Raw genomic sequence first — 55556 nt, forward strand, 5'->3', positions numbered from 1 at the left:
GGAGGGGTCGCGCTTGTCCAGCAGCGCTGCGCCGATCGAATATTTCCGGACCGGGCCGACACCGTGCGTCAACATCAGCCAGCCCTCCTCCAGTTCGATTGGTGATCCGCAGTTGCCGATCTGCACGAACTCCCAGGGAAATTGCGGCCTCAGGACCGCCTGACCGCCTTCCCATCTGTAGAGATCGTCCGAATAGACCAGATAGAGATTCTCGTTGTCCTGTCGCGCAATCATGGCGTACCTGCCATCGATTTTCCGCGGGAAGAGCGCCATGCCCTTGTTGCGCGCGGCTGCGCCTTGCAGCGGCGTCATCCGAAACGAGAGGAAGTCGGCGGTTTCGATCAACTCCGATCGGATGGCAGTGCCCTTATAGGCGGTATAAGTTGCGTAATAGGTCGTCCGACCGCCGTCGCTGAATTGGACGAAGCGCGCGTCTTCGATGCCGTTCGATTGCGACTCCGTCACCGGAAAGATTACCCGTTCGCTGATGTCCGGTGCCAGCTCGAAAACGACATCGACTTCATCGCCGCTCGGTCCGGCGGTTCGGTGCGTGACCCGGGGACTCGTAGCGAGCCGGGCGGTCGGATCGACTGTAATGCTGCCATCTGCCGCGATCGTGCCGGCGCGAAACGTCAGCGACGATACATGCCCCTCGCCGACGGCTCGGAGGCTCAGAATGAAGCGCAGGCTGCCGCTCGGGATTCCCGACTGGTCGGGGTGCGGCACGATGCTTGGATTGAACAGTGCCGACGCTTCGAAGGAATATTCGTGCAGGAAGTAGGCGCCGATCAGTTGGCGCTGCACTTCGGAAAACGTAGAGTGCGCAAGCAGCGCCTCCTCCATCTCATCGGCACGCAGCTCAAACGTCTTTAGCAAGTTGCGGTGCCGGCCCTGAAAATTCTCCAGCACGTCCGCTAATTGGCCGGCCGCAGCCTGCGAATCGAGATTGAGAACGCGCTCGACAATATGGTTGGCGCGTGTCTTGTCGGTCGGGTTGAGATCGCGCGGTTCGGTCGCTGGCTTGAACGGACGCACGATCACGCGCGCAGGATCAGGCCGCAGATGGAGCGCCCGCCGATTGATAAACGTGGCTTGCAACAGCGTGCTCTCCGTTCGCATTTGCGTGAGTAGGCGCCTTAATCAAGCGCCTATGGCGCGAAGCGCCACGGGGTTGGTCGGATTAATATTGACGCGCGCAAGCTGGCGCATCTCGGCGAGCGCCAGCAGATAGGACACGACCGACTCTCCGCCGCAATTTTCATTGGCGCGGTCGGGATGCAGCCCGTCGCGGCAAGTGCCGGTATCGGAATCGACCAGCGCCACCGACAGGTCGTTGCCGCCGAAAAACCAGGAAAAGACCCTGGCCGCGATCGCCTTCCATTCGGCGTCGCCCTCCGCCCGCCAGGCGACCAGACATGCCGCAATCGTTGCGCTGGCCTCCACCGGCTGCTGATCGAACGCGCCAGGAGGCTTTCGAAGTCGTCCGAAGCTCGTCGTACCCACGGGACGGAAATGCCCGGTTGACGTCGTCTGCTGTGTCATCAACCAGCGCAGGGTTCTCAAGCCAGCATCGGTATAGGCCGGCGTTTGCGTTGCAAAGCCCGTAGCGATCAGTGCCTGCGGGAGGCGGGCGTTGTCATACGCCAGGTCTTCCTCGAACCACACCCAGTTGGGCGTCTCGACCAAATCCAGGCCCGAAACCAGTCCGTCGGCAAGAGAATGCCTGATCTCACGGGCGCGCTGATCATCCGGAGTTACGGCACAATAGGCGTCGAGGCCGAGCAGCGTGAAGGCCATTGCGCGAGGCGAACGAAAGCTCGCGGCGGTCGACAGAGCTTCGGCAAACAAGGCCGCTGCCCAGCGACGCCGTGACCGGCTGGCATCCTTCCGCGCGCATTCGCCCAGGGCCCACAGAGTTCGCCCGTGACTGTCCTCGGAGCCTTTATCTTCGAGCCAGGTCCGGTTGAAACCCATGAAGTTGCGAAAGCGTCTGGTATCGGGATTCCACGCATGCTGCACAAAGGCGGCAAAGCGGCCCGTCTGGCTTTCCGAAAGCGGGTGCTCGCCCGGTTCATTGAGCGCGCAGGCCAGCAGCAACGCGCGGGCGTTGTCGTCCACGCAGTAGCCGTGCGCACGATCAGGTACCGAATGCACGGCGTGCTGAAACAGGCCGGTATCGTCGCACATCGACAGGAAATGGCCCAATTGCATGTCGGGCACGGCGGGGCGGTGCGGCGCGATTGCGTCCGGTCGGGCACGCGCAATCACCTTCAGCCGGTGGCCGTGCCGTGCATTGTCGAAGGTGGTCATGTAACGCTCGGCTGTGCGCTCCCATGTCATCGATCGGCTGGCAGCGTAGGCGCGCTCGCGCATCGCCTGACGGCGAGGACCGTCGGTAAGCAGGCCCGCTATTTCGTTGCCGATCCCCATCGCGTCGCCAAAGGAAACGAGAACGCCGCGGCCGTCGGCCAGCAGTTCGCGCGCATGCCAATAAGGTGTTGAGACGACCGGCTTGCCGAGGCCGAAGCTGTAGGCCAGCGTGCCCGACGTCATCTGCGCCTCGTTGAGATAGGGCGTGACATAGACGTCGCACATTGAAATGAATTCGAGCAGCGTGGCCTGATCCACGAACTGGTCGAGGAATACGACGTGATCCTCGATGCCAAGTTTGCGCACGCGTACCATCAGGCTGCCGCGATAGGCTTCGCCCTGGTCACGAACCAGATTGGGATGCGTCGCACCAAGTACCACATAGACCGCGTCCGGCCGTCTTTTCAGGATCGAGGGCATGGCGTCGATCATAACCTCAATGCCCTTGCTGGGGGACAGCAGGCCGAACGTCAGAATGACCGACCGGTTGCTGAATCCGAGCTTGGCCTTTGCCTCGTCCGGCGCGACGAACGGAAAGTCGGGGATGCCATGGGCTATGACCTCGATCTTGTCGTCCGGCACGCGATAGACGTTGCGCAGCAGTTCACGGCCCTTGTTGGCCATCACGACGACCTTCGAGGACATCTCGACGATGCGCTCCATCACCGCGCGCTGAGCCGCGGTCGGCGCGGCCAGCACCGTGTGCAGCGTCGTGACGACCGGCATGGTAAGGCGCGACAGCAGTTCCAGGATATGAGCCCCGGCCTCGCCACCGAAAATTCCGAACTCGTGCTGCAGACAGACGATGTCGAACCGGCCGGCGTTGAGAAACGCCGCACCGGCCACATACTCCTCGACGCTGGCGTCCTTGATCTGCAACGCGACCGAGGCCGGATAGTCATAGGTCTGATCGTGGTCGGTCATCGCCACGATGCAGGTTTGCAGGTTTGGCTCCGAATTCGAGATTGCCCGTTGCAGGTCGGTCGAAAATGTCGCGATTCCGCAGCGGCGAGGCAACGAATTGCCGATCACGGCGATCCTGCGTAGCGGCGTCACGTGTGCGCCTCGGCCAGGCCGGCGAGTTTCGCCGCGTCGGAAGCAACGGACCGAACAGGCTTGATCGATTGCCCGGAAAGCCTGTGCAAAAGGGAGCCGATCGGACCGCTTGCGGGATATGCGACCAGGGCGGTTAGCCCGTTGGCACCGACTTCGATGCTGGCGCGACCGCCGCCGACGAAGATCGCCTGCCCGACGGACAGCGCGGCCAATCCGATCGCCGCATGGCCGTCGAGAGCGAGAACCCAAGTCTCCGAATCGGCGAGCAGCGCCCAGCTTGAACCCTCGGGCAACTCAAGCCGCTCGAGCACAAAATGCTGGCTCGCGACCAGAACCGTCCGCTCAAGAGTCAGGCGGACTGGATGACGTGGAGGTCGAAGCGGAGCGATGTTCGCGACTGCGACGCCATTGTCGATGTGCAGTTCACGCTGCCTGCCGTAGTCGAACAGGCGGAATGTCGTATCGCTGCGCTGTTGAATCTCGGCGAGCACGACGCCGGCGCCGAGAGCGTGGATGGTCCCAGCCGGAATGAAGATGACATCGCCTTTCGCAACCGGACGCCATTGAACCAGATCAACGATCGAGCCATTCGTGATCGCCGTCCGTAGTTCCTGTGGTGTGATCCGTCGATTCAGGCCGACGCCGATCTGCGCGCCCGGCTCCGCCGAGATGATGTACCATGCCTCGCTCTTGCCGTTCGGCATCCCCATTGCGCGCGCAAACGTATCGTCCGGATGGACTTGGATCGACAATGGCGCGCTGGTGAACAGCAACTTGAGAAGCAAGGCAGGAGTCGGCGCATTGCTGTCGGCGCGCTCGAACCAAAGCTCTCCCACCGCACCCCCGGTACCGTCGATGCTGCTCCATGGCTGGAGATCGCTGACGCCCCAGGGCTTGGGCATGACCCGTACGGACGCGTGTTCGATGGGCATAGGATCTCCTGACCCATGACGCGCATGCCGAAGCGACATGCCGTTGGTCGATATCATCAGTAGGATGTGTGGCTAAGCGTCGCGTCTGCCGGACACGCCTTGTTGCGGAACCGGTTACGCTGTTGCTCATATGGATACTGCCGCACCCAATAGCAACCATTTTGCTTCGCGCCGGTCGATATAGCGCAAGACAGCACACCGAGGACGGCATAGGCGGACTGGAGATCGATCCCAGCTCCACATCACGCTGCTCTCGCCATCGGAAAGATGCGGCACGCTGACCCTTGCCTTCGCTTCGGGATTTCGCTCGACATCGTCATGAAAAGAGCGTCTGCTATACGGATCACCGCCCCTTCATTGGCTGCTATCGGTGACTGAGAGTCTTGTACTCCCGCCACACGATGGGCGGTTAATATGTCCACCAGCCAACAATTCAATCTGCGAGAGTGGCTGGTACCCCCAATCCTGGTACCAGTTGTTCTTGGTCTCCTGATCGCTGGAGCAGTTATTGTCCAGTGGTAACGCCGCAGTGACGGAAGACGCGCATCACGATGCGCCAACCGCGGCTTTTGAAACCAGCTTCCACGCAGATCAAATCATCGCGGTGAACGCGAAAGGAATAACGATGAAAAAATCCGTGCTTTCAATTGAAGAACCAGAGCCGAAGAAAGCGGTGCGGGCCGACAGGCCTCCGACCGAAGGGTTCGCGACGATTGTCGACGGCCATTTCAAGTCGGAGTTCGATACGATCGAGGCTGCCGAGGTCTCCGGCCGTAAGCTGAAGACCGCCTATCCGATGCTTCAGGTCCAGATCTACGATGCCGCCATGAGGGTGCGTACCTTGTTGAGCTAGCAAAGCTGGCTGTCGCGCTGTTGTCGCCTGTGCGAACAAAAGCCCTCTATCGGCCGGGCGCCTCCATCTCAGCAACCGCGGCAGATATTCTTCAGCTTGGCGTTGGTCCTGGCGTCTTCTGCGCTGAAAGGATCTTTGTAGGCGGCTCGCGACGGGTCTTTTTCGGGGATAACGGGCTTTTCCATTTTCGGAGGATGCGCGGCGTCGTAGCACGACAGGCGCGCATTGGCGTTGTCGATCGCGCGGCACTCTGGCGCAGCGGCAAGAGCGCCCGACGCACATGCGCATAGTGCCAGCACGGCGAGAGTCGTTTTCATCCGAGTTCCTTTCCCGATTGGTCGCAGTTCAAATCAAGCAGGTCGACGCGCAGCGACCGTCGTCACGCAACCTCGTCGGTCCAGACCTTGAAGCCGACCAATGTGCTCGGCCCAAAGGTCTGGGTGATCGGCACGTCGGAAGCGTCGCGCCCCTGCGCAATCAGGATGCGACCGATCCTTGGCACGTTATTGCGCGGATCGAACGTACGCCAGTGCCCACCGACATAGGCTTCGAACCAGCCGGCGAAATCGCCTGCAGCCCACGGCTTCGGCGTGCCGATGTCGCTGAGATAGCCCGTGCAATAGCGCGCGGGAATGTTCATGCAGCGGCAGAACGCAACGGCAAGATGGGCGTAGTCGCGGCAGACGCCCTTGCCTTCCTGGTAAGCCTCCCACGCCGTCTTGCTGGCGCGGGCATACTCATATCCGAAGGCGACGTGATGATGGACGAAATCGCAGATCGCCTGGACTCGCGCCCAGCCCGGCGGCTTTTTATCGAACAATTGCCAGGCGATTTCCGAAAGCCGATCGGTCTCGCAATAGCGGCTGCCGAGCAGATAGACCAAAGTGTCCGCGGGCAGGTCCTCGACCGCGTGCTGAACGGCGGAAGTAAACACCGGATCTGGCAGACCGCTGTCGCGAACGACGCCGTCGGCCGCAAGACGCACGCGGCCGGCGGGCGCAACCATGCGGCTGCACCAATTGCCAAACATGTCGCGATAGGGGGTGATCTCGACGGCTGGGTCGGTGGTGAGGAAATCCGGCACGATGACGTCGGACGCACGGGTGAAGTGCGTGCCCAGCACCATGATCATCGGCGTCGGCTGCGGGAAATCGTAGATCATTTCGAATCCGACGCGAATCTTCACTCGAAGGCCCTTTCCGGCTGCCGCCTGCTCGAAGTGGCTACGAAGCCAGCGAATACAAGGCGGTGGCTGGCTTATTCGACCAAATGCGGCGTGCGCCAAAGAAACCGATAGCTAATCGCCGGATCGAGAGCATGCGTGTCCCGCAAATTTCTGGCCCGACAGTTTGAAGACACTCCTCCCGTCATCATCGCGCGCAGCATAGATTTCCGCTCCTAGAGACGCAGCCGCTCAACAGCCGGCGGGAAGGTCACAATGAACCGATCTGCGGACCGGTGAAAAACAGTTCCGCTTTTCCCCAATCATGTTCTAAGGTCCGAGCTATTTTCCCAAGGGACCGATTGCATGAACTTGCCGATGAGCTGGGATGAATGGGCCGGTCATGATGGCGTAGCGCTGGCTGCGCGTGTCGCGAAGGGCGAGCTGACGGCCAAGGAACTGGCGGCGCAGGCCGCCGCCGGCATCGCGAAGGTCAATCCCGCACTGTTGGGCGTCGTCGAGGTGTTCGAGGATGCGGTCGCCGATCCCGCCACCGATGGCACCAATCTCGATGGTCCCTTTGCCGGACTTCCGTTCCTGATGAAGGACCTCGGTCCGACATTGAAGGGACGGCTGCAGGAAATGGGCTCGCTATTCATGCGCGGCAATCGCGCCACCGCCGATACGTTCCTGACCAGGAAGATGCGCGCGGCCGGGCTCAATCTGATCGGGCGCACCACGACGCCGGAATTCGGCGTTTGCAGCTCGGCCGATAATCCCGCCGTCTACGTTACCCGCAACCCCTGGAATACCGACTACACCACCTGCGGATCGTCGGCCGGCAGCGCTGCGATGGTCGCCGCCGGCGCGGTGCCGATCGCGCACGCGACCGACGGCGGCGGCTCGATCCGGATTCCTGCCGGTGTTAACGGCAACATCGGGTTGAAAGTCTCGCGTGGCGTGTTCTCGCTGTCGCCGCACCTCTCTGATTTGAGCGGACTGGTCTCGATTCAAGGCTGCCAGTCGCGCACGGTGCGCGATACCGCCGCCTTCGTCGACGCCTGCCGCGGACCGGCGCCGGGCGAATTCATGCCGTTCTGGAGCCCGCCGGAGCCTTACACGCGGATGATCACACGTGATCCTGCCCGGCTGAAAATCGCGCTGTCGTACCAGTGGGGCGATTACCGTGCGACGCCACATATTGCAGCCGAGCTGCAGAAGGCCGGCCGCTTTCTCGAGGGCCTTGGACATCACGTCGATTACGCCCTGCCCGATCTGGACTATGGTGAAGCCTTCGCGGCGCAGACCACCTGCTACATCAGCAATTTTGCCGTCGTAATCTCCAACTTGCTGGCGGCGCGCGGCCTCGAACAGCCGCCGGAAGATCTGATCGAACCGATAAACATCCGGATCTGGGAGCATGGCCGGCACATGTCCTACGCGGACCGAGCGCGCATGCAGGCGGTATTCAACACGACCTCGCGCGGCTTCGGCGCGTTCTTCGAGGACTGGGACATCATCCTGACGCCGATCACCGCGCTGCCGACGCCGAAGGTCGGCACGACGGAGTATCTGACCATCAGCGACAATCCTGACGTGCTCGACTGGTTCGGCAATCTCTGGCGTAATTTTGCCTTTACCCCGCTCGCCAATCTCTGCGGCATCCCGGCGATCTCGCTACCGCTCGCCACCCACGAGCACGGCCTGCCGCTCGGCATCCAGGCCATCGCCAAGCAAGCGAATGATGGGCTGCTGTTGCAGCTGGCGGCGCAGATCGAGCGCGCGATCGGCGGCAAGTGGAACGCGGGACAGACGCCGGGTGTGCATGTGACGAGAGATTCACAGCCCGACAATCACACGCCGAAAGCTTAGATGCGATCTGATTGGCAGCGCGAGAGGGAAACGGCATCGCCGGGATAAGCAGGAGAGCATCGATGCTGATCGACTGGGATGAGCTGGAAAATACGGTCGAGTTCGTCAGCATGGGAAACGAGGCCGTCCTTTGCCGGAAGACCGGCAAGTTTTTCTGGCTTACCGATGTCGAGGAAGACATCGAGGCGTGGCCGGACGATGCTCACGACGAGCAAAAATATCTTGTGATCCCAGACAAGAAGGGCTGCCGCAGAGCTGACGTATAGCCCCGGAGGTCATTTTGTCACCTCGACCGGCACCGTGCCGCCCTGGCTGCGGCCAGCGGCCGTCGCATCCCACCAGCTGCCCAGGGCATCAAGCAACGACACGAGCTTGAGGCCAGCCGGCGTCAGATCATATTCCACGCGCAACGGATATCCTTCGAACTCACTGCGCTCGACAATGCCGGCGTCCTCCAGCTTGCGCAGCTCCAGGGTTAGCATCTTGTGCGAGATCGTAGGGTTGTCCCTGCGCAGGTCGCTGAAGCGTTTGGTGCCCTGCTTCAGATAGTAGATCAGCAGGCTGGGCCAGCGACCGCTGATGACCTGCATCACTTCTTCGATGGGACAGCGGGAGACGAGATCTTTCATCTGACTACTCGTGGTTACAAAAAGGTGCGTAATTTACTTGGGCAGCGCGATCCGTAGATTCCAGTCACGCTGCGCAGCGTGATCGGCAGAAATCACGGAGAACATACCAATGGAACCGATACTTGTTTATGGCTTCCCGGCCGGAAGCTCGATGGGACTTGTCGCCGCCCTTGAATGGCTTGGCAAACCTTATCGGCTTTGCCGAGTCGATATGCTCGGCGAGATGCGCGACCCTTCCTATGCCCGCATCAATGCCCGGCATGAAACGCCGGTGCTGATCACGGATGCAGGGCGGGTGCTGACCGAGACGATGGCGATCGCCGCCTGGCTCGAGGCAAGAGACAGCGAGCGGCGCATCAGCTTCACACCGCTTTCGCCAGAAGCAGACCGGATGCACCAACTGATCGGCTTCGTTAACACCGGCTTCACTGGCGCCTTCTCGCCGCTGTGGGCGGCGATGGAGATGGCGAAACCAAACCCGCAAATGCAGGCATCGCTACGTGAGTTCGGCGCCGCACGGGTGATCGAGCGGCATGACAAGCTCGAAGCCATGATCGGGAATCATCCTTTTCTCATGGGTGAGCGCCCGACCCTTGCAGACGGCGTTCTGGTCGGCGTCGCGCGCTGGCTCGACTTCCATCAAGTCGCCGATCCGGCACGCTGGCCAAAACTCGCCGCGGTGCGGCGGCGCATTGAGGCCGACCCCGCCGTCATCTATGCGACGGCGCTAGAGAGCGGAGATATCGGTTCGGGAACAGACGCTTGTGTCGGCCATATCCCACTCGCGGATGTTATCGAGCGGTTCGGCGACCAGAGTATTATCGGTTCTGATTGAATCAGAACCGAAGCTCTAGATTCTCGTTTTGACGCGTTTGCTAGCTCGATCGCGCCAAGTGGAACGCCGGGAAGCAGCCCGGCGTCCACATGGCGGGGGTTGAACGGCCGACGCGGCAAGAACCTCTATTTCCACTTCGCCAGATAGAAGCGCGGCAGCTCATCCGGGTACGGGGTGAAGTCGAGCTGCTTGGAGTGGCCGTAGGTCGTCACATAGGTGTGCAACGGCGCCCAATAGGCTTGTTCGGTGATCTTCTTGATCGCCGCCGAATAGGCCTCCTTGCGCACCTCCGGGTTGATGGATGAGCCGCCCTGGACCAGCCATTTCTGCACGTCGGGATCGCGTGCGTAGTCGTCGGCGCCGCCGTCGAAGTAGTTCGGCAGAATGGCGGAGACGTCGTTGATCGAATAGCTGCCCCAGCTTCCGAGATACATCCGCAATTCGCCGGCCTTGGCCCGCTGGATCAGCGCCGCCGTCTGGAGCTGGTTGAGTTTGGCGCGAATGCCGACCGCATGCAGGTAGTTCTGCACCGAGGAGCCCCATTGCGGCAGCACGTAGCTCGCAAGCTCGACATCGAATCCATCGGGATAACCGGCCTCGGCAAGGAGCTGCTTGGCCTTCGCCGGATTGTAGTCGTAGCTTATCGCCGCTTCGGCATCGCAGCCGAACTGCGATGGGAAGCATGGTGCGGCGGGGACGCGGCTGCCGCCAGTGACGAGCTTGTCGGCGATCGCCTTGCGGTCGATCGCGTACCAGATCGCCTGACGCACCTTGAGCTTGGTCAGGGGATTGTCGGCGCCGGTGCGGCCGGCCGCATCCATCGAGAGAAAGCCGATCCGCATCGATTCCTTGCGCACCGCCTGCAGATGCGGCATCCGGTTCACGGGCTCAAGCTGGTCCGGGTTCATGTTCCAGATCCAGTCGGCGCGGCCGGCGAGCAATTCCGTCATCTCGGTGCCGGCATCGGGCACGAAGCGCACGCTCATCTTCTTGATCGCCGGCTTGCCCTTGGGGCTGCCGGCCCAGTAATCCTCGAAGCGCTCGAAGTCGATGGAGACGCCGGGCTCGACCTTGGTGATCTTGTAGGGGCCCGCGCCGACCGGCGCCTTGGCATAACCCTCCGCGCCGACCTTCTCGCGATAGGCCTTGGGATAGATCGGCAGCACCAGCGCGAAATATTCCAGCGCCGCGGGGTTCGGCCGCTTCAGCTTGACGCGCACCGAAAGGTCACCGGTCTTTTCCGCCTTGTCGATCCAGTTGTAATTCGACGGCGTCGAGACGCGGCTCGCCGGATCGGCAACGATGTTGACGGTGTATACGACGTCGTCGGCCGTGAACGGGCTGCCATCATGAAACTTGACGCCCGGGCGCAGCGTGAACTCGATCGTGGTGGGGTCCGGCAGCTTCCATTCGGTTGCGAGCAGCGGTTCGAGCTTGAACGTATCGGGATTGCGGTAGACCAGCGCGTCCCAGCCCTGGTGGTGCATCACCACGCCGGTGCGCAGGTTGTTGTAGAAGGGATCGACGTTAGGCAGCGCGTCGCGCATCACGATCCGCAGTGTGTCGGCGGATTTCTGCGCCGAAGCGGGCAACGCACCGGCTCCCGATAGTACCACGGCCAGAATGGCCGCGCCGAGCTTGTTTTGCATACGCATATTGCCCTCCATCATTCGCGTTTACAGACGGCGTGAAGCACGCCCTATGCCAGATGACACTCTACCATTCCCTGGGGCGCGCGGACCATGGGCATTGGCGCCTCATGGCGGCAGCGCTCGATTGCGATGCGGCATCGCGGGTTGAACCGGCAGCCCGGCGGAATATTGGCGGGATCCGGCATGATGTCGCCGAGACCGATGTCCGGCACGCCCTTGCCCGGCTCCGGCGTCAGCACGCTTTCCAGGAGCGCCTTGGTGTAGGGGTGCCGGGGGCTGCGAAACAGCGCGTCGGTTTCGTTGCGCTCGACGAACCGGCCGAGATACATGACGGCGACTTCGCTCGCGACATGCTCGACGACGGCGAGATTGTGGCTGATGAAAAGGTAGGTCAGCCCGAGGTCGCGGCGCAGGTCGGCCAAGAGGTTGAGGATCTGCGCCTGCACCGATACGTCGAGCGCGCTGGTCGGCTCGTCGCAGATCACGATCCGCGGCTCCAGCACCAATGCGCGGGCAATCGCCGCCCGCTGGCGTTGCCCGCCGGAAAGTTGCGCCGGCATGCGCTCGCCCATCGCAGCCGATAGGCCGACGCGTTCGAGAATGCCGCCGACCCGGCGCTCGATCTCGGCGCGCGAGAACGTGCCCTGGGCCGTCAGCGGCAGCGCGACGATATCCTTGATGCGCCGGCGCGGGTTGAGCGAGGCGAACGGATCCTGGAACACCGGTTGGATCAGGCGCGCCCGCGCCTTGCGGTCGAGGTCGAACAGGCGCTTGCCATCGACCAGCACGGTCCCCGCCGTCGGCTTGAGCAGCCCGAGGATCAGGCGCGCCAGCGTGGATTTGCCGCATCCGGACTCGCCGACGATGCCGAGCACGCTACCGGCGGGCACGCTGAAGGTGACATCGTCGACCGCGACCACCCGCTTTTCCGCCGACATCAGCCCGGTGTGGACGCGGAATTCGCACCGCAGATTTTCGACCTCGATCGCGGCGGTCATGCGGGTTGTAGCTCCGCCCAGTCCGGCTCTAGCCGGCAAAGATAATCATGCGCATCGCCCGCCGGCCGCCGCGGTATCGCACGCGTGCAGGTTTCGTTGGCGTGGGCGCAGCGCGAGCGAAAGGCGCAGCCGGCAAAGCCGGGCCCGATCGCCGGCACGACGCCGGGGATCGAGCCGAGCGGCCGGTCGCGCTGCACCCGACCGGGCACCGGCACGCAGGACAGAAGGCCCCGTGTGTAGGGATGTTGCGGCGCGCGGAACAGTTCTGCGGTCGGCGCGCGCTCGACCACCTCGCCGGCATACATCACCGACACGTGGTCGGCGACGCGCGCGACGATACCCAGGTCATGCGTGATCAGCAGGATCGAGAGGCCGAGCTCGCGCTTGAGGCCGGCGAGCAGCCGCAGGATCTGCGCCTGCACGGTGACATCGAGCGCGGTGGTCGGCTCGTCGGCAATCAACAGTTCCGGATCGCACATCAGCGCCATCGCGATCATGACGCGCTGGCGCAGACCGCCGGAGAGCTGGTGCGGGAACTGGCCGAGCCGCATGCCGGGCGCGGTGATACCGACGCGGCCCATCAGTTCGGCGGCGCGGTCGAGCGCCGCCGCGCGCGAGCCGCCCTTGTGGCGCGTCATGACCTCCGCCATCTGCGAACCGATGGTGAAGGCCGGATTGAGGCTGGTCATCGGCTCCTGAAAGATCATCGCCATCCGGTTGCCGCGCAGGCGCGCCATCTCGCGGTCCGACAGCGACGTGAGGTCAGTGCCGGCAAAATGCATCCGTTTCGCCGAACGTTGGCCGCCGCGGGCGAGCAGGCTCATCACCGCCAGCGCGGTGACCGACTTGCCGCAGCCGGATTCGCCGACCAGGCAATGGGTCTCGCCCTTCTCGACCCGGAACGAAGCGCCGCGCACCGCCGCGGTGCGGCCGAACGTTACCTGAAGCTCCTCCACGTCCAAGAGCGCGCTCATCGCAGCCGCTCCGCGCCGAGCAGATTGCGCAGTCCGTCGCCGACCAGATTGATGCCAAGCACCAGAACCGCCAGGGCTACGCCGGGAATCATGATCACCCAGGGCGAAAAGAACATGTAGTCCTTGCCCTCGGCGATCATCAGCCCCCAGGACCGCAGCGGCGGCGGCACGCCTAGCCCCAGGAACGACAGGGCGGCCTCGAGCAGGATGGCCAGCGCCATCTCCAGCGTTGCCACTACGGCAAGATGGCTTGCGATGTTCGGCAAAATTTCCTTGATCAAGATGTGCGGCATCGAGGCGCCGGCGCACCAGGCGGCGCTGACATAGTCGTGGTTGCGGACCTGCATGGTGGTGGCGCGCGCGACGACCGCGAAGCGGTCCCATAGCAGAAGCCCAAGGGTGGCGACCACGAGCCCGAGGCCCGAACCCATCAGCCCGACCACCGCAAGCGCGACCAGCACGACGGGGATCGACAATCGCGTCGTGATGGCGAACAGCACGACATCGTCGACGCGGCCGCCGAAGAATCCGCCGAGCACGCCGAGCGTGATGCCGATCAGTCCCGACGTGATCACGGTCATGATGCCGATTAAAAGCGAAATGCGCGCGCCATAGACCAGCCGCGCAAGATAATCCCGGCCGAGTTGGTCGGTACCGAGCCAATGGCCCGGCTGAGTGCCCTCCATCCAGAATGGCGGCTTGAGACGGTTGCCGAGATCCTGGGTGAACGGGTCCTGCGGCACCAACGCATTGCCGACGAGCGCCGCCGCCAGGACGACCGCGACGATGGCGATGCCGATCGCAAAGCCGGCGGTGCCGATGCGCGAGCTACCTATGCTCGAAGGCTGCGGCGCCTGAATGGCAATCGGTTCGCTCATCCGGTCCTCAGCCTTGGATCAAGTAGCGCATTGAGGATATCGGCCAACAGGGTGAGGCCGATATAGAACACGGCCAGCACCAGCACCACCGCCTGCACCACAGGGAAATCGTTCTTGGCGATGCTCTCCCAGCCGAGATAGCCGACGCCATGCAGCGCGAACACCGTTTCGATGACAATCGAGCCGCCCAGCATGAAACCGAGCTGGACCGCCGCAATGGAGACGACGGGAATGGCGGCGTTGCGCAGCGCGTGCTTGAAGATGATGCGCGCCCGCGACAGGCCTTTGGCGCGCGCGGTGCGGATGTAGTCCGAGGCCATCGCCTCGATCATGCCGGAGCGCGTCAGCCGCGTCAGCGCCGGGATCGCGGTGAAGGCGAGCACGATGCCGGGCATCACGAAATGCTGCCAGGTGCCGGTGCCTGATATGGGCAGGATGCCGAGCTGCAGGCCGAGCACGATCATCAGGATCAGCGCCAGCCAGAAGCTCGGGACCGCCTGCCCCACCATCGTGAATAAGGTCACGCCGCGATCGAGCCAGGTGTTCTCGCGCAGCGCCGCCAGGATGCCGAGCGGAAGCGAGATAATCAAGGCGAGACTTAAGCCGACCAGGCCGAGCGTCAGCGTGATCGGCAGGCGCTTCTGGATCAGGTTCGCCACGCTGTCCTTGAAGAAATAGCTCTGGCCGAAATCGCCAACCATGGCACGGCCGGTCCAGGCGAAGAACTGGACATAGAGCGGGCGGTCGAGGCCGTAGGCTTTGCGGATGATTTCGACGTCGGCCTGCGTCGCCTGCGGACCTGCGATCGACACCGCGAGGTCGCCGGACAGCCGCGTCAGCAGGAACGCAAGCGTCATGACGGTCAGCGCGACCAGCACACCGAGAGCAAGACGCCGGGCAATCAGACGCAACATATATCAGGACTCCACGACCGACCCGGGGCGCGCATTCTCAAATCGGCCGCCATACAACAAAGCGAACGTAACGGTGTCATCAAACAGTTGTCTCTTGCAAGAGAGGCGGCGATATTTCGTGCAGGGTGTGCACGTCTTGGAGTGTCGGACACCTAAGATCGATTCGAGCCGCGCGGGGCCGCGGCTCGCTGCCGCGTTCCGATCGCGGCGTTGAGGAACGTGGTGCGAGCGTTGCGCCCGTCCACGCCATGGAGGCGAATGCAATGTGCATGCCATGGCGGGAGTTCTGACACCCGATCAGGGCAACGCCTTCGCGCTCCAAAAAATCAAATGAATTCAAGGGCTTTGCTGCGGAGTGGCGAACCTTCCGGAGCAAACTGGGGCACGAAGAGCGGCGAGCGATCAATGGCTCATCTGCTGCTGCGCCTGATTGAGCAGCCGGACCAGCTCAACGTGCGAGGCCCTTGAATAATCCGATGCTCACGCGCATTCCCTTGCCGGGGGCGCTATCGACATCGAAATCCGCTCTGGCGTTCTCCGTCAATGTACTGAGCATCAGGGCTGAAAGCTTTCCGGGCACAGGCCACGTAGCGCCTTCGGGAAGTCCGTTTCCGTCGTCTGCCACTACGACCCGATAGTAATCGTCGCGCTCCTGCAGGCATCTGACCGTCAATGTGCCCGATTCACGGCCATCAAAGGCGTACTTGAATGCATTCGTCAGCAGTTCATTGACGAGAAGTCCCACGGGCATCGCAACGTTGATTGAAATCGGAGCCTGATCGGCTTTGAGGTCCAGTCTAACGCCGTCAAGACCGTGAGTACGCGTCACCGCGGACGCAATTTGTGTAAGATACTGGCCAAGATCGATGGTTTGACCAAGACCGTCGCCGGAAAGTTCTCGGTAGAGAATGGCCAATGATTCGATGCGTCCAGCCAGACGATCCAAGGCCGCCCGGTCAGCGCTGTTTTGATTGCGAATATCAAGGCGAATGAGGGCGGCGATCAGTTGCAGATTGTTCTTTACTCGATGCTGCAACTCCTTCAGCAAAAGATCCTTATCGCGCAATTGCCGCTCAAATTCCTCACGTTGCGATTTTGCGCGCTCGGTAATGTCAATCAGCGCGACGATGCGATAGTCCTCCGTTCCGTCCTCGTTTTGGATCACGCCGGCAAATGCATCTACCAATAAGTGCTTCGGCTGCTCGCGTTGAAACGTCCCGATAAAGTCATCGCAGTTGAGTAGCGACTTGGTGAAGGTGACGTCAGGCTGTCCTTCTAGCGTGAACGACTCCAGGACCGACCAACCTCTTCCCTGGATTTCCGAGGCGGTTTGACCCGTCAGCGCCTCATAGGACTTGTTCGCAAAAATTATGCGCTGGTCTCCACCGATTATTTTGGAGATGACCACCGCGATCGGTAAGCGATCGAGGAACAGCCTGAATTCGTGGGAGTTGATCGCTTCTGTGATATCGAGCGCATCGAACAGATCATTGACCTGCTGCGAAGCAGACGCGGAACCCTGTTCTGGGTCACCCATGTTACCTGTCCTGGTTGCCGGGCGGGATTCGCTCCTGTCCCGCTATCCATGCAGGACGTACGTGGAGAATAATAAGGGTCTGGCGCATCCGTGCCAGTCAAATCCCGGACGGCGGCGCGCGACCGCGCCTTGGGGCCGAGGGAAAGGTCGTAGGCTGAAGCTGCTTCGGGGTCGCCGACATCGAGATATTTCTCGGTTCCCGGACCGCCGCGGTCGAAGCGGCTGGAACATGCAAATCTCTACCGATGGCCCGCCGCCGCGGTGCCGAGCGGCAAGACCGCGAGCGATGACGGCTTAACCGGCGTTTGCTCCTGTGTCGGAGGACGCAGCAGAGCTGCCGATTCCCTCGTGCCGTAGACGAGCATCGTCGTCGAGCCGATGAGCACCATCAGGGCTGAGACGATAACCGCGAGGAAGATCCGTTCCATGAACGGTCAATGAACGGAAGCGACATCCGTTCCCTCATACTTGGGTATGGCAGTCAAGCGAAGCTTCCTTGCGCTGGCCGGCAAATAGAGGGACGTCCAGAGAGGTCCGACAGTCGTCCATGCCGCAGACCGCGTCGGACACCGAGGTCCGCTCCTTAAGACCCGCGCCAATCTTCCGGCGATGCGGGCCTAACTGGTTCCAAATTAGCGTCGTCCAAATTGTGCCGAATGCACGCGGCGCGCTTCCGCAATCCGTCGCGGCGCGCCTGCCCTTCGGAAGCCGATGAGCGCCGCGGCAAGATAGCCGCGGGCGGCCTTTCTCTCGGATTTATGCGCGAACAATGCAGCGAGGTCAGCCAGGGTCCTGGCAACCTCGAACGCCGCGCCGCATTGCTCGAACGCCGAAAGCGCTCGCAACAACCGGGCCTCGGCTTCGTCAAAATCGTTCCGGGCAATATCGATGCGCCCAAGCGCTCGCAGCACCAGACCGGAACTGAAGGTGAGTCCGTCGGACTGTTCCAATTCAAGCGCCCGCGATGCCGTCTCCCCGGCACGGTCGAGATCGCCGGCCAGAAGCTGGGCCTCGCTCAGGAAAGCAAGGCAACGCATTTCACCGCTGCGAACCGGGCTCTTGCGGAGCTGCACGACCACCTCACTCAGGATTGTAACCGCGGTATTCGCGTCGCCCTGATCGACGTAGGCAAGACCCATTGATCCCAAAACGAGGTTTGAGACCATCGGATCGCGCGAAAGCTCAAGGCTCTGTTGCGCCGCTTCAATGGCGTCCTCATGGTCGCCGCGCAAGGCCAGCGCCCACGCGATGACCGAACCCGCTAGCGCGACAATCCGCGGCCAGCCGATGGCGCGGCCGATGACCTGTTCCTGCCTGGCCGCGTCGAGCGCGGCCTGCAGGTCGCCCGCGACCACGCTGTTGAGCGCGAGGTCATGGTAGACCAGCCCAAGCCACTGCGGTTCGCGCGTGGTCTCGAGCAGCGAAATCGCCCGTCTGGCATGGGCGATGCCCTGCTGCGGATGGCCGGTTTCGTAGGCGATGAGCGACAAAGCGTGCAGCGCCTTGCCGATCGCGTCGCCATTGCCGGCGCGCTCGCCCTCGCTGAGTGCCCGTTCGCCCGCGGCCTTTCCTTCCGCATAGCGGCCCAGATAGAAGCAGGTTAGCCCGACACGGAAATGATATTCGGATATCAGGAGCGGATCGACGACACGCCCGACATGATCCGCGTGAGTCCGCAGAATTTCCCAGATCTCCCGCTGGCGGCCGAGCATGGAGAGCACGAAGGTCTGACGCAGGGCCAAATCGAGCTTTTGATGATCGCGCTCCGATGCCGGCAGCAATTCAGCTACGTCAGCCGCCTGCTGAAAGGCGCGCAAGGCGTCATCGAGGGCGTAGCGCCTTCCGGCCAGAGCAGCGAACTGGATCAGGCTGGGTATAGCCCTGCGCGCATCGCCGGCCTGCAGATAATGATGGCCGAGCTGATCCGCGATTTCCTCGCTGTCGCCACGGTGCAGCTCCTCGATGGCCTCACCAACGGCTGAGTGCAACAAACGGCGCTGCTGGGGCATCAGTTGCTCATAGGCGACGCGGCGGATCCAGTCGTGACAGAAATCAACCCGCTCGCCCTCGGTGGTCAGGATGTGGCGTCGCACCAGTTGCTCGACGGCGATCGCCGCGTCCACTTCAGCGATCTTTCCGGCGCGGGCCAGCAGCGAGAAGGTGAAGTCGCGGCCGATCGCCGCCGCCACCGGCACCAGGCGCCTCGGCAGTTCGGGCAGACGCTCCAGCCGGGCCGTCACGAACTCCCGTATCAGACTCGACTCGCCTTGCCGTATGGCAGGCCGCTCATGGTCCAGCGACCGCACGGATTCGACGATGATGAACGGGTTGCCCTCGCTCGCCACCCAGATGTCCTGCGCGGCATTTGCGGATTGCGGGCCGCGACGGCCGGCCGGCAGCAGCGCCTGGATCAATGTCGCGGCATCTCGTTGCGAAAGCGCGCCCAGCGGGATTTCGTCAAGCCGTGTGTCGCTCCGCAGCTCCTTGAGCGATTGCGCCAGCACCGGCACATCGACGAGCTCCTCGGGCCGCATGCTGCCCACGACGAGAATCGGCAGGCGATCGATGCGCCGGCCGAAGAAGGCAAGGAACCGCGCGCTGAGACCATCGCACCAGTGCAGGTCCTCGAGAATGAAAACGGTCGGCTGCCCCGACGCCAGTTCCACGAGCAGCTGGGCGAGCGCGTCGAACAGCAAGGAATATTGCTCCGGCGCGGTGACCGGCTGGCTTCCGGACTGCCGCAGCTCGGGAAAGACGCGGACGAGCTGGGCATTGGCCGCGGCGCCGAGGCGGTCGCGAACCGCGGCATCGAGAACGGTGCCGCTTTCGCGCAAGGCATCGATCCAGGCATGCAGCGGGAGGATCTGCTCCGTCTCATGGCAGCGTCCGATCAGGACCCGGACGCCCGATGGAACGTTGCCGATGAATTCGCGCAGCAGCCGGCTCTTGCCGATGCCCGCCTCGCCGCGCAGCAACACGACGCGCCCGCCGGTATCGAGCATGTTGGTCAAGGCGTCGTTGAGATGACCCAACTCGAATTCGCGGCCGACCAGCTGGACTTCGTCGGCCCGTGCGTTGACGACTCGTGGCAGAAGCGAAGCAGGTCGCCGTTGCCGGTCGGGACCGGGCCCGGCACTGCGCAAAATGTCGCGGTAGACCTGCTGCGTCTCTTCCTCAGGCTCGACGCCGAGTTCGCGCTCAAACCAATCGACGCACTGCTGATACTGCTTCAGCGCCGCCGCGCGCTGCCCTTGTCCCAGCAACAGCCGCATCAACGTTCGCTGCATCCGCTCCTGCGACGGATCGATGGCGAGCAAACGCCGCGCCGTCTGAATAGCGGCCTCGGGCGTCTTGGACGCCTGCCGGTCAACCAGCTTCGCCAGCGCCTCGACCGCCAGGACATTGAGGCGATCACGCTCGAAGCTGCGCCATTCGTTGAAGTCCGGCTCGTTCAGATCCAGGCCCGCCAGAAATTCGCCTTTGCAGAGCTCGGCAACCTTCGCCAATCCTTCCGTCGTGCCGTCGGCGAGCGCGGTTTCCAGCAGCGCGACGTCCACCACCACGGCCTCGGCATCAAGCGCAATCGCGCCGCTGCGCGTCAGCAGCAGGGGCCGCTCGCCCTCGGCTAGCCGGCGAACGCTGACCAAGGCCTGCCGGAAGCTCTGCCGCGCCAGGGTTTCTGAGGTATCGCCCCAGAACATCGCCGTGAGCTTTTCACGCGCGTGAAAGCGCCCCACCGGAACCGCAAGATAGGCAAGCAAGGCCTGCGATTTTTTGGTCGGCAAGGAGCGTTTGCCGTGGCCGCCTAACTGAAACGAACAGCCACCGAGAAGGTCGATATGGAGTTTGGCCCCGCTGGCGGATCCGGACTGAGACATTGCCAATCGATTCTATTCCAAACGCGATTTCCGAAATGAATTTGCGGCGGCACCTAATGTTCTTGATTTGATCCTTAACGACCCCGGGGATCCGCACGTCGGTCGCAGCCCCCCGATGAGATCGTAAATTTCCCCTTAAGCCGGAGCCAGCGATTTTTCACATCCTTTTGACGCAAGGCTGCTCCAGTCGCTCTACGAACATTAGGAGGTTGTTATGCGATCGAGAATTCTTGGCGTTATCACGTCGTTGGTTTTGCCGATGGGCCTGGTGGTTTTGCTGGCCACTCCAGCTCAAGTTTCGGCCGCTCCGATAACGGGGCTTTTCAATACCGGTGTTGATGGCAGCGGAAACGCCCTGGGCGCTGACGGCCTGGCCGATCCCCATTATTTCGTTACCGCCAGCAATATCGGCGTGCCCATCAATACGCCTGCTGTAACTTCTACTCACCCTGCGTATGCTGCCAATGATGGGAATTCGCGCTGGATTTCGAATAGCAGTACCGGATCACCCGGAAATGGTATCGTGGATTTCACGCTCTCGTTCGATCTGACTGGACTCAATGCTGCGACGGCTCAGATCTCCGGCTCGTGGGGGGCGGACAATCTCGGCACCATCTTGCTAAACGGCGTCAACACCGGGATTACTAACGGCGGCTTCAGTTTCCTCAGCCCGTTTACGATCAACTCGGGCTTCGCAAACGGGATCAACACCCTCACATTTCAAATCCAGGATTTCGGACCGCCGCTGGCGTTCCGCGTGGACAATATTTCAGGAACGGCTGACGTGTTGACCGCAGCCGTGCCCGAGCCGTCCACCTGGGCGATGATGATCCTGGGCTTTGCCGGCGTGGGCTTTGTCGCTTGCCGGCGCCGGAAGGGCGCGCCGGCCGCCCTCGCCGCTTGATCAAGCATGAAATGAAAAAGACCGCTGGACGGCGGTCTTTTTCATGCGAGCTCGGGAGCTTCGTGGGATGGGTTAGATAACGTAGCGCCGGTTCGGCTTCGCCGGAATCGGCCTCGTGGCGTATCGCCGGAACGCAATGGCCGCGCCCGATTTGCGCTTCAAGGCTAGATGTAGCGATCCGGCGCAAACGGGGCGACATCGAAGGGCGGCGGCACACCGTCAATCATGGCGGCAATGGCGGCGCCGGTTGCGGGACCAGTCGTGAAGCCGATGTGCTGGTTGCCGAACGCAAGCCACAGCCCGGCATGCCGGGGCGCCGGACCGATCATCGGCAGGCTGTCGGGCAGCGTCGGCCGCGAGCCGCGCCATGCATCGCCGACGGCATCGCCAAACTCGACCACGCCACGCGCGAGCGGAACGACCTGATCGAGTTGGGCGAACGAGGAAGGCGCATCGCGATCGGTCAGTTCGACGCCCGAAGTGACGCGGATGCCCTGCTCCATCGGCGTCATGATGAAGCCGCCATCGATGTCGTAGATCGGACGCCGCAACGAACGCGCCGGGCTCGGCTTGAATTCGCGGTGATAGCCGCGTTCATAAGCCAGCGGCACGCGATAGCCGAGCGGCCGCAACATATCCGCAGACCAGGGTCCCAGCGCGACCACCACATGCCGTGCCGAAATCTCGCCATCGGCCAGCACCACGCGCCAGCCATGGCCGTCGGGTATGATCGCCTTGATGTCCGCCTGCCTCACTTGGCCGCCGGCATTCGCGAACATCCGCGCATAGGCCTTGACCACCTCGCCTGGCGAGTCGACCGAGGCGGTCTGGGTGTGCAGCAGGCCCACTTTGTAGACCGGCACGATGTCCGGCTCGAGCGCGGAGATGGCCTGGCGATCGAGCCATTCACTGGCGATGCCGTACTCGGCCAGCATGGCCTGCTCCTGCTTCGCCGCGAGAACCGCATCGCTTCGCCACGCCCTGAGCCAGCCGGTCTCGCGAATGCGATGTCCCGCTCCCGCCTGCACGATCCATTCCCGATGCAGTCTGGCCGATGCACCGATCAAGCCATGCAGCGCGATCGCGCGCGGCCCAAGACGCGACGCGGCCGAATCGGCCAAAAAGCGCGCGACCCAGCCCGCGTTCTTTACCGCCCAAAGCGGATTCCAACGCAATGCCGCGTGGCGGTTGGTCAGGTATTTCGGCAGCGACTTCCACAGCGATGGATTGTTGAGCGGCGTGATCGAGCCGCTGCTGATGATGCCGGCATTGCCGTATGAGGTCTCGCTGCCCGGCTCGCGCCGATCGACGAGTACGACCGGCATCCCGCGCTGCCGCGCGGCAAAGGCTGTCGACACGCCGACGATGCCCGCGCCGAGCACCACGACATCCGCTTTATCTTCCAACATCGACTTTCCAAACACGTTTCCAAGCAGATCTTACAAAAGAGACTTCACATCATGGTCGCGCCAACGCCGACCGGCAACAACGGAAAGTTCCCCTCCCAACAAATCATCACCAAAACGCCGCATGTGAGTCCGCAACCTTTCTGACTGCCGTGGCTTCTTGCACCGCGACGTTCGTCGCATTCCAGCCAACCTTCATAGGAGTTGACTATATGGCTGCACTACTCGGAAACGTGCTTGGTACCGTCGATGGCCTGCTCGGAACCGCCACCGGTGTACTTGGCGGCGCAAGCGCCAGCGGTAGCGCTTCTGCCAGCGCCAGCGGCACGGCGGACCTGTCGCACACGCTCGATCTCGGCGCGGTGATTGAGACCAGCCCGAGCATCGACCTCTCGGCAGGGCTCGACGGTATCGACACCTCGGTTTCCGCACCGACATTGATCGGCGCCAGCGCCGATGTCGGCCATCTCGATGTCGGTGGCCTGCTCCACGGCCTCGCCTAACTCCAGTTGAGTTCGGACATTCCCAAACTGCGCGGCGTGGGGAGCGCATCCCCACGCCGCGTCCTCCAATGCCTGCACTGCACGAGTGCATCGCGCAGCGCCATTTCAACGCTTAAGGTGATGCCGAATGCCTACGGGCATGCTGACCGCTCTTGACGACTCCGTCGCGCCGGCGCGACGAATCGATGACGTTCGCCAGGCGCTGGTCGCGCTGTGGCCGCAATTCCTCTGGGCCGGGCTGTTCTCCAGCGCCATCAACCTGCTCTATCTGAGTTCGCCGCTCTATTTGATGCAGGTCTATAACCGCGTGCTGCTCAACGAGAACGTCTCCACGCTCGTCCTCCTCACTTTGATTCTCGCGATCGCGCTGCTCACCATGGCGGCGCTGGACGCGGTGCGCTCCTACATCCTGATCCGCTGCGGCATCCGCCTCGACATGGAGTTGTCCGCGCGCGTGTTCGAGGCGCTTGTGGTGCGCTCGGCGCAGCGCGGCGCATCGCGCGGCGCGCAGCAATTGCGCAATCTGGACCAGTTCCGCACCTTCGTGACTGGCCCCGGCATCTATTTCGCGTTCGACCTGCCGTGGATTCCGATCTATCTGATGCTGCTGTTCTTCATCCATCCGCTGCTTGGCGTCGTCGCGACCATCGGCGCGGTTCTCCTGCTTGGCCTCGCCGGCCTCAACGAGATGATGACCCGCGAGCCGATGAAGGAAGCGGAGGCCGCCGGCAACCAGTCCTATGTGTTCACCGAAAACATCCTGCGCCACGCCGACGTGATCCGCGCCATGGGCATGCAGCCGGCGGTGGAGCGCAACTGGCAAAGCCAACGCTCATCGATGCTGGTGCAGCAGGCGCAGGCCAGCGACAAGAACGCGGTGATGACCTCCTCCATCCGCTTCTTCCGCCTGCTGTTGCAATCGCTGATGCTCGGCACCGGCGCGTGGCTTGCCATCGACCATGCCATCACGCCGGCGACCATCTTCGCCGCGAGCATCGTGATGGGCCGGGCGCTGGTCCCCGTGGAACAGGCGGTCGGCACCTGGAAGCAGTTCATCGGCGCGCGCGAGGCCTATGCGGAGGTGCGCGAGTTGCTTAGCGAGGTCGACCTGACGCCGCCGCACACCATCGTGCCGCGGGCGCGCAATACGATCGAGGTGCGCGAACTGCGCTGTCTGCTGCCGGCCCGCAAGGAGCCTGTCATCAGGGACCTCACATTCGAGCTCGGCGGCGGCCAGGCGCTCGGCATCGTCGGCCCGAGCGGCTCCGGCAAGAGCACGCTGGCTCGCCTTCTGGTCGGCGCCGTCCTACCCTCCGATGGACGGTTGCGCTTCGGCGGGCTCGACTACAGCCACTGGGATCCGCTCGAGTTCGGCCGCCATGTTGGCTATTTGCCGCAGGACGTCGGCCTGTTCGCCGGCACCGTGCGCGAGAACATTGCCCGCTTCGGCGATGCTTCGACGGACGAGATCATCGACGCCGCCAAGCGCGCCGGCATTCACGAGATGGTGCTCGACCTGCCGAAGCAATACGACACCCGACTCGGTCCCGGCGGCGTCGGCCTGTCCGGCGGACAGCGCCAGCGTCTGGCGCTGGCGCGGGCGCTGCTCGGCCGCCCGCCGCTGCTCGTGCTCGACGAGCCCAATGCCAATCTCGACGCTCCCGGCGAAGAGGCGCTGAAGGTGGCGCTGCTGCAGGCCAAGAGCGAAGGCGCCACCATCATCGTGATCACGCACCGCACCACCATTCTCGACATCGTCGACGTCATGATGGTGCTGCGGGGCGGCATGCTCGACATGTTGGGCCCGCCGGGCGAGGTCTACCATGCCCTCCAGCAGGCCGCCGCCGGGCGCGCGTCATGACGGCGATCGACGGCTTCACCCCGATGCGCGACCGTGCGCGCTACGCACGCCCCTCGCGGCCGGCGCTGCTAGGTGCCGGGGTGGTGGCGGCGTTCGTCGCCGCGATGACGATGTGGGGAACACTGGCGCCGATCTCCGGCGCAGCCATCGCCAGCGGCAACCTCCAGGTCGAGGGGCGACGGCAGAGCGTGCAGCACCCCTATGGCGGCGTCGTGCGCCAGCTCACCGTGCGCGACGGCGCGCGGGTTGAAAAAGGCCAGCTCCTGATCCGGCTCGACGACAGCGACCCGCGCGCCAAGCTCGATGTGCTCACGGCCGATCGCGACGCCGCGCTGGCCGCGCGCGCACGGCTGGTCGCCGAGCGCGACCGAAAGGATGCGCCGGAGTTCGACGAACATCTCCGTGCGCGCAGCGAACTATCCGCGGTGCGCCAGGCCATGGCCAACGAGACCGCGATGATGGCGGCGCGAAAGCACCAGTTCGCCGCCGAGACGGCGGTGCTGCGCGGCAAGATCAAGGAGCTCGAAGCGCAGATCGCAGGCACGCAGGCGCAGCTTGCCGGCACCGAAAAGCAGCGGGAACTGCTGACCGACGAGATGAACGGCGCGCAACATCTATTCGCGCAGGGCTATACGCCAAAGACCCGCATCCTCGCTTTGCAGCGCGAGGACGCCCGGCTGCAGGCCGATATAGGCGCGCAGCAGGCCAGCATCGCCGGCATGCAGCAGCAGATCGCGCAGAACGATCTCGAGATCGCCAGGGTGGAACGCGCGCGGATGAGCGAGATCACCGACCAGTTGCGCGCGACCGAAAACAAGCTCGCGGAACTGACGCCCAAGATCGACGCCGCCACCGATGTGCTTACCCGCACCCGGATTACCGCGCCGGCAACCGGCTCGGTGGTCGGCCTCGACGTCTTTACCGAGGGCGGCGTGATCCAGCCCGGCGCGCGGCTGATGGACATCGTGCCCACCGACAATCCGCTGATCGCCGCCGCAAAACTGAAGCTCTCTGATATCAACGACGTCGCCGTCGGCCACCGCGCCGAAGTGCAACTCACCGGCGTCAACTATATCGAACGTCCCCGGCTCTACGGCACCGTGCATACGGTGTCCGCCGACCGCCTGACCGACGACAAGTCCGGACAAGGCTACTACGCCGTCGAGGTCGCGCTCGATCCTAACGACGTCAAGAAGGCGCGCATCGATCTGCAGGCCGGCATGCCCGCCGAGGTGATCGTGCCGACGCGTCCGCGCACCCTGTTCGAATATCTGCTCGGTCCGCTGCGCGACGAGATCACCCGCGCGTTTCGCGAGCGTTGAGGAGGAGATGGCCATGGCCGAAGCCGTCAAGAACGCCCGCCGCGCCGACGAAGCTGAACGCAGCCGTCATCTCGCGGCAACCGAATCCGTTGCTTTCGCCACCATGCTGCTCGGCCTTCTCAACGACGCCGACGCCGCGCTGCACCGCGTGGAGCACGAGCCGGCGCGCGCGGCAGAACCGGCTGCCCTGCACCCGCCTCCGGCAGAGATTGTCCCGGCCGCGCTGCAGCCGGCCGATCCCGCACCCGGCCATGACGACCAGCATGCCGGCATGATCGAATCTCCGGCAGCCGATCTTTCGCCTGCGGTCCACGCCGAGGCCACGGCTCAGCCACAGGATGCGGGCGCAACTCTCGCCGACGTTCCATCAGCCGACGTGCTCGCCACGCAGGCTTTTGCTTCGACGCCCGTGCCATCAGGCTTCAGCGCTGCGCTGGATCACGCGCCATCGGCGGGCGCGAATGGCTCACTCGGCAGCAGCACCGCATCACCGTCATTCGATCTTGGCGCATCCGTTCACAATTTTGCAGACAGCCTCACCGGGATCGTGGACACCGCGCTTGCAACGGTATCGAATACGATCGCAAACGTGAGTGCCACCGTCGGGCAACTGACGGCGACCGTGACCGGCACCGCGAGCCATCTCCTCGACGGCTTGACCGGCACGGTGACCGGCCTGATTCATGACGCACCGACCCCCAGCCTGCTCGAGCCGCTGACGACGAACCTTTCCGGCCAGACATCCGGCACAACGGATTTCTCCGGCGCCGCGCAGCACGACATCCCGCTGCTCGACACCGCGGGCGCAATACCGACGTCGCTGCTACATCCGATCCCGCTGCAGCTCGGCTTTCTCGGCCAGCCGACGATGGACGGCCATGAGCCGCATGACGGCGCATTCTCCGCACTGGGGGTCCATCATTTCTGAGGAGACCTGTATCTATGTTACCGAAGACGTAGCGGTCGGTCTGATCACGCCCGTGATCCGAGGCGCGACCCGAAAATAGATTCGCCGGTCGCACGCATTTGGCTGCGGCCTCAGCCTATCTCTTCAAGCCGAACGGCCCGTAGCATGTCGCACCGTTGTACAGCATCATGCCTGTTTCCTCCACGATCACACAGGAATGGCCCGGATCGCCTTCCGGCATGGACGTGTCTTTCTGAATTCGAAACCTGACCAGGTGTGCGCCGTGTAGGCCGGCGGGGAATCGAATCTTCTTGTGGACCAGGAATTCACCCTGGCTATTTCGCGTTATCGCACCGTCCCGCTCGAGCTGGATCAGGCCTGCTTCCTGCGGCATCACGTCGTAGCGCTCCACCGGCTTGCTTGCGACGACCGTTCGAGGATCGACCTCCACAATTCCTTCCGGATGGAAACGGCGCAATTCATCAGGCAAGGCAGCCGCATTTGCGGCGTTTTGCTTTCGCGGCTTGATGACGACCGCCGTCCGGCCCGTCTCGCGCCGCACCGCTTCCGGCGCGGCTTCGGACCCTGGAACCGACGGACCTGCATGATAAGTCATGCAGCCTGGCTGCCCGAGGAACACGATACGTTCGGGCGGCACTCCGGTCGCACCAATGAGAGGAGTTTCTTCGCGAACGCTTTGGTTCGGGCCGGTACTCTCGCCCGCGAGCACTAATCTTTCGACCCGGTCAACCGCGCCGGATAATCGCCAAATCACCGGTCTGTAGGAGGCAATTACAATGTAAAGCGGACCAGTCCCCGGTTCTATGTCGACGCTTCCGGTTTCGGTCGTGATCCATTGCGATCCGATCGTAGCCGTCGAAAGCGCGTCGGCGCCGTAAGCATCCAGAAGCAGAATGGTCGCAGCGTCGGAGGCCGGCGGCAACGCACAGTCCCGCTTCTTCTTCGCCTCTTGCTCCCGCGCGCGCTTTTCGGCTGCTTTCATGAGGCTATCGTCCAGATTGACGACCGGCCCAATCCCGCGTCCGAACGTCTCGATCTCGGTCTTGGAAAAAGTCCCGTCCTTGTCGACGTCGATCAAGTGAAAGACGCGCTCGGCAGCGCGATCGAGTTCCTCGATCGTCACGGCGCCGTTGCCGTCCTCGTCAAACGACATAATCATGCCATAAGTCGATTCGTACTCAGGTAAATCGTAGATCGGCGTCTGTTTGGCGAACGCCAGCATTTCATGCCAATCGATACGCCCATCCTTGTTGAGGTCGGCGCGCATTCTGTCATCAGCAGCGCGGTCAATCTGCTGAAGGATCGAAAGCTCGACTTTAGGGCGTCTCGGGTCTTGTCGCGTCTCGAAACGAATCCGCTTGGTTTCGGCCTGGACGACCTCGGCGCGCGTTACGACCCTGTCGCCGTCGAGATCATAGCGCAGCAATTCGCCTATGGCGCGTGCTCGGACCGAAGCCGCGGCGTCCAATCGATAATACTCAAGATCAGCGTTCGACACGACGGTGTCCGCATTCACGTCGGTCCTCTGATGATAGCCGCGCATCCCTTTGAGATAATCCTCAAAGCGCACGCCGGGCTTAGCTTCGAAGCTGAAAGCGGCGCGAGGATCAAGTGTCATCGACGCAGATTGTGCGATCGCCCGCGAGGGCAGCAGCACAATAACCAGCGTAAGAGCAAGATGGATGATCGAGCGGCGCATGCGTACCGAAATTCCAGGGCATCCGAGTTTAGCGCAACCATGCTAGCCAATCACGGCAAGCGACCAACAAATGGTTGCACGGTTACCGAAAGGTTATATCTCGGCTTCAGCCAAAACGGCGGCGGTCACGCCTCTCCGTCAGCATCGCCACCCAATATCGGCGACCATAGCGCTCGGACAGGGATGGACTGGGCGCGGTCATGGCGGCCATGAGCCGCATGACGGCGCATTCTCGGCCCTGGGATCCATCATTTCTGAGAGCGAGACGGAAATCCTGCCGCTTGGCGTCAGCGAAGCCGAGTTGCTTTCCGTCATTGCGGCGCTGAACGAGCGGGACGACATCGCGGTATTCTCGTCCAACTCCCGTTGCCGCCGCTGCCCGAGGGCTTCCATCACGCCGTGAAATACCGCGACAGCCGATGCGACGACCGCTGCTGCCATGCGTCGGTGGTGTCGAGAAAACCGACCCAACCTTGCTTCTCCTTGCCGGTTTTGCTCTTGCCTTTCTTGCCGGCGTTCACCTCCGCCTCGACGGCACGGAAGCGATAATGATCATAGACGTCGAGCACATGCACCGCGTAGGCCTCGGCCAGCGCTTGATGTCCCCGCACGATGGTCAAATTTTCGTCGTTCGAGTATGAAGCCTTGTATCCGAGATTATGGCTTCCAAACGCGACGACGCAGTTATCCGGATCAAGCGGGTCGATGACGAGAATCTTATCGTGAATGATCGCACGTCCGACCGTCAATGTCTCGGCGAGCCGGAAATCTCCGAGCTCTCGGCCGATTTTCCTTATCGGTGAGTGCAGTGGCTCGCACGACTGAGATACCGCCTTGCTGAAAAACATGCGGCGATGAGGCTGGAATTTTTGCGCCCGATTCAGTCTTGCGACTGGCTTCATAGCCCCACATCGCCTGTGTATCGGAAATTGCACCGACCACGTTCAGGGACGTATCCTTGAGGCCGAGATTGACGGCTTCGGCCACGATCGAGTTCAGGCCGCCACGAGACGGCATGAACACGAGGAAAAATATCGCCTTTCGCGCCTTGCGCATGAGCGAAAACAGACGATCCATGTCGGGAGGAGGCGGAGGCACCGTCTTCACGGTTTTTGCGGGTGGCTGCTCCTTGCCGGGCATGTTCGGTGAAAACCAGCATTCGAATGTGCCGCCGTCGGGAAGCTTGCCTGTCACGGCTTTGCGATTCTCGGCCTTGAGTTTATCGCTTTGATTGGCGTCGGATGCCTTCGCGCTCAACGGCTTTGGGACTTTCAGTTTGTCCTTGTGCAGACGCCGCCAGTAAGCGAGAAACCCGGCGGCGATTTCTTCGTCATCAATACGGATGCAGTTGTTGCTCTGGCCCGCGACGCCCGACCAGGTCCAGTTGGTCGAACCGGTCAGGACCGATTTCGCCGTGCTAGCGTCATCGACATAGACGATGAACTTGTTATGACCGATGTGGCCCGACCCATTGAACATTCGATGCTGCAGCTTGAATTTCGTGCCGGATTTCCTGGCGAGCTTTTGCAGAACGCTGCGGGCCGCCTCATTGCGCGTGTCATAGAGCGTAATCTTCTTGCTCTTCTTGGCTGCGCTCTTTTTCTTCACCGCCGATTTTGCCTTTTTGCTTTTCGGCGTCGGGTCTCCTTGCTCGTCCGCACTTGAACCGCTGCCGGCATCCGAAAGGATCAGATCAAGACGCTCCGCATTCGCCGCGAGAAAGTCCTCGAGTTGCTTATCCTCGAGCTCGTAGAGCGCTGCATGGAAGCGGCCTCCGGGCTGCGCGAAAAAGTTCTCGATGAGTGGAAGGACTTCGCCGGCCAGATAGTTCCGCAGGAAATCATCGGGGCTTTTCAGCCGCCCCTCCAATTCGCCGGGCGTGATCTTGCCGTCCTCTTGCAGGATACGCACGATGAACTGCGTCGACAAAATGCCGTTGGTGAAGGTCGAGGTAAATGGCCCGCGGTCGCGCGGCACGTTCATAACATTCGTGCGGAACTCCGGGGTCAAAAAGCCGAGAGGGATCGGCTCGCCCTCGTAGGTGTGAAGGACTTCCTGTCTGGCTTTGCGGTCAAAGTGGCTTTCGGGCACGACCTCGACCTTCTCGATGCCGTCCCGCAGGTGCCCGACTGCGCGGATACAATAACGTACCCGCAACTTCTCTTCGCGCCGCTCCAGTTTGCTACGCCTCTTGCGCAATGTCAGGTCGCGCCAATTGAACTTCTGCACCGGCCAGACCGTCGTGTTTTGAGCCAGGCCCTCCGGATTGTGCTGACCTTTGAAGGCCACATAGGCGGCGAGCGGCTTTGCCTCGATGACATCTCCGGCGGAGTTGAGAAATTCACGGACGATGTTGAAGCCGAGGCAGCCCGGTATGGCCGGGCCATCGATCTCCCAAGCAATGTAAGCAACCTCATTGTTGGAAAACGCGGTCGCGCGCACGATTTTGGTCATGATTGAATCCCGGGATCAACGGCCAGATCGGCCAAATGACAATCGTTATGCAACTCAGAGTATAGTACTACGCCATCTATCGCCGCACCAGTATTCCCAGTTTGGAAGCCGGATGATTGGTCGCTTGGCCCGCCAAGCTTGGCAGTCCAAGTGACCGGAGGGCATGCTCCCTGAGCCTGGGTTGTTGCGCCTATCGAGCGGTTCGGCGCGATCATATGTGAACGGGGCATTCGCGCCGCCAACTAGCTGCAATTTCGTAACCGGCCTCTGTGGCGTGCTGATCAAGCTCCACGCCGCTCGGAGTGGTTCGCGGACTTTCAGTTCTGCCGCACAGGTTGGCGGATCACCGTCTTGAGTTTTTCAGGCGCAGTCTTGCGAGGGTCGCTCAGATAGACCTCATGATGCCGACCGGCGAAGTCGTAGCCGCCCGAAGGCATGATCTCCCCGGGCAACATCGCGAGCAGCGGCCCTTCGTCGTCGTAGCTGCCCACGTGCAATGCTTGGAGGCAGAGGCCTTCCTCCAGGCTTTCGAGTCTCAGACTTTCAGGGAGCGCGCCGAGCTTCTCTCGCGCCTTGATCCTGGCAGCCAGGAAGGTTTCGTCATCCACATAGTCCGGCACCATGATCATCATGGTCCACTCCCATTCGTCCTTGCGCCGTGCGGAGAAGCTCTCAGGGTCGGGAGCTGACCAAAGTCCCTCCAATGGCATCACGACGAAGTCTTCCCCGTTTGCCTTGCAGGAGAACTTGATCGTAAAGGCCGTCGCGTAGAGGCTCTCCACGGCCAGTTTATAAGCTTGGGCGGTGTTCGGGTCACCATGACCATCTACCATGAGGTAGGAAACCGGCGGCACATTGATCGTCACGAAGCGATTAAGGGGAGCGGTGAAGAGTGGCTTCCTCACCTTCTTTAGGTCCAGCTTTTCCATCTATCTCTCACAGCATTCTGAACATGTTTGGACGACCGGACTAGGTCAGCCTTACTAGACCACAATAAGCCACCCGCGCAGAATGCATTGAGCCAAGAGAGCCATAATGAGGAGGCGGCACCCCATGGAAAAGAACGTAAAGGACTTGTTTGAGCGCTATGCGAAGCTGTTCCGAACGGCGCTTAGGGATCAAGTGGATATGGACCAAGTGACGTCTTCATACGCCACTGCATTCGTTGCTGCCTCTCCGGCTGGCGTCAGTGTCGGCCGGAATGACGAACACCTGAAGCAGATGATGCGACAGGGATTTGAAAATTATCGCCGAATCGGCACGAAGGATATGCGACTTCGTAATGTCCGGATCGCACCTATCGACGAGCACCATTGCCTGGCGCACGTCGCTTGGACCGCCATCTACGACCGTGGCAGCGAAGTGGATGTTTCCATTGATTTTGAGGTCCACTACCTGGTGCAGCAGCTCGAAGACACGCCAAAGATCTTTGAATGGGTGTCAGCGGATGAGCGAGCCGTTCTGAAAGAACACGGCATCATCTGAATTCCGCTTCCCACCCTTCGCGTCCCGATGCAACCAGCAAATCTCGGCCTGTCTGCGATTTTGTGCTATACTTGCAAATAGCCTTTAGCCACATCAAGCGCTGTTTCACCGGTCCCGTTATGGCTGACATGACAGACGATACCGCTGGCGTCATTGTCCGGCCGCCGATCGCGTGGGGGCTCGCAGTGCTTGCCGGGTTCGCACTCGACTGGCTCATGCCCTTGCCGTTCCTGCCGGCCGCGCTACCTGCAGGCTGGCTCGGCGCGATAGCGTTTGCTCTTGCGCTGGCGCTGGTCGCGTGGGCGATCTCTACCATGACCCGGGCCGGCTCGAACGTGCCCACCAACCTGCCGACCACGACCATCGTGGAGGCTGGCCCCTACCGCTTCACGCGCAATCCCATCTATCTCGGCATGGTGCTGGGGCTCATCGGCTTGGCCATTGCCTTCAACAATCTCTGGCTGTTGATGACGCTGGTGCCCTTCGCGCTAGTCATCCGATACGGTGTGATCGCCCGCGAGGAAGCCTACCTCGAGCGCAAGTTCGGCGACGTCTATCGCCGCTACTGCGCGCGGGTACGGCGCTGGCTATAGCGCTTGCCGGCCAGTAACGGGGCCGGGAGCCTACAACCAGCGTTCCCGCTACGCAGAACGGCATGGGCATGGGCCGTCGGAAGGCGTATAATTGTGTGGTTCCTTCGCGCAACTGATCGACATCACGTGGAGGTGGCCATGAAATATGTGCTGCTTGGTAATCTGAGCCCGGAGTGGGCAAGCAAGCAATCGGAGCGGATCGACAAGGCCAAGGCAAAACTCGACAAGCTAGGCATCAAGGTCGAGTCGATCCACTATACGCAGGGCTACTACGATTTCGTCGACATCGTCGATGCCCCGAATGAGGGAGCGATGCTCGCGTTCTCCGTCTGGTACGCGACGCAAGGTCTGGGGCGGATCCAAAGCATGCCGGCCTTCGACGCACAGACCTTCGAAACCGCGATCAAGGACGCGGCGGGCTAAGCGCCGGGGCGTGGCTCACGGCTTTCCTGCGAACCACCCGTGCCACTTCGCTTTCGCGAGCTTGGTGCGGCATCCTTTCATGCGCGGTGGCACAGAGCGCGCCGATAGAGGCGATGGTGTTTTCGCGCTCTCCAATCGCGAGAAGATGCGGGAGGGCGTTACGAATAGCTGGGCTTGCCCCGATGAAACTTGGCTCATTGGGGCGCCAAATTCCGCGTGCAATTTCGGCGGCTTGATGCGGCGATGCGAACGGCAGGTGGTCAATTAACCTCAGCCAGCGGAACTCGCACTGGTCTCGGCCATTGGCTCTTCCAGAGAGGAGTCCGCCCTATGCTTATCGAGCACCAGAACAAGCGGCCGAACATCGATCCGACCGCCTACGTGGCCCCGACGGCGGTGATCTGCGGCGATGTGACGATCGGTCCACGCACGCACGTCTCGTTCGGAGCGGTGATCGAGGCGCATGGCGCGCCGGTTCGGATCGGCGCCCAGTGCGTCGTGCGCGAGAACCTCAATATCCGCAGCACGAGCCGGAACGCCGTCGAGATCGGCGACCATGTCCTGATCGGGCCGCTGTCTTCGCTCAAGGGCTGCATCGTCGAGGACGAGTGCTTTCTGGCGACGGGCGTCAAAATCTATCAGGGCGCGGTCATCAGGCGGCGCACCGAGGTTCGCATCGACGGCGTGGTCCACGTGCGCAGCGTGCTGCCGCCGAACTCGCTTGTCCCGATCAAATGGGTGGCGGTCGGCGATCCCGCCCAGATGTTCCCGTCCGACAAGCACGAGGAGATCAACGCCATCCTGCGCGAAATGAACTTCCCCGAAGAGGTCTACGGGCTGGAGCGCCAGGCCGGCAGCGGCGTCGACATGGACATGAAGGAAGTCACCCGACGCGTGACAACGACGCTCGGCGATCATCGCGACGATCGGGAGCTGTAGCGCTCCGCTCCTGTCGCGCCGCTTGCGAGTGATCAATCAGTCAAGGAGAGGAGTTCTGATATGAACCCGGCGACCCGGCAACGACTTCGCCTCTCCGGCGGTACGGAGTTGTCCTTCATCACGGCAGGTGAGGCGTCCAAGCCCGCGGTGCTGCTCCTGCACGGCTTTCCGGGCTCGGCGGGCTATTTTCGTGAGGTCGTGCCCGAGCTGTCGCAGGCCGCATACGTGATCGCGCCCGATCTGCCCGGCTTTGGCGAATCCGACGTCCTGCCGACGGTCTCGTTTCCCGCCTTCGGTCAGGCAATCTCGGAGCTCCTGGACCGGCTCGCGATCGGGCCGCGCTATGTCTACCTTCATGATTTCGGTGCGCCGGCGGGGTTTCACATCGCCATGCAGGCGCCGGAGCAAGTCCTGGGCCTCATCATTCAGAACGCCAACGCTCATCGAACCGGGCTCGGGTCGCAATGGGACCCGGTGATGGCCTATTGGTCCCATCCAGACCCGGAAAACGAGGCGGCTGCGACCGCGCATCTCACATTCGAGGGCGTGCGCAACGGGTATCTCGGCGGGATGCCGCCGGACGTGGCGGCGCGAATCCCGGCCGAAATCTGGGAGGAGGACTGGCGGGTGATGAACTTGCCGGGCCGGATGGACACGCAGCGCGCGCTCGTCAAGGACTACGGGAACTACGTCGCCCGGTTCGACGAAATCGCCGCATATCTCGCGCGCTGGCGACCCGCTTCCCTGATGATCTGGGCACGCCACGACCCCTTCTTCGATCTCGCCGAGGTCCTGTCATGGATGCAGGCGCTGCCGAGGATGGAAGCCCATGTTCTCGACGCCGGCCACAAGTTGCTCGAGACGCACGCCGAACCAGCACTCTCTCTCATGATGGAGTTCATCAGGCGAACACAAGAGAGACCTGCGCAACGTCCCTAAGAGAACGCCTGCGAGCTTGTCGCGTGGCCCATTCAGGGCGTGGCGTGGCTGGGACGAGCAGAACCGAGTGCCCATCTCGTTCCTTCCCGGCCAACCATTCCGAAGTGCGAACGCCGAACCCCGCCATGGTCCCTAGCAGTAACTTCAGGCTCGACTGTAGGATGAAGAGCCGAGAATGGCGCGCCCGAAGAGATTCGAACTCCTGACCCCCAGATTCGTAGTCTGGTGCTCTATCCAGCTGAGCTACGGGCGCGTTTTTCGCTTGGCATTTGGGCTTCAGAGACCCGGATGCGTCCGACAAAAGCCTCGGACGGTCGCGAAAGAGCGCTTTAGCTACCCGCTCCGGCTTCGCTTTGCAAGGTGGGGAAATGCGATCAGGGGGCCAATTCCGGGCGGTATTTCCGTCATTCGGGGACGCGCCCTAGCGCAAACGGCGGATGTGCCCTGCCCATCAGGGAATCTTGTGCCGTAACCGCTGGATTTCGGGTTCGCATCGCCCGGAATGACTGCGAGACCAAGCGCTTACGCCCGCGCCCGCTCGTTGCGGACGCTCTGCAGTTCCACCGGGCGGTCGGGGATCGAGACACGGAACGTGGCGCCGATGGTGCCTTCGACCAGGTGGATGTCGCCGCCATGGGCGCGGACCAACTCGGCGGCGATGGCCAAGCCCAGCCCGCTGCCGCCCGGGCGGCCGGAGGTCTGGAACGCCTCGAACAAGTGCTCGCGCGCCTTTGCCGGCACGCCCGGACCGGTGTCGGACACCTCGATAATCGCGACCGAGCCTTCGCGGCGGCCGGTGATTCGGATCTGCAAGGTCGCGGCGTCGCCCTTGGGGCGGCTGTCCAGCGCCTGCACCGCGTTGCGTACCAGGTTGAGCAGCACGCGAAAGAGCTGGTCGGGATCGGCGTCAATGGAGAGGCCGCGCTCGATCGCGTTGATCCAGGTGATCGAGGCGTCGGCGGCGAGGCCGGCGGATTCGCGCACCTCGGTGACCACGGGTTCGAGCTGGATCATGCGGCGGTCGGGCTCGGCTTCCTGGGCCCGGCCGTAGGACAGCGTCGATTGGCAGAAGTCGATGGCGCGCTCGAGCGAGCGCATCAGTTTCGGCGCAAAGCGCTGCACGCGTGGATCGGGCACGCTGGCCAATTGATCCGACAGCAACTGCGAGGACGCCAGAAGATTGCGCAGATCATGGTTGATCTTCGATACCGCAAGGCCCAGCGCGGCAAGCCGGCTCTTCTGGGAGAGCATCGAGACGAGGTCGCGCTGCATGTCGGACAGCTCGCGCTCGACAACGCCGATCTCGTCGCCGCGCTGGCTCGGCACGATGATGCGCGCCGCGCTTTCGGGGTTTTCGTGGAAGCCGACGAGATTGGCGGTCAGCCGCCGCATCGGGCGGACAAACAGATAATGGAGCGCGAGGTAAACCAGCCCCGCGGCGAGCATCGCGATCCCCAGCGAGACCAGCAGCAGATTGCGGGAAAACCGGTACATCGCCAGCCGCAACGGCTTTTCGTCGACCACGACCTCGATGAAGTGGGCGCCGCCGGGCGCGGGTCCCACCACGCGGATGGTCTGGTTGCCGGTATCCACCATGGTCTCGAAGGATTCCACGATCGCGGACCACACCGTCAGGGTGCGCAGGTCGATATTGCGATCGATCGCCGCAGGCAGGTCGGCGCTGGCGAGCAGCCGGCGCTGTTGTCCCATCTTGATGGCAACCGCGCGCGCGCCGACGCTGGTCAGGATCTGACGCGCGAGCGAATCCGGGACCATTCCCAACGGCGCCGCATCCAGCACCAGGGCGGCAGTATTGGCCGCCGCCAGACGATCGTTCAACCGATTGGTCCAGAAATTCGCGATCGACGGCACGTAGATCATCAACAGCGCGATCATCACTAGCGGGATCGTCAGCAGCAGCAGCTTGCCGGACAGGCCGAGGCGCCGCTGGGCACGGGGCCGCGGTGCTTGAGGAGTCGGCTGGTCGTCAGTCGCTGACACGAATATCCGCCTTGATATCTCTGCTTTTGGAGCCGGACCCAAGCCCCCGGCCCAAATCGGTCGGTATCGCGATTCCAAGGATGCGTTTGGGCAACCTGGCGGTCAAATTACCGATCGCTAATGTCCTGCGGTTCCGATGGTCCGGGTGCGCCGCCGTCTTGCCCCTGAAAACCCCACGAAAACAGATATATTCGCCCTAATTGCGACGTTTCAAAGAACGGCTGATGTGGCAACCGCCGACATTGACGAAAACAGGTCGCTCCCGTATAAGCCGCGCCAATTGTCCGCGATGGCCCGGCTTCACCCGGGGGCGGCTCGCTTTGGGCCGTAAATGGCCCGTTTTCGGGCCGGCCCGCATCATCGGACGCATCTCAATCCAACAGGCAAATTGCCCGGTCAGCGGAGAACTACCCGTGAAGCGGACTTATCAACCCAGCAAACTGGTGCGCAAGCGCCGTCACGGCTTCCGCGCCCGTCTCGCCACCGCCGGCGGTCGCAAGGTTCTCGCAGCCCGCCGCGCGCGCGGCCGCAAGCGTCTGAGCGCCTGAGCCGGATCCTTTCCGGAGATTTAATTCATGGATCGGCTGAGGCAGCGGGCGGACTTTCTCGCCGTTGCCAATGGCACGCGGGCCAATAGCGCTGCCTTCGTGGTGCAGGGCCGGGCCCGCGAGGATGACGGCCCGATCCGAATCGGCTTCACCGTTACCAAAAAGAACGGTACTGCTACCGAGCGCAATCGCATCCGGCGCCGGCTTCGCGAACTGGTGAAGCGGCTGGACGTCATATCAATGCGACCGCACCATGATTATGTGCTGGTAGGCCGTCGCGCCGCGCTCACCCGCGACTTCGCAACCATGCTCGACGATCTCCGCTCGGCGCTGCATCGCCTCGACCGGCAGCCGACGGGCAAAGCGTTTTCGAGCGAAGTGGATTCCGGTTCGCGTGAAGAAAACGCGTCAAAACGAAAAGTGAGGGCCTCGGTTGCGACGTCAGTCGGAACCGAAAGGGCCCGAAACCCGAATTGAATGGCGAGACCTCAAAAAAGATGACTGACAACCGCAACACCATCCTCGCCGTCATTCTGTCCGGCCTCGTGCTGATCGCCTGGCAGTATTTCTACAACATGCCGCAGATGGAGCGGCAGCGCGCGCAAAGCCAGACCCAGGCTGAACTCAGCAAGTCGTCGCCGCAGACGGCGCCGGGAACGACAACGCCGCAACCGGGCTCGACGCCCTCCGCCACCACACCGGCCGGCCAGCCGGGTGCGGCTGCGCCCGTCGTCAGCCGCGACGCTGCGATTTCCGCCTCGCCGCGCATCAAGATCGAGACGCCGCGGGTCTCGGGAAGCATCTCGTTGAAGGGCGCCCGCATCGACGACCTGTCGCTGGAGAAATTCCGCGATACCGTCGACCCAAAATCGCCCGCGATCGTGCTGTTTTCGCCGTCAAACACCGCGCATCCCTATTACGCGGAGTTCGGTTGGGTCGCTGCCCCGGGCTCGACGGCGCGGCTTCCCGATCGCGATACAGTGTGGCAGCAGGAGGGTTCCGGCAGCCTGACGCCCGGCAACCCGGTGACGCTCAAATACGACAATGGCGAAGGCCTCACCTTCCGCCGCACCATTGCGATGGACGACCGCTATCTCTTCACCATCAAGGATGATGTTGCCAACGTCGGCAGCGCGCCGGTCACGCTCTATCCGTTCGCACTGATCTCGCGCCATGGCACGCCTGAGGTCTCGGGCTACTACATCCTGCACGAAGGCCTGATCGGCTATCTCGGCGACAAGGGCCTGCAGGAACACGGCTACAAGGCCGTCGCCGAGGCGCCCGTTCTGGGCAATGGCGCACGCGGCTTCGAGTTTAATGTAACGAATGGCTGGCTTGGCATCACCGACAAGTATTGGGCCGCGGCGCTGTTGCCCGACACGTCGGCGCGCCTCAAGGCCCGCTTCCTCGCCGAACCCGGCGCCAAGGTTCGTTATCAGGCCGACTACCTGCAGGATCCGCAGACCATTGCGATCGGCGGCACCGGCAGCGCCAATGCGCGGCTGTTTGCGGGGGCCAAGGAAGCCGGCGTCGTCGGCATCAATTTCCCGCTCGCCGGCCACGGCGGTTACAACAAGCAGCTCGGGCTGAACCATTTCGATCTGTTGATCGACTGGGGCTGGTTCTACTTCATCACCAAGCCGATGTTCCTGGCGCTCGACTATTTCTTCCATCTGTTCGGCAATTTCGGCGTCTCCATTCTGCTGGTGACCCTGCTGATCAAGCTCCTGTTCTTCCCGCTCGCCAACAAGTCCTACGAGTCGATGGCGAAGATGAAATCGGTGCAGCCGCAGCTCGCGGCGCTGAAGGAAAAGTATCCCGACGACCGGCAGAAGCAGCAGCAGGAGATGATGGAGATCTACCGCAAGGAGAAGATCAACCCGATCGCCGGGTGTCTTCCGATCGCGCTGCAGATCCCGGTGTTCTTCTCGCTCTACAAGGTGCTGTTCGTCACCATCGAGATGCGGCATGCGCCGTTCTATGGCTGGATCAAGGACCTCTCGGCGCCCGACCCGACCAACCTGTTCAACCTGTTCGGTCTGCTGCCTTTCGATCCGACTCATATACCCGTGATCGGATATTACCTCGCGCTCGGCGTCTGGCCGATCATCATGGGTATCACGATGTGGATCCAGATGAAGCTGAACCCGACACCGCCGGATCCGACCCAGAAGATGATCTTCGACTGGATGCCGCTGATCTTCACCTTCATGCTGGCCGGCTTCCCGGCGGGTCTCGTGATCTACTGGGCCTGGAACAACCTGCTCTCGGTGATCCAACAGAGCTACATCATGCGCAAGAATGGCGTGAAGGTAGAGCTGTTCGACAATCTCAAGGCAACGTTCGCGCCGAAGAAGGCCGCCGAGAAGACGTAAGAGCTGCCGCGCAGTCAGCAGTGAAAGCACTTTCCAACCCCGTCATGCCCGGCCTTGTGCCGGGCATCCACGTCTTTACGGTGTTGGTGACAGAGAAAGACGTGGATGGCCGGGACAAGCCCGGCCATGACGATGTATCTGGGACCTTCGCATGACCGCCGAAACCGATGCGAAGCTGATCGAAGAGGGACGAAAACTCTTCGCCGGCGAGTGGAAGTTCGTCTGGGCCTCGCCCTCGATCGAGACGCTGCCGCCGATGGCCGGCGTGGAAGTGGCGTTTGCCGGGCGCTCCAATGTCGGCAAATCGAGCCTCATCAACGCGCTCACCGGCCGTAACGCGCTGGCGCGCACCTCGCATACGCCGGGCCGCACCCAGGAACTGATCTTCTTCGAAGGACCTGACAAGGCCAGGCTGCGGCTGGTCGACATGCCCGGCTACGGCTATGCCTCGGCGCCGAAAACCAAGGTCGCCTCCTGGACCAAGCTGATCCATCAATTCCTGTTAGGACGCGCCACGCTGGCGCGGGTCTATGTGCTGATCGACGCGCGCCACGGCATCAAGGATGTCGATCAGGACGTACTGAAGACGCTGGATAAATCCGCTGTGAGCTATCAGGTGGTGCTGACGAAAGCGGATCAGGTGAAGGCCGCCGAGCTGCAAAAGAACATCGCCGAAACCACGACCGCGCTCGCCAAGCATCCGGCGGCGTTTCCGGACGTATTGGTGACATCCTCGCGCACCGGTGCCGGCATGCCGGAATTGCGCGCTGCGATGGTGCGCCTCTTGAACGAGCGCCGCTGATGAACCGCGCCGGCCGCATCCTGATCGTGCTCGCTGCCATCATGGGCGCTGACGGTGTCATGCTGGCGGCCGCCTCCGCCCATGGCGCGGATGCGTCGCGGCTGATGTCGGCGTCGTCGATGCTGTTGTTTCACTCCAGCGCCGTATTAGGCGCCGTCGCATTGGCCGAGCGCGGGATCGTTCACGCGACAATCGGCATCGCGGCCGCTTTCGGCTTCGTGGTTGCGGCGGGCCTGTTTGCCGGCGATCTGACGCTGCGGCACTATGCCGGGCATGGGCTGTTTACGATGGCCGCGCCGACTGGCGGGACGCTGCTGATTGCGAGCTGGCTGGCACTGGCGGTGGCGGCAGCCTGGCCACGGCGGGGGGTGAGAATTCCGTAGCCCGGATGGAGCGAAGCGCAATCCGGGGCCGATGCCGCGACTTGATGGAGGTTTCCCCGATTTCGCTTCGCTCCATCCGGGCTACGGCCTTCGCGATCCCCACTTTGCGCCCTGCGCGCCAATCGGATAGAACCCGGCCCGACATTCGAGAATGGCGAGACCCGCTTCATGACATCAGCGCAAGATATCAGCCCGCTCGATCAGGCCCGCATCCTGTCGGAAGCGCTCCCGCACATGCAGCAATATGACGAGGAAACCATCGTCATCAAATATGGCGGCCACGCCATGGGCGCGGAGGAAACCGCCAAGGCGTTTGCGCGCGACATCGTGCTTCTGGAGCAGACCGCGATCAATCCTGTCGTGGTGCATGGCGGCGGGCCGCAGATCGCGACCATGCTCAAGCGGCTCGGCATCCAGTCGGAATTTGCCGCCGGGCTTCGCATCACCGATGCGGCGACGATTGAGATCGTCGAGATGGTGCTGGCGGGCTCGGTGAACAAGCAACTGGTCGGCTATATCAACGAGGCCGGCGGTAAGGCCGTCGGACTGTCCGGCAAGGACGGCAACATGGTGAAGGCGACCAAGACGTCGCGGACCATGGTCGATCCGGATTCCAACATCGAGAAGGCGATCGATCTCGGCTTCGTCGGCGACCCCGACAAGGTCGATCTGACGCTGTTGAACCAGTTGATCGGCCATGAACTGATCCCGGTGCTGGCACCGCTGGCGACTTCGCATGACGGCCACACGCTCAACATCAACGCCGACACGTTTGCCGGCGCGGTGGCTGGTGCGCTGAAAGCCAAGCGGCTGCTGCTGTTGACCGACGTTCCCGGCGTGCTCGACAAGTCGAAGAAGCTGATTCCGGAACTATCGGTGAAGGACGCGCGAAAACTGATCGCCGACGGCACGATTTCCGGCGGTATGATTCCGAAGGTCGAGACCTGCATCTACGCGCTTGAACAGGGCGTGCAGGGCGTGGTCATCATCGACGGCAAGATGCGGCACGCGGTGCTGTTGGAGTTGTTCACCAATCAAGGCACCGGCACGCTGATCCACAAGTGATGCACGAGCGGCAAAAGGAAAACGTCATGGCCGGGCTTGTCCCGGCCATCCACGACTTTATCGACCGCCGAAGGAAAGACGTGGATGCCCGGGACAAGCCCGGGCATGACGAGCGGGGAACACGGCGGCCACCTCGCTCCGCGTTAACTCGCATTCTGATGTCATTGCCGGCCGCCGCGATGTCGCTGTTCGCTTCTTCACTGCCCGCGTTCGCCGACTTAAAACTCTGCAACCGCATGAGCTACGTCGTCGAGGCCGCGATCGGCATCGACGAGAAATCGGCGACCGCGACGCGCGGCTGGTTCCGGATCGATCCGGCCGCCTGCCGCGTGGTGCTGCAGGGCGCGCTGACCGCCGACCGCATCCTGTTGAACGCGCGCGCACTCGGCGTCTACGGCGCCTCGCCGATCCCGCAGAACGGCAGCGACACGCTGTGCATCGCGCCGGACAATTTCGTCATCGCCGCCGCCCGCCAATGCCGCGGCAATCAGACGCCGGCGCCCTTTACCCAGATCACGCCGACGCGGACCGACGACGGCAATCTCGTTGCCTATCTCGCCGAGGATTCCGAGTATGACGACGAGCAGGCGCGGCTCGCCGGCATCCAGCGGCTTTTGGTGATTGCAGGCTATGACGCCGCGCCGATCGACGGCGTCGACGGGCCGAAAACGCAGGCCGCCTTGAGCGCCTTCCTGAAGAGCCGCGGACTGGCGGCCGAAATCGTACAGTCGCAAAATTTCTTCGCCACCATGATCGACGCCGTGCAAAAGCCCTCCTCCACCGGGCTGACCTGGTGCAACGACACGCCGCACAGGATCATGGCGGCGGTCGCCACCGACGACGGCAAGGCGGTGACCAGCCGCGGCTGGTACCGCATCGATCCCGGCAAGTGCCTGCATCCCGATGTGATCGGCCAGCCGAAGCAGGTCTACAGTTTTGCCGAAGCGGTCGACGGCGAAAACCGTGCGATTAAATACCGGGACAAGCCGCTGAACTGGGGCGGCCCGAAGGAGCTATGCACCCGCGACAGCAAGTTCGAGATATCCGAACAGGGCGATTGCGGCACCCGCGGGCTTGCGGCAATCGGCTTTGCGCCGGTCGATATGTCGAGCGGCGGCAAGACGCTGCGATTTGCGATGCCGTGATGAAACTACGCTCTCTCAAACTCTTTCCGTCATCACCCGCGAAGGCGGGTGATCCAGTACTCCGAGACGCCCGTTGTTACTCTCAAGGGCCGCGGCGTACTGGATGCCCCGCCTTCGCGGGGCATGACAGCGAGGATGTACGATGAAAACACCCCGCCCCTTCAGCCACATCGACACCTGGGTGTTCGATCTCGACAACACGCTGTACCCGCACCACGTCAATCTGTGGCAGCAGGTCGACGCGCGGATCGGTGAATTCATCAGCGCGTACTTGAAAATCTCCGCGGAAGAAGCCCGCGTGATCCAGAAGGACTATTACCGCCGCTACGGCACCAGCATGCGCGGCATGATGACGGAGCATGGCGTGCACGCCGACGACTATCTGGCCTACGTCCACGAGATCGATCACTCGCCGCTGGAGCCGAACCCCGCGATGGGGGCAGCGATCGCGAAACTTCCCGGACGCAAGCTGATCCTGACCAACGGCTCCACCGACCACGCCGGCGCGGTACTGGCGCGGCTCGGCATCGGCGAGCATTTCGAGGCGGTGTTCGACATCATCGCCGCCGAACTGGAGCCGAAGCCGGCGCCGCAGACCTATGAGAGATTCCTGCGCGTCCACGGCGTCGATCCTGCCAAAGCCGCGATGTTCGAGGATCTCGCCCGCAATCTCGTGGTACCGCATCAGCTCGGCATGACCACGGTGCTGGTGGTGCCCGACGGCGCCAAGGAAGTGGTGCGCGAGGACTGGGAGTTGGAAGGCCGCGATGCGGCTTACGTCGATCATGTGACGGACGATCTGACGGGGTTTTTGGAGAGATTGGCTAGCGGCGGTTAGGCCACCACCTAGCTGTCATGCCCCGCGAAAGCGGGGCATCCAGTACGCCGCGGCCTTCGAAATGAGCCTCCGACGTCACGGAGTACGGGATCACCCGCTTTCGCGGGCGATGACAGCGAACCTGCCTTGACTCTCCCCCTCCAAATCCCGAAAAAGCCCCCGCTCCGCCCGAAATCCCGAGGAAATCCCAATGTCCCTCTCCGCGCTCGAATCCACCGTCAACTCCGCCTTCGATGCCCGCGACGGCATTTCGACGTCGACCAAGGGCGAGGTTCGCGAGGCCGTCGATCACGCGCTCGAACTGCTCGACAAGGGCGAGGCGCGCGTCGCCGAGCGCGAGGCCAGCGGCAAGTGGAAAGTCAATCAGTGGCTGAAGAAGGCGGTGCTGCTGTCGTTCCGCCTCAACGACATGGGCCAGATTCCCGGCGGCCCCGGTAAGGCATCCTGGTGGGACAAGGTGCCGTCGAAATTCGAGGGCTGGGGCGAGAACCGTTTTCGCGATGCGGGTTTTCGCGCCGTGCCCGGCGCGATCGTGCGCCGCTCGGCCTTCATCGCCCGTAACGTTGTGCTGATGCCGTCCTTCGTCAATCTCGGCGCCTATGTCGATGAGAGCACCATGATTGACACCTGGTCGACCGTTGGTTCCTGCGCGCAGATCGGCAAGCGCGTCCATATTTCCGGCGGCGTCGGCATCGGCGGCGTGCTGGAGCCGCTGCAGGCCGAGCCTGTAATCGTCGAAGACGATTGCTTCATCGGCGCGCGCTCGGAGGTCGCCGAGGGCGTGATCGTGCGCAAGGGCGCTGTGCTGGCGATGGGCGTATTCCTCGGCGCCTCCACCAAGATCGTCGACCGCGAAACCGGCGAGACCTTCATCGGCGAGGTTCCTGAATACTCTGTCGTGGTTCCCGGCGCCCTGCCCGGCAAACCGCTGAAGAACGGCCAGCCCGGCCCGTCCACGGCCTGCGCCGTGATCGTCAAGCGCGTCGACGAGCGCACCCGCGCCAAGACCAGCATTAACGAGCTGCTGCGGGATTAATCGAACCGGGAGTTTTTCCACGCGACTAACGTACGGGATCGCGGCGATTCTGCCGCAGTCCGGAGCGTTGGGCATGAACTGGACCTGGTACCTGTTCCGATTCGACGGCCGCATCAACCGCGCCAAGCTGTGGCTGGCCGGGCTGATCATGCTGGGCTTTCTGGGCACGGTGATCGTGGCGATCCAGAGCCTGTTCGGCGGACCGACATCGATCAGCATTGGCACCAAGGACATCTTCAAGCTGGTAAATCCCGACGTCTATCGGACGCTGAAGCTGGCCGACTTCCCTACGCTCCTCGTCAAGCTGCTCGGCACCGCGCTTCTGCTATGGGTTCATCTCGCCACCTCGATCAAGCGACTGCACGACCGCGACAAGAGTGGATGGTGGATGTTGCCGTTCTTCGTGCTGCCCGGTCTCTATAACGAGTTCGCGGACCAGATGCCCGGTTATTACCTGCCGCGGCTCCTTGGCTTGATGGCACTTATTTTTGGCTTCTGGGGCTTCGTCGAGATCTACTGCCTCAATGGCTCGCGAAAGACCAACCGGTTCGGCCCCGACCCGCTGGCGCCGCAGCCGCGGCCCGATACGCGGCCGCGCTGGGATCAGCAGAGCGAGATCGAAATGGTGCCGCACAAGGCTAATGCCCACTTTCCGAAGTTCGCGTTCCATCGCGGCGACTATCTTTCGCGAACTTCGGAAAGCAACGGGCATTAGCAGATTCAACATTCTAGTGCCGTTTTTCGATTTGAAGTCCCTAACCGAACTTGCAGCTTGCGCTGTAGGGACTTCAAATCGGCGGCACTAGCCCGTCGCCGGTTTGGCGTGTTAAGCCGGGCTATGAATGACGCTGTTTCCATTACCCGCGAGCTCGTCCGCTGCCCTTCTGTCACCCCTGCCGATGCCGGTGCGCTCGGCGTGCTCGAACGCCTTTTGAAAGACGCCGGCTTCGAGGTGCATCGCGTCACCTTCGGCGAGCCGGGTACTGCCGATATCGATAATCTCTACGCCCGGATCGGCACCGAGGCGCCGCACATCACCTTTGCCGGCCATACCGACGTGGTGCCACCCGGCGACGAGGCCGCGTGGACGCACGGCGCATTCTCCGGTGAGATCAAGGACGGTTTCCTCTATGGCCGCGGCGCGGTCGACATGAAGGGCGGCATCGCCTGCAGCGTCGCAGCCGTACTGCAATATCTCGCCGACCACGGCGGCAAGCCCAAAGGCTCGATCTCGTTTCTGATCACCGGCGACGAAGAGGACATTTCGGTCAACGGCACCATCAAACTGCTGAAATGGTGCGCCGAGCGCGGCGAAAAATTCGATCATTGCGTCCTCGGCGAGCCATCGAATGTCGAGGTGCTGGGTGATTGCATCAAGATCGGCCGCCGCGGCTCGCAATCCGGCACGCTCTATGTCGACGGCGTGCAAGGCCATGTCGCCTATCCGCACCGCGCATCGAACCCGGTGCCGGACATTTCGCGGCTGATCGTGGCGCTTTCCGACGAGCCGCTCGATCACGGCAGTGCGCAGTTCCAGGCCTCCAACCTCGAATTCACCTCGGTCGATGTCGGCAACACCGCAAGCAATGTCATCCCCGGACAGGCGCGCGCAAAGTTCAACATCCGCTTCAACGACAACCACACCCAGGAGACGCTGCGCGGGCTGGTCGAGGAACGGCTGGCAAAAGCCTGCGGCAACCGCATCCGCGCCCGCATCGTGTGGGAGTATTCCAACTCCAACGTGTTCGTCACAAAACCCGGCGCGTTCACCGATCTCGCGGTGAGCGCGATCGAGGAAGTCACCGGACGCAAGCCGGAGCTCTCGACATCCGGGGGCACCTCGGACGCGCGCTTCATCTCTAACTACTGCCCGGTGATCGAGTTCGGACTCGTCGGCCAGACCATGCACCAGATCGACGAACGCACGCCGGTGTCCGATCTGGAGAAGCTGACGAAGATTTATCGCGGGGTGTTGGAGCGGTATTTTGCGTAGCTCACCGCCGTCATCGTCCGCGAAGGCGGACGATCCAGTACGCCGTGACCTGTCGGTTCAGTCGTTAAGACCGCAGCGTACTGGATACCCCGCCTTCGCGGGGTATGACGACTAGTTGGTAGGAACGGCGCGGCACCTAATACTCCACCCGCACCAGATACAGCCCCTCCGGCGGCGCTACCGGGCCGCAGGCGGCGCGGTTGCGGGCGGCTAAAGCGGCGGCGAGGTCGTCGGCGCTCCAGCGGCCTTCGCCGACCCAGACCAGCGAGCCCACCATCGAGCGCACCTGGCTGTGCAGGAACGAACGCGCCGAGGTGAGGATCGAAACTGCATCGCCATCCCTGATGACGTCGAGTTGGTCGAGCGTTTTCTCCGGCGATTTCGCCTGGCACTCGGTGTCGCGGAAGGTGGTGAAATCGTGCCTGCCGAGCAGCCTCTTGGCTGCGGCGTCCATCGCATCCGTATCGAGATGCCGCGGCACCCGCCAGCTCCGCTTGATATCGAGAGCGAGATTGGCGCGGTGATTGGTGATCCGGTAGCGGTAGTGGCGCCGCTTGGCGGAGAAACGTGCCTCGAAATCATCGGCAACGATTTCCGCCGAAAGCACCCCGATCGGGTGCGGACGCAGATGCGCATTCAGCCCGTCGCGCAGGCGGCCCGGCGGAAACGGCTTTTGGATATCGCAATGCGCGACCTGCGCCAGTGCATGAACCCCGGCATCGGTGCGGCCCGAGCCATGGACGCGCACGTCCTCGCCGCAGATCGCCTTCACCGCAGTTTCCAACGCGCCCTGCACGGTCGGCGCGTTATCCTGGATCTGCCAGCCGGAGAACGGCGTGCCGTCATATTCGATGATGAGTTTGTAGCGGGGCATCTCAATCCAGTGGGGCTGTCATCATCCGCGAAAGCGGATGATCCAGTACGCCGCGGCATCGCGGCTCAATCTCTAAAGGCCGCAGCGTACTGGATACCCCGCCTTCGCGGGGTATGACAGTGCTAAGAAAACCGCGCACCAGCCTTCAGCGGCGTGCCGCGCAAAAAATCCGGCGCCTTCATCCGTGCCTTGCCTTCGCGTTGCAGTTCCAGAATGCGGATTGCGCCGTCGCCGCAGGCGATCGTCAAACCATCGTCGAGCACCTCACCGGGAGCACCGGCTCGCTTCGCCAACTCACAGCGCAGAATCTTGACCCGCGCCGGCTCGCCGTCGGTGGACAACTCGCACCAGGCACCCGGAAATGGCGACAGCCCATGAACATGCCGCAGCACCTCCCGCGCCGGTCGCTTCCAGTCGATCCGCGCCTCGGCCTTGTCGATCTTGGCGGCGTAGGTCACGCCGTCTTCGCTTTGTTTCTTGAGCTGTAACCCGCCACGCTCGAGCCCGCCCATGGCGCGCACCATCAGGTCGGCACCGAGCGGCGCCAGCGCATCGTGCAGGTCGGCCGCCGTCATGGCGTCCGTGATCGCGAGCCGCTCGGCCATCGCGACGTCGCCGGTGTCGAGGCCAACATCCATCTTCATCACCATCACACCGGTCTCGGCATCGCCGGCCATAATGGCGCGGTTGATCGGGGCGGCACCGCGCCACCGCGGCAGCAGCGAAGCGTGCAGGTTGAAGCAGCCGTAGCGCGGCGCGTCGAGAATGGCCTGCGGCAGGATCATGCCGTAGGCGACGACGACGGCAGCGTCGGCATTGTGCGCGCGGAATTCGGCCAGCGACTCCGGCGTTTTCAGCGTCGTGGGTGTCAGCACAGGTATGCCGAGCCGCCGCGCCTCCTGCTCGACCGGGGTCGGCTGCAATTGGAGCCCGCGGCGGCCGCCAGGCTTCGGCGCGCGAGTGTAAACGGCTATAACCTCGTGGCCGTGGGCCACGAGTTCGAGCAGCGTCGGCACTGCGAAAACGGGCGTGCCCATGAAGATCAGGCGGAGTGGCATGAGGTAGAGATTCCCGGGAACGATTTATTTTACTCGTCATGACCGGGCTTGTCCCGGCCATCCACGTCTTTGGTGCGGCAAGGAAGAAAGACGTGGATGACCGGGTCAAGCCCGGGCATGACGGTGGAAAGAGTGGGGTCTATCCAGACGCGCGCTTGGCGGCTTTCGTAAACTTCTTCATCACGCGGTCGCGCTTCAGCTTCGACAGGTAGTCGACAAACAGCACGCCGTTGAGGTGGTCGATCTCATGCTGGATGCAAGTGGCGAACAGGCCGTCGGCGTCCTCTTCATGCACCTTGCCGTCGAGATCGGTGTAGCGGACACGAACCCGCGCCGGGCGTTCGACCTCCTCGTAATATTCGGGGATCGAGAGGCAGCCCTCCTCGTAAACAGACATTTCCTCCGACGAGGAAATGATCTCCGGGTTGATGAACACCCGCGGCTTCGGCTTGGTCTCGCCGTTCTCATCCTTCTTGGCGAGATCCATGGTGATCAGCCGCAGGGGCTCCGCGACCTGGATCGCGGCCAGACCGATGCCGGGCGCGTCGTACATGGTTTCGAACATGTCGTCGGCGAGTTTACGGATCTCCGTCGTCACCTTTTCGACAGGCTTGGAGACGAGCCGCAACTGCTTGTCCGGCAGGATGATGATTTCTCTGATGGCCATGATTTTTCTCTGGCGCGGGATTTAAGCCGCTGACCTGCCGGGGTCAATGCGCCGCAGCGGCCGTTAAGGCGCCCTTAACCATGATTTTCAAGGCGGCGTTAACCACGAAAATTAACCCGGCATTTACCATAAATGTTCCCTCTTCGTTCGCGCAAGCCAGCGAATCGGGCTACAAGGCTGACATGAACGAAATTCTCTTCACCGTCGGCGACCTGCCGATTCACGTGGGCGAGGCGCTGGCGGGCTTCGGCGCGCTCGCGTTGGTGCTGCTGCTGGCGATTGCCATCGTCATCGCCCGCTCCGGCCGCCGGGGCGCGGAACTGGCGATGGCCCAGGCGATCCGCGCCGACGAGCTGGAAGAGCGGCTGAGCGAGATGCTGCGGGCGCAGAGCGAATCGACCGGGCGGGTTGACGCCATGGCGCAGGCGCTGGCCGGACGCCAGGCCGAGATGGCGCGCGCGGTCAACGAGCGCCTGGATTCGGTGACGCATCGCGTCGGCCAGTCGATGGAAGCGACCACGCGCCACACCATGGATAGCTTGCGGGTGCTGCATGAGCGGCTCGGCATCATCGACAACGCGCACAAGAACCTCACCGACCTGACCTCTCAGGTGACCACGCTCCGCGACGTGCTCGCCAACAAGCAGTCGCGCGGCGCCTTCGGCCAGGCGCGGATGGAAGCAATCGTGCAGGACGGCATGCCGCAAGGCTCGTACGAGTTCCAGTACACGCTCTCGTCCGGCAAGCGGCCGGATTGCGTGGTGTTCCTGCCGGATCAGCGGCCGCTCTGCATCGACGCCAAATTTCCGCTGGAGGCGATGACCGCGTTGCACGACGCGCGCACCGACGAGGAGCGAAAATTCGCCACGCAGCGCCTGCGCAACGACGTGATGAAACACGTCAATGACATCGCCGAGAAGTACCTGATCGCCGGCGAGACCCAGGATACGGCGCTGATGTTCGTGCCATCGGAATCGGTCTATGCCGAAATCCATGACGGCTTTGACGACGTGATCCAGAAAGCCTACCGCGCCCGCGTCGTGCTGGTATCGCCCTCACTGTTGATGCTGGCGATCCAGGTGATGCAGCAGATTTTAAAGGACGCGCGGATGCGCGACGCCGCCGACCAGATCCGCACCGAGGTGCTCAACCTCGGTGATGACCTCGGCCGCCTGCGCGACCGCGTGCTGAAGCTGCAAAAGCATTTTAGCGACGTCAACGAGGATGTGCGGCAGATCCTGATCTCCGCCGAAAAGATCGAAAAGCGCGCCGGTCGGATCGAGGAACTCGATTTCAGCAAGACCGATGCGCCGGTGGAAGTGCCACGCTTCGTCAAGAACAGCGCGCCCGAACTGTTCCCCGCCCCGCGCAAACTGCAGGCGGGGGAGTAGCGGGTCGTTGCCAAGCTATAACCACATATCCAGCTGTCATCGCCCGGCTTGCCGCCTCCGCTAAAGCTTCGGCGAGCCGCACAGGGATAGCCTTGGCGTAGCCGGGGCCGGGCGACCCAGTATCCCAGAGGCCGCAGTTGGGAACACACAGCTATTACGTCTACATTCTGGCCAGCCGCATCGGTGGAACGCTTTACATCGGCGTGACAAATGACCTGATCCGACGCATTGGCGAACATAAGTTGAAGGTCGCCGAGAGCTTCACCAAAAAGCACGAGGTGACCCGGCTCGTTTATTTCGGAATCTTCGACCAAATCGAATACGCGATCCAGCGCGAAAAGCGGCTCAAGAAATGGCCCCGAGCCTGGAAGATCTCGCTGATCGAGAAACAAAATCCGGACTGGATTGATCTTTATCCTGAAATTGCCGGGGGCGGCGGATAGGCCTCTGGAATACTGGGTCGCCCGGTCAAGCCGGGCGATGACAGTCTTTTTGTTGCGAAATCTGCTAACACCCCTCCATGACCACACCAGAATCCACTTCCGTTTCAACTGAGAAAGCCCCCGCGCCCTCCTGGCGCGAGGCTTGGGCCGTGTATCTGCAGCCGCGCGTGCTGATCGTGCTGCTGCTCGGATTTTCCTCAGGGCTGCCGCTGGCGCTGTCCGGATCGACGCTCCTGGTGTGGATGCGCGAATCCGGCGTCGATCTCGGAACGATCGGGCTGTTCGCGCTGGTGGGCACGCCCTACACGCTGAAATTCATCTGGGCGCCGCTGGTCGATGCGCTGCATGTGCCCTTCTTCACGAGAGCATTTGGCCGAAGGCGCGGCTGGCTGGTGTTTTCGCAGCTACTCCTGATCGGCGCAATCCTGCTGCTGGCGCTGACCGACCCTGCGCGCTCGCCGCTGTTCGTGGCGCTCGGCGCACTGTTAGTCGCGATGATGTCGTCGACTCAGGACATCGTGGTCGATGCGTTTCGCGTTGAAAGCCTGCCGGAAAGCGAGCAGGCCGCCGGCATGGCGTCCTACGTCGCGGCCTACCGGATCGGCATGCTGATCTCGACCGCCGGCGTGCTTTTTTTAGTGAGCGCGTTCGAAGACACCGGCATCGGGCGCAGCGCAGCGTGGATGTGGGGCTATGTTGTCATGGCCGCCTTGGTGCTGATCGGCACCGTCACCGCACTGGCTGCCACGGAGCCCGAAGCGTCACAGCGCGCGGAAGGCCATTGGGAATACGATCTACCGCAGAGCAAAAAGCGAGGGCTCAGGCTGGTGCTCCGTCTGATCTGCTGGATTCTGCCTCGTCGGTTGCTGGAAACCCGGATTGTAAGGGCGGCGATCTGCGCGTTCTTCGATTTTCTTGAGCGCAAAGACGCGCTTGCAGCGCTCGCGTTCGTGGTCCTGTTCAAATTCACCGACGCGTTTTCCGGCACTATGACCGCGCCATTCGTGATCGACCTCGGTTTTACGCGCAATGACTACGCCACGATCGTCAAGGGCGTCGGCCTCGTCGCGACCCTGATCGGCGGTTTTGCCGGCGGCTATCTGGCGCGGCGCTATTCGCTGGTCGCGAGCCTGTGGATCGGCGGCGTGCTGCAGGCGATCTCCAATCTGGTGTTTGCGTGGCTCGCCTTTATCGGCACCAACCAATGGGCGCTGGCCGCCGCCATTTCGGCGGAAAACTTCACTGGCGCGATCGGCACCGTGATCTTCGTCGCCTATGTTTCGGCGATGTGCCAGAATCCGCTGCACACCGCGACCCAATATGCGCTGCTCACCGCACTGGCGGCGATCGGGCGCACCTACCTGTCTTCCGGCGCGGGTTATGTGGCGGAGGCCACGGGCTGGCCGCTGTTCTTCATCCTCTCCGTCGTGCTCGCGGTGCCGAGCCTAATCCTGATGGCGTGGCTGCAACGGCGCGGGCATTTTGAGGCGGTGGGGCCGGTGCGGGTTTAGTTGCTCGCCGGCATCCGCAAACCCAAATCGTCGTCACCCGCGAAAGCGGGTGATCCAGTGTTCCAGAACAGTTGCGATAGAGCCGAGAGAGCGCGGCGTACTGGATCGCCCGGTCGAGCCGGGCGACGACAGCGGTATGTGTGGCAAGGACAACAGTTCCTCAATGCTTCGTCACCACGCTCCACTTCGTGACCACGGCCTCGCTGATTTGCCCGGCATCCTGCGCGCAGGCGACTTCGTCGACCTTGACCGAAATTTCCTTGCCGATGAAATTTTTCAACTGTGCAGCCTGCGCCTCGCTGCTGGTGACGAGCTGGAACGTCTCAGGTCCCGTTTCGAGATTGCAGAGCCCGTTCGGCGGCGGCAGCCGGCGCGGCTCGCTGATGATCTGGTAGGTCGCGGCGCGCTTCTTGCCGCCCTTCATGGCGTTGAGTTCACCCGACAGGACGTCGCCGGCATTGATCGGCTTGCCGGGCTTCGGCGCGGGCTCGGCCTGCTGCGCCCACGCGGACGGCGCGATCAGCGCCGCCGCCATGATGACCGCAAAACAATAGCGCTTGCCGAATCGTGGTTTCGTCATTTTCGATCAGTTCCGTTTGGTGATGGTTAGAACAGCGTTCGCTGCCGCATGGCAGCCGATAGCGTACCTTCGTCGAGATAATCAAGCTCGCCGCCGACAGGCACGCCATGGGCAAGCCGGGTGATCTTGACGTTGGCGTCCTGCAGGAGATCGGTGATGTAATGGGCTGTGGTCTGGCCATCAACCGTGGCGTTCAGCGCGAGCACGATTTCGCTGACTTGTGATTCGTGCGCGCGTGCGACCAGCGCGTCAATGGTCAGGTCCTGCGGACCGACGCCGTCGAGTGGCGACAATGTGGCGCCGAGCACATGATAGCGGCCGTTGGTCGCATTCGCCCGCTCCAACGCCCAGAGGTCAGCGACGTCGGCGACCACAACGATGGTCGAAGGATCGCGCCGCGGGTCGGTGCACACGGTGCAGGGATTTTGCGTATCGATATTGCCGCAGGTCTTGCAGACCTGAATCCTGTCGATTGCCACCTGCAGCGCGCCAGCCAGCGGCGTCATCAGCGCCTCGCGCTTCTTGATCAGGTGCAGCGCCGCGCGCCGCGCCGAGCGCGGACCCAAACCGGGCAGGCGCGCCAGGAGCTGGATCAGGCGTTCGATTTCAGGGCCGGCAACGCTTGCTGCCATTTCAGCCGAGACCAAGAAGTCCAGGCGGCAGGCCGAGCCCGCCAGTCAGCGCCTGCATCTTTTCCATCGCCGCGGTTTCCGCCTTGCGCCGGGCGTCGTTATGCGCGGTGACAAGCAGGTCCTCGAGCACTACGCGCTCCTCGGCCTTCATCAGTGACGGATCGATCTTCACGCCCTTCACTTCCATCTTCGCGGTCATGCGCAGGGCAACCAGCCCG

The 55556-nt window shown here is 62.7% G+C and carries 55 protein-coding genes and 1 tRNA gene (2 of these 56 cut by a window edge); 29 read left to right on the top strand and 27 right to left on the bottom strand.

Going from position 1 to position 55556, the window contains the following annotated elements; genetic code table 11:
* The 3 genes in view from IVA95_RS11320 to IVA95_RS11330 are tightly spaced (at most 39 nt apart) and all read right to left on the bottom strand, a layout consistent with a single transcriptional unit that may run on beyond the window.
* Nucleotides 1–1101, bottom strand: the 5' portion of a protein-coding gene (locus IVA95_RS11320; RefSeq protein WP_247510607.1) for a glycoside hydrolase family 130 protein. The gene continues 195 nt to the left of window position 1, outside the view; the window shows 1101 of its 1296 coding nt (coding positions 1–1101); the start codon lies at nt 1099–1101; its stop codon lies off the left edge, out of view.
* Nucleotides 1102–1140: 39 nt separating this feature from the next.
* Complete coding sequence (locus IVA95_RS11325) at nt 1141–3426, bottom strand: glycosyltransferase family 4 protein (protein WP_247510546.1); 2286 nt, start codon at nt 3424–3426, stop codon at nt 1141–1143.
* Entirely contained in the window at nt 3423–4358 is a 936-nt protein-coding gene (locus tag IVA95_RS11330) for a class I mannose-6-phosphate isomerase (RefSeq protein WP_247510547.1), read from the bottom strand. The genes IVA95_RS11325 and IVA95_RS11330 overlap by 4 nt, the downstream gene beginning before the upstream one ends.
* 529 nt (nt 4359–4887) lie before the next feature.
* Here IVA95_RS11330 and IVA95_RS11335 point away from each other — a divergent pair.
* The gene (locus IVA95_RS11335) at nt 4888–5211 is read left to right on the top strand and encodes a hypothetical protein (protein ID WP_247510548.1); all 324 of its coding nucleotides are present in this window, start codon (nt 4888–4890) and stop codon (nt 5209–5211) included.
* A 68-nt stretch (nt 5212–5279) separates the two neighbouring features.
* Here the strand turns inward: IVA95_RS11335 and IVA95_RS11340 are convergent, their stop codons facing one another.
* A complete protein-coding gene (locus IVA95_RS11340) occupies nt 5280–5528 on the bottom strand; it encodes a type VI secretion protein (protein WP_247510549.1) in 249 nt (82 codons plus the stop codon).
* A 62-nt stretch (nt 5529–5590) separates the two neighbouring features.
* Nucleotides 5591–6397 carry a transglutaminase family protein gene (locus IVA95_RS11345; protein ID WP_247510550.1) on the bottom strand — a complete coding sequence of 269 codons (807 nt, stop codon included), beginning with the start codon at nt 6395–6397 and terminating at the stop codon, nt 5591–5593.
* Nucleotides 6398–6739: 342 nt separating this feature from the next.
* Here IVA95_RS11345 and IVA95_RS11350 point away from each other — a divergent pair, with 342 nt between their 5' ends.
* Both IVA95_RS11350 and IVA95_RS11355 read left to right on the top strand, forming a co-directional pair.
* Nucleotides 6740–8245 carry an amidase gene (locus tag IVA95_RS11350; protein ID WP_247510551.1) on the top strand — a complete coding sequence of 502 codons (1506 nt, stop codon included), beginning with the start codon at nt 6740–6742 and terminating at the stop codon, nt 8243–8245.
* A 62-nt stretch (nt 8246–8307) separates the two neighbouring features.
* Nucleotides 8308–8511, top strand: a complete 204-nt coding sequence (locus IVA95_RS11355) for a hypothetical protein (protein WP_247510552.1) — start codon at nt 8308–8310, stop codon at nt 8509–8511.
* Nucleotides 8512–8520: 9 nt separating this feature from the next.
* Here the strand turns inward: IVA95_RS11355 and IVA95_RS11360 are convergent, their stop codons facing one another.
* Nucleotides 8521–8874: a helix-turn-helix domain-containing protein gene (locus tag IVA95_RS11360; protein ID WP_247510553.1), complete on the bottom strand. Its 354-nt coding sequence runs from the start codon at nt 8872–8874 to the stop codon at nt 8521–8523.
* Between the two features lie 109 nt (nt 8875–8983).
* Between IVA95_RS11360 and IVA95_RS11365 the strand changes: the two genes are divergently transcribed.
* Nucleotides 8984–9709 (top strand): glutathione S-transferase family protein, encoded by a 726-nt coding sequence (locus IVA95_RS11365; RefSeq protein WP_247510554.1) that lies wholly within the window; start codon nt 8984–8986, stop codon nt 9707–9709.
* Nucleotides 9710–9834: 125 nt separating this feature from the next.
* On the opposite strand, the gene IVA95_RS11370 is transcribed toward IVA95_RS11365, so the two are convergent.
* The 8 genes from IVA95_RS11370 to IVA95_RS11405 all read right to left on the bottom strand — a co-directional run bounded on the left by IVA95_RS11370 (nt 9835) and on the right by IVA95_RS11405 (nt 20540).
* Nucleotides 9835–11364, bottom strand: a complete 1530-nt coding sequence (locus tag IVA95_RS11370; RefSeq protein ID WP_247510555.1) for an ABC transporter substrate-binding protein — start codon at nt 11362–11364, stop codon at nt 9835–9837.
* Between the two features lie 44 nt (nt 11365–11408).
* The gene (locus IVA95_RS11375; RefSeq protein ID WP_247510556.1) at nt 11409–12359 is read right to left on the bottom strand and encodes an oligopeptide/dipeptide ABC transporter ATP-binding protein; all 951 of its coding nucleotides are present in this window, start codon (nt 12357–12359) and stop codon (nt 11409–11411) included.
* Complete coding sequence (locus IVA95_RS11380; protein ID WP_247510557.1) at nt 12356–13333, bottom strand: ABC transporter ATP-binding protein; 978 nt, start codon at nt 13331–13333, stop codon at nt 12356–12358. The genes IVA95_RS11375 and IVA95_RS11380 overlap by 4 nt, the downstream gene beginning before the upstream one ends.
* Nucleotides 13330–14211 (bottom strand): ABC transporter permease, encoded by an 882-nt coding sequence (locus tag IVA95_RS11385; protein ID WP_247510558.1) that lies wholly within the window; start codon nt 14209–14211, stop codon nt 13330–13332. The genes IVA95_RS11380 and IVA95_RS11385 overlap by 4 nt, the downstream gene beginning before the upstream one ends.
* On the bottom strand, nt 14208–15125 hold the full coding sequence (locus tag IVA95_RS11390; RefSeq protein ID WP_247510559.1) for an ABC transporter permease: 918 nt from the start codon (nt 15123–15125) through the stop codon (nt 14208–14210). Before IVA95_RS11390 ends, IVA95_RS11385 begins: the two co-directional genes overlap by 4 nt.
* Before the next feature lie 448 nt (nt 15126–15573).
* Nucleotides 15574–16662, bottom strand: coding sequence for a histidine kinase dimerization/phosphoacceptor domain -containing protein (locus IVA95_RS11395; RefSeq protein WP_247510560.1), 1089 nt, complete (start codon nt 16660–16662; stop codon nt 15574–15576).
* Nucleotides 16663–16901: 239 nt separating this feature from the next.
* Nucleotides 16902–17090: a hypothetical protein gene (locus IVA95_RS11400; protein ID WP_247510561.1), complete on the bottom strand. Its 189-nt coding sequence runs from the start codon at nt 17088–17090 to the stop codon at nt 16902–16904.
* Between the two features lie 204 nt (nt 17091–17294).
* Complete coding sequence (locus tag IVA95_RS11405) at nt 17295–20540, bottom strand: AAA family ATPase (protein WP_247510562.1); 3246 nt, start codon at nt 20538–20540, stop codon at nt 17295–17297.
* Nucleotides 20541–20754: 214 nt separating this feature from the next.
* Here IVA95_RS11405 and IVA95_RS11410 point away from each other — a divergent pair, with 214 nt between their 5' ends.
* Nucleotides 20755–21444, top strand: coding sequence for a PEPxxWA-CTERM sorting domain-containing protein (locus IVA95_RS11410; RefSeq protein WP_247510563.1), 690 nt, complete (start codon nt 20755–20757; stop codon nt 21442–21444).
* 164 nt (nt 21445–21608) lie between these two features.
* Here the strand turns inward: IVA95_RS11410 and IVA95_RS11415 are convergent, their stop codons facing one another.
* On the bottom strand, nt 21609–22853 hold the full coding sequence (locus IVA95_RS11415) for an FAD-dependent oxidoreductase (protein ID WP_247510564.1): 1245 nt from the start codon (nt 22851–22853) through the stop codon (nt 21609–21611).
* 209 nt (nt 22854–23062) lie between these two features.
* Between IVA95_RS11415 and IVA95_RS11420 the strand changes: the two genes are divergently transcribed.
* From IVA95_RS11420 to IVA95_RS11435, 4 genes are all read left to right on the top strand, one after another.
* The gene (locus IVA95_RS11420) at nt 23063–23353 is read left to right on the top strand and encodes a hypothetical protein (protein WP_247510565.1); all 291 of its coding nucleotides are present in this window, start codon (nt 23063–23065) and stop codon (nt 23351–23353) included.
* A gap of 127 nt (nt 23354–23480) precedes the next feature.
* Nucleotides 23481–25214 carry a type I secretion system permease/ATPase gene (locus IVA95_RS11425; protein WP_247510566.1) on the top strand — a complete coding sequence of 578 codons (1734 nt, stop codon included), beginning with the start codon at nt 23481–23483 and terminating at the stop codon, nt 25212–25214.
* Nucleotides 25211–26536, top strand: coding sequence for an HlyD family type I secretion periplasmic adaptor subunit (locus IVA95_RS11430; protein WP_247510567.1), 1326 nt, complete (start codon nt 25211–25213; stop codon nt 26534–26536). The genes IVA95_RS11425 and IVA95_RS11430 overlap by 4 nt, the downstream gene beginning before the upstream one ends.
* A gap of 13 nt (nt 26537–26549) precedes the next feature.
* On the top strand, nt 26550–27464 hold the full coding sequence (locus IVA95_RS11435) for a hypothetical protein (RefSeq protein ID WP_247510568.1): 915 nt from the start codon (nt 26550–26552) through the stop codon (nt 27462–27464).
* Nucleotides 27465–27579: 115 nt separating this feature from the next.
* Here IVA95_RS11435 and IVA95_RS11440 read toward each other — a convergent pair whose 3' ends face one another.
* A complete protein-coding gene (locus IVA95_RS11440; RefSeq protein ID WP_247510569.1) occupies nt 27580–29163 on the bottom strand; it encodes a hypothetical protein in 1584 nt (527 codons plus the stop codon).
* Nucleotides 29164–29233: 70 nt separating this feature from the next.
* Here IVA95_RS11440 and IVA95_RS11445 point away from each other — a divergent pair, with 70 nt between their 5' ends.
* Nucleotides 29234–29566 carry a hypothetical protein gene (locus tag IVA95_RS11445; RefSeq protein WP_247510570.1) on the top strand — a complete coding sequence of 111 codons (333 nt, stop codon included), beginning with the start codon at nt 29234–29236 and terminating at the stop codon, nt 29564–29566.
* On the opposite strand, the gene IVA95_RS11450 is transcribed toward IVA95_RS11445, so the two are convergent.
* The 3 genes from IVA95_RS11450 to IVA95_RS11460 form a co-directional block, all read right to left on the bottom strand.
* Nucleotides 29556–29912 (bottom strand): phospholipase D-like domain-containing protein, encoded by a 357-nt coding sequence (locus IVA95_RS11450; protein ID WP_247510571.1) that lies wholly within the window; start codon nt 29910–29912, stop codon nt 29556–29558. The two genes, IVA95_RS11445 and IVA95_RS11450, sit on opposite strands and share 11 nt — an antisense overlap.
* A complete protein-coding gene (locus IVA95_RS11455; protein WP_247510572.1) occupies nt 29881–31617 on the bottom strand; it encodes a phospholipase D-like domain-containing protein in 1737 nt (578 codons plus the stop codon). The genes IVA95_RS11450 and IVA95_RS11455 overlap by 32 nt, the downstream gene beginning before the upstream one ends.
* A gap of 317 nt (nt 31618–31934) precedes the next feature.
* Nucleotides 31935–32546, bottom strand: coding sequence for a GyrI-like domain-containing protein (locus IVA95_RS11460; protein WP_247510573.1), 612 nt, complete (start codon nt 32544–32546; stop codon nt 31935–31937).
* A gap of 124 nt (nt 32547–32670) precedes the next feature.
* Between IVA95_RS11460 and IVA95_RS11465 the strand changes: the two genes are divergently transcribed.
* The 5 genes from IVA95_RS11465 (at nt 32671) to IVA95_RS11485 (ending at nt 35996) form a co-directional block, all read left to right on the top strand.
* Nucleotides 32671–33102 (top strand): nuclear transport factor 2 family protein, encoded by a 432-nt coding sequence (locus IVA95_RS11465; RefSeq protein WP_247510574.1) that lies wholly within the window; start codon nt 32671–32673, stop codon nt 33100–33102.
* 119 nt (nt 33103–33221) lie between these two features.
* Nucleotides 33222–33695: an isoprenylcysteine carboxylmethyltransferase family protein gene (locus IVA95_RS11470; protein ID WP_247510575.1), complete on the top strand. Its 474-nt coding sequence runs from the start codon at nt 33222–33224 to the stop codon at nt 33693–33695.
* 138 nt (nt 33696–33833) lie between these two features.
* Nucleotides 33834–34118, top strand: a complete 285-nt coding sequence (locus IVA95_RS11475) for a GYD domain-containing protein (protein WP_247510576.1) — start codon at nt 33834–33836, stop codon at nt 34116–34118.
* Nucleotides 34119–34448: 330 nt separating this feature from the next.
* Entirely contained in the window at nt 34449–35057 is a 609-nt protein-coding gene (locus IVA95_RS11480) for a gamma carbonic anhydrase family protein (RefSeq protein WP_247510577.1), read from the top strand.
* Between the two features lie 60 nt (nt 35058–35117).
* Nucleotides 35118–35996: an alpha/beta hydrolase gene (locus IVA95_RS11485; RefSeq protein ID WP_247510578.1), complete on the top strand. Its 879-nt coding sequence runs from the start codon at nt 35118–35120 to the stop codon at nt 35994–35996.
* Between the two features lie 176 nt (nt 35997–36172).
* On the opposite strand, the gene IVA95_RS11490 is transcribed toward IVA95_RS11485, so the two are convergent.
* Nucleotides 36173–36249, bottom strand: a tRNA-Arg gene (locus tag IVA95_RS11490).
* A 269-nt stretch (nt 36250–36518) separates the two neighbouring features.
* Nucleotides 36519–37997 carry a HAMP domain-containing sensor histidine kinase gene (locus IVA95_RS11495; protein ID WP_247510579.1) on the bottom strand — a complete coding sequence of 493 codons (1479 nt, stop codon included), beginning with the start codon at nt 37995–37997 and terminating at the stop codon, nt 36519–36521.
* A gap of 413 nt (nt 37998–38410) precedes the next feature.
* Here IVA95_RS11495 and rpmH point away from each other — a divergent pair, with 413 nt between their 5' ends.
* From rpmH to dapE, 11 genes are all read left to right on the top strand, one after another.
* Nucleotides 38411–38545 carry a 50S ribosomal protein L34 gene (gene rpmH, locus IVA95_RS11500; protein ID WP_008542748.1) on the top strand — a complete coding sequence of 45 codons (135 nt, stop codon included), beginning with the start codon at nt 38411–38413 and terminating at the stop codon, nt 38543–38545.
* A 27-nt stretch (nt 38546–38572) separates the two neighbouring features.
* Entirely contained in the window at nt 38573–39022 is a 450-nt protein-coding gene (gene rnpA, locus IVA95_RS11505) for a ribonuclease P protein component (protein ID WP_213254509.1), read from the top strand.
* Between the two features lie 20 nt (nt 39023–39042).
* A complete protein-coding gene (gene yidC, locus IVA95_RS11510) occupies nt 39043–40920 on the top strand; it encodes a membrane protein insertase YidC (protein ID WP_247510580.1) in 1878 nt (625 codons plus the stop codon).
* 151 nt (nt 40921–41071) lie between these two features.
* Entirely contained in the window at nt 41072–41722 is a 651-nt protein-coding gene (yihA, locus tag IVA95_RS11515) for a ribosome biogenesis GTP-binding protein YihA/YsxC (RefSeq protein WP_247510581.1), read from the top strand.
* Complete coding sequence (locus IVA95_RS11520; protein ID WP_247510582.1) at nt 41722–42105, top strand: DUF423 domain-containing protein; 384 nt, start codon at nt 41722–41724, stop codon at nt 42103–42105. Before yihA ends, IVA95_RS11520 begins: the two co-directional genes overlap by 1 nt.
* A 168-nt stretch (nt 42106–42273) precedes the next feature.
* The gene (gene argB / locus IVA95_RS11525; protein ID WP_065726541.1) at nt 42274–43170 is read left to right on the top strand and encodes an acetylglutamate kinase; all 897 of its coding nucleotides are present in this window, start codon (nt 42274–42276) and stop codon (nt 43168–43170) included.
* Between the two features lie 158 nt (nt 43171–43328).
* A complete protein-coding gene (locus tag IVA95_RS11530) occupies nt 43329–44315 on the top strand; it encodes a DUF1036 domain-containing protein (RefSeq protein ID WP_247510608.1) in 987 nt (328 codons plus the stop codon).
* Nucleotides 44316–44457: 142 nt separating this feature from the next.
* A complete protein-coding gene (locus tag IVA95_RS11535) occupies nt 44458–45153 on the top strand; it encodes a pyrimidine 5'-nucleotidase (RefSeq protein WP_247510583.1) in 696 nt (231 codons plus the stop codon).
* Nucleotides 45154–45343: 190 nt separating this feature from the next.
* Complete coding sequence (gene dapD / locus IVA95_RS11540; RefSeq protein ID WP_247510584.1) at nt 45344–46189, top strand: 2,3,4,5-tetrahydropyridine-2,6-dicarboxylate N-succinyltransferase; 846 nt, start codon at nt 45344–45346, stop codon at nt 46187–46189.
* Nucleotides 46190–46262: 73 nt separating this feature from the next.
* On the top strand, nt 46263–46904 hold the full coding sequence (locus IVA95_RS11545; RefSeq protein WP_247510585.1) for a DUF805 domain-containing protein: 642 nt from the start codon (nt 46263–46265) through the stop codon (nt 46902–46904).
* Nucleotides 46905–47027: 123 nt separating this feature from the next.
* Nucleotides 47028–48182 (top strand): succinyl-diaminopimelate desuccinylase, encoded by a 1155-nt coding sequence (gene dapE, locus IVA95_RS11550; protein WP_247510586.1) that lies wholly within the window; start codon nt 47028–47030, stop codon nt 48180–48182.
* Nucleotides 48183–48318: 136 nt separating this feature from the next.
* On the opposite strand, the gene truA is transcribed toward dapE, so the two are convergent.
* The 3 genes from truA to def form a co-directional block, all read right to left on the bottom strand.
* The gene (truA, locus tag IVA95_RS11555) at nt 48319–49056 is read right to left on the bottom strand and encodes a tRNA pseudouridine(38-40) synthase TruA (RefSeq protein ID WP_247510587.1); all 738 of its coding nucleotides are present in this window, start codon (nt 49054–49056) and stop codon (nt 48319–48321) included.
* A gap of 122 nt (nt 49057–49178) precedes the next feature.
* Complete coding sequence (gene fmt, locus IVA95_RS11560; RefSeq protein ID WP_247510588.1) at nt 49179–50114, bottom strand: methionyl-tRNA formyltransferase; 936 nt, start codon at nt 50112–50114, stop codon at nt 49179–49181.
* A 139-nt stretch (nt 50115–50253) separates the two neighbouring features.
* Entirely contained in the window at nt 50254–50781 is a 528-nt protein-coding gene (gene def, locus IVA95_RS11565; protein WP_247510589.1) for a peptide deformylase, read from the bottom strand.
* Between the two features lie 182 nt (nt 50782–50963).
* Between def and rmuC the strand changes: the two genes are divergently transcribed.
* The 3 genes from rmuC to IVA95_RS11580 all read left to right on the top strand — a co-directional run bounded on the left by rmuC (nt 50964) and on the right by IVA95_RS11580 (nt 54126).
* Nucleotides 50964–52172: a DNA recombination protein RmuC gene (gene rmuC / locus IVA95_RS11570; RefSeq protein ID WP_247510590.1), complete on the top strand. Its 1209-nt coding sequence runs from the start codon at nt 50964–50966 to the stop codon at nt 52170–52172.
* Between the two features lie 137 nt (nt 52173–52309).
* The gene (locus tag IVA95_RS11575) at nt 52310–52615 is read left to right on the top strand and encodes a GIY-YIG nuclease family protein (RefSeq protein WP_247510591.1); all 306 of its coding nucleotides are present in this window, start codon (nt 52310–52312) and stop codon (nt 52613–52615) included.
* A gap of 77 nt (nt 52616–52692) precedes the next feature.
* Nucleotides 52693–54126, top strand: a complete 1434-nt coding sequence (locus IVA95_RS11580) for an MFS transporter (RefSeq protein WP_247510592.1) — start codon at nt 52693–52695, stop codon at nt 54124–54126.
* A gap of 160 nt (nt 54127–54286) precedes the next feature.
* Here IVA95_RS11580 and IVA95_RS11585 read toward each other — a convergent pair whose 3' ends face one another.
* The 3 genes in view from IVA95_RS11585 to IVA95_RS11595 are tightly spaced (at most 26 nt apart) and all read right to left on the bottom strand, a layout consistent with a single transcriptional unit that may run on beyond the window.
* Entirely contained in the window at nt 54287–54706 is a 420-nt protein-coding gene (locus tag IVA95_RS11585) for a hypothetical protein (protein WP_247510593.1), read from the bottom strand.
* Between the two features lie 26 nt (nt 54707–54732).
* Nucleotides 54733–55338: a recombination mediator RecR gene (gene recR, locus IVA95_RS11590; protein ID WP_065726533.1), complete on the bottom strand. Its 606-nt coding sequence runs from the start codon at nt 55336–55338 to the stop codon at nt 54733–54735.
* A 1-nt stretch (nt 55339) separates the two neighbouring features.
* Nucleotides 55340–55556 carry the 3' portion of a YbaB/EbfC family nucleoid-associated protein gene (locus IVA95_RS11595; protein WP_247510594.1) on the bottom strand. 107 nt of this gene lie beyond the right edge of the window, so the window shows 217 of its 324 coding nt (coding positions 108–324); the start codon falls outside the window, past its right edge; the stop codon is at nt 55340–55342.

Source organism: Bradyrhizobium sp. 157, assembly GCF_023073815.1.
Lineage (GTDB): Bacteria > Pseudomonadota > Alphaproteobacteria > Rhizobiales > Xanthobacteraceae > Bradyrhizobium.

Excerpts from the sequence above, each read along its gene's own strand:
- IVA95_RS11330 (WP_247510547.1), bottom strand. The coding sequence starts at position 4,358 with ATGCCCATCGAACACGCGTCCGTACGGGTCATGCCCAAGCCCTGGGGC.
- IVA95_RS11340 (WP_247510549.1), bottom strand. The coding sequence starts at position 5,528 with ATGAAAACGACTCTCGCCGTGCTGGCACTATGCGCATGTGCGTCGGGC.
- IVA95_RS11350 (WP_247510551.1), top strand. The coding sequence starts at position 6,740 with ATGAACTTGCCGATGAGCTGGGATGAATGGGCCGGTCATGATGGCGTA.
- IVA95_RS11355 (WP_247510552.1), top strand. The coding sequence starts at position 8,308 with ATGCTGATCGACTGGGATGAGCTGGAAAATACGGTCGAGTTCGTCAGC.
- IVA95_RS11360 (WP_247510553.1), bottom strand. The coding sequence starts at position 8,874 with ATGAAAGATCTCGTCTCCCGCTGTCCCATCGAAGAAGTGATGCAGGTC.
- IVA95_RS11365 (WP_247510554.1), top strand. The coding sequence starts at position 8,984 with ATGGAACCGATACTTGTTTATGGCTTCCCGGCCGGAAGCTCGATGGGA.
- IVA95_RS11370 (WP_247510555.1), bottom strand. The coding sequence starts at position 11,364 with ATGCGTATGCAAAACAAGCTCGGCGCGGCCATTCTGGCCGTGGTACTA.
- IVA95_RS11375 (WP_247510556.1), bottom strand. The coding sequence starts at position 12,359 with ATGACCGCCGCGATCGAGGTCGAAAATCTGCGGTGCGAATTCCGCGTC.
- IVA95_RS11380 (WP_247510557.1), bottom strand. The coding sequence starts at position 13,333 with ATGAGCGCGCTCTTGGACGTGGAGGAGCTTCAGGTAACGTTCGGCCGC.
- IVA95_RS11385 (WP_247510558.1), bottom strand. The coding sequence starts at position 14,211 with ATGAGCGAACCGATTGCCATTCAGGCGCCGCAGCCTTCGAGCATAGGT.
- IVA95_RS11390 (WP_247510559.1), bottom strand. The coding sequence starts at position 15,125 with ATGTTGCGTCTGATTGCCCGGCGTCTTGCTCTCGGTGTGCTGGTCGCG.
- IVA95_RS11395 (WP_247510560.1), bottom strand. The coding sequence starts at position 16,662 with ATGGGTGACCCAGAACAGGGTTCCGCGTCTGCTTCGCAGCAGGTCAAT.
- IVA95_RS11400 (WP_247510561.1), bottom strand. The coding sequence starts at position 17,090 with ATGGAACGGATCTTCCTCGCGGTTATCGTCTCAGCCCTGATGGTGCTC.
- IVA95_RS11405 (WP_247510562.1), bottom strand. The coding sequence starts at position 20,540 with ATGTCTCAGTCCGGATCCGCCAGCGGGGCCAAACTCCATATCGACCTT.
- IVA95_RS11410 (WP_247510563.1), top strand. The coding sequence starts at position 20,755 with ATGCGATCGAGAATTCTTGGCGTTATCACGTCGTTGGTTTTGCCGATG.
- IVA95_RS11415 (WP_247510564.1), bottom strand. The coding sequence starts at position 22,853 with ATGTTGGAAGATAAAGCGGATGTCGTGGTGCTCGGCGCGGGCATCGTC.
- IVA95_RS11420 (WP_247510565.1), top strand. The coding sequence starts at position 23,063 with ATGGCTGCACTACTCGGAAACGTGCTTGGTACCGTCGATGGCCTGCTC.
- IVA95_RS11425 (WP_247510566.1), top strand. The coding sequence starts at position 23,481 with ATGCCTACGGGCATGCTGACCGCTCTTGACGACTCCGTCGCGCCGGCG.
- IVA95_RS11430 (WP_247510567.1), top strand. The coding sequence starts at position 25,211 with ATGACGGCGATCGACGGCTTCACCCCGATGCGCGACCGTGCGCGCTAC.
- IVA95_RS11435 (WP_247510568.1), top strand. The coding sequence starts at position 26,550 with ATGGCCGAAGCCGTCAAGAACGCCCGCCGCGCCGACGAAGCTGAACGC.
- IVA95_RS11440 (WP_247510569.1), bottom strand. The coding sequence starts at position 29,163 with ATGCGCCGCTCGATCATCCATCTTGCTCTTACGCTGGTTATTGTGCTG.
- IVA95_RS11445 (WP_247510570.1), top strand. The coding sequence starts at position 29,234 with ATGGTTGCACGGTTACCGAAAGGTTATATCTCGGCTTCAGCCAAAACG.
- IVA95_RS11455 (WP_247510572.1), bottom strand. The coding sequence starts at position 31,617 with ATGACCAAAATCGTGCGCGCGACCGCGTTTTCCAACAATGAGGTTGCT.
- IVA95_RS11460 (WP_247510573.1), bottom strand. The coding sequence starts at position 32,546 with ATGGAAAAGCTGGACCTAAAGAAGGTGAGGAAGCCACTCTTCACCGCT.
- IVA95_RS11465 (WP_247510574.1), top strand. The coding sequence starts at position 32,671 with ATGGAAAAGAACGTAAAGGACTTGTTTGAGCGCTATGCGAAGCTGTTC.
- IVA95_RS11470 (WP_247510575.1), top strand. The coding sequence starts at position 33,222 with ATGGCTGACATGACAGACGATACCGCTGGCGTCATTGTCCGGCCGCCG.
- IVA95_RS11475 (WP_247510576.1), top strand. The coding sequence starts at position 33,834 with ATGAAATATGTGCTGCTTGGTAATCTGAGCCCGGAGTGGGCAAGCAAG.
- IVA95_RS11480 (WP_247510577.1), top strand. The coding sequence starts at position 34,449 with ATGCTTATCGAGCACCAGAACAAGCGGCCGAACATCGATCCGACCGCC.
- IVA95_RS11485 (WP_247510578.1), top strand. The coding sequence starts at position 35,118 with ATGAACCCGGCGACCCGGCAACGACTTCGCCTCTCCGGCGGTACGGAG.
- rnpA (WP_213254509.1), top strand. The coding sequence starts at position 38,573 with ATGGATCGGCTGAGGCAGCGGGCGGACTTTCTCGCCGTTGCCAATGGC.
- yidC (WP_247510580.1), top strand. The coding sequence starts at position 39,043 with ATGACTGACAACCGCAACACCATCCTCGCCGTCATTCTGTCCGGCCTC.
- yihA (WP_247510581.1), top strand. The coding sequence starts at position 41,072 with ATGACCGCCGAAACCGATGCGAAGCTGATCGAAGAGGGACGAAAACTC.
- IVA95_RS11520 (WP_247510582.1), top strand. The coding sequence starts at position 41,722 with ATGAACCGCGCCGGCCGCATCCTGATCGTGCTCGCTGCCATCATGGGC.
- argB (WP_065726541.1), top strand. The coding sequence starts at position 42,274 with ATGACATCAGCGCAAGATATCAGCCCGCTCGATCAGGCCCGCATCCTG.
- IVA95_RS11530 (WP_247510608.1), top strand. The coding sequence starts at position 43,329 with ATGTCATTGCCGGCCGCCGCGATGTCGCTGTTCGCTTCTTCACTGCCC.
- IVA95_RS11535 (WP_247510583.1), top strand. The coding sequence starts at position 44,458 with ATGAAAACACCCCGCCCCTTCAGCCACATCGACACCTGGGTGTTCGAT.
- dapD (WP_247510584.1), top strand. The coding sequence starts at position 45,344 with ATGTCCCTCTCCGCGCTCGAATCCACCGTCAACTCCGCCTTCGATGCC.
- IVA95_RS11545 (WP_247510585.1), top strand. The coding sequence starts at position 46,263 with ATGAACTGGACCTGGTACCTGTTCCGATTCGACGGCCGCATCAACCGC.
- dapE (WP_247510586.1), top strand. The coding sequence starts at position 47,028 with ATGAATGACGCTGTTTCCATTACCCGCGAGCTCGTCCGCTGCCCTTCT.
- truA (WP_247510587.1), bottom strand. The coding sequence starts at position 49,056 with ATGCCCCGCTACAAACTCATCATCGAATATGACGGCACGCCGTTCTCC.
- fmt (WP_247510588.1), bottom strand. The coding sequence starts at position 50,114 with ATGCCACTCCGCCTGATCTTCATGGGCACGCCCGTTTTCGCAGTGCCG.
- def (WP_247510589.1), bottom strand. The coding sequence starts at position 50,781 with ATGGCCATCAGAGAAATCATCATCCTGCCGGACAAGCAGTTGCGGCTC.
- rmuC (WP_247510590.1), top strand. The coding sequence starts at position 50,964 with ATGAACGAAATTCTCTTCACCGTCGGCGACCTGCCGATTCACGTGGGC.
- IVA95_RS11580 (WP_247510592.1), top strand. The coding sequence starts at position 52,693 with ATGACCACACCAGAATCCACTTCCGTTTCAACTGAGAAAGCCCCCGCG.
- IVA95_RS11585 (WP_247510593.1), bottom strand. The coding sequence starts at position 54,706 with ATGACGAAACCACGATTCGGCAAGCGCTATTGTTTTGCGGTCATCATG.
- recR (WP_065726533.1), bottom strand. The coding sequence starts at position 55,338 with ATGGCAGCAAGCGTTGCCGGCCCTGAAATCGAACGCCTGATCCAGCTC.